We start from the raw sequence: 53,559 nt of genomic DNA, 5'->3' as shown, positions 1-53,559 counted from the left end.
CTGATGATGAACTAAATACTATGCTTGCAAATGGATATTCTAGAAATGATAGAGTTGGTACTAGTTATCTAGAAAAGAGCTATGAATCAATTCTTTCCGGTACAAAGAGTGAAAAAGAAGTTCAGATTGGATCTGACAATCAAGTTAAGAAAAGTAAAGTTGTTTACAAAGGACAAAAGGGTGGAAATCTCAATCTAACAATTGATTCTGATTTTCAAACTAAAGTTCAAGCTGCACTTTCTTCAACATATGCATCTGCTAAAGCGGCAGGAAAAACATCGTATTCAGATGGTGCTTATGCAGTAGCTATGAATCCTAAAACAGGACAAGTTCTGGCAATGGCAGGAATTAGAAATGATCCTACTACTGGTAAGACTACAGAAGATGCACTTGGAGTTATCAATAGAACATTCGTAATGGGATCTGCTGTGAAGGGTGCTACTGTGCTAGGCGCTATGATGGATGGAGTTATCACGCCAACTAATAACACACTGGCTGATAATCCTATCTACTTACCTGGTACACCAGTTAAGAAATCTGTTTATCCTGTTGGAACATATAGTTCATTGGATGCTGCAAGTGCTCTAGAAGTATCATCAAATGAATATATGATGGCACTTGCAATGAAAGAAGCCAATGCTAAATACGTTCCCAATTCATATATATCAATGGATTCCGATATCTTTAATAAACTGAGAGGTTACTTCAATCAATTCGGTTTAGGAGTTAAGACAGGAATTGATATATCTGGAGAAACAGAAGGTATTGAAGGTGCAACAATGAATTCAAACGGTTCATTGAAGACTGGTTCTGCGCTTGATTTATCATTTGGTAACTATGATGCATATACATTGATTGAAATGGCACAATATATATCAACTATTGCTAATGGTGGATATCGAATGCAACCATATATTGTCCAATCTATCCAACAAACTCAAAATGATGGTAAAAAAGGACAACTGGAATCAGTTACATCACCTAAAGTATTGAACAAAGTTGGATTTACAAATGAAGAATTGGCAGTTGTTAAAAAGGGTATGTACAATGCTGTTCACGGAACAAAATATTGGACAACAGCTACCAGATTGGCTGATTTATCCGAATCTGTTTCAGCTAAAACAGGTACAGCTCAATCATTCTACTTTGATCCAAAGAAGCCTAATGATCCTAATCCACCGGCAACTGTTACAACTAGTTTAGTAACATATGGTCCTTCGAATGATGCAAACATTGCACTTGCAATTGTATTTCCTAATCTAACTGATGAAAAAGGAAGTTATCCACAAATTGTAGCTCATCAAATTTATGAAGATTATTTTGCTACAATGGCTAAGTAAAACTAAATTAATACTTTTAATATCATGTAAAAAGTGGTATATTTTATAGGTTGAATTTTGTTAAATTTGTTGAAAGGAAGTTTCCAAGATGAGAGTAAATATCACAATGGAATGTACTTCATGTAAAGAACGTACATATCTTACAAATAAAAGTAAAAGAAACAACCCAGACCGTTTGGAATTGCAAAAATATTGCCCACGCGAAAGAGTTGTTACATTACATCGTGAAACAAAATAAACAACAGGATAATTAACCTGTTGTTTTTTTTTACAGGAGGAAACGCTTTTGGATAAGGTAAGTTTTCGAAAAAAACAGATGGATCTACTAGATGATTTTTTGAGTTCAAATGAATCTCAAAAAGAAATCAATCAAATTTATTCAAAATTATTTGATAATCCTACATTTATAAAGAGTGAGACCATAGGAATTACTTTAAGTGTGTCAGGTGAATTGCCAACTCTTCCAATTGTTGAGACATGTTGGAATATGGGTAAGGAAGTATATATTCCTAAGACATATCAAGATTACTCAATGGATTTTGTCAAATATACAAAATCTACAATTCTTGAAACTAGTTCATTTGGAGTAAAAGAACCAACTGCAGCCGGTGAAAATGTATTGAATCCATCAGATTTAATTATTGTTCCTGGGCTGGCTTTTTCTGATAATGAACATGCAAGATTAGGATTTGGAGCAGGGTACTTCGACCGCTATCTTTCAAAATATCCTACTAAAACAATTTCATTAGCATTGTCACGTCAATTTTATATAAATACTCCTTGGCCTGTTTATTCATTAGATCAGCCAATCGATGAGATTATATCTGTATCAAAGGAGAAATAATACGATGTTTTCTTATAGAAACCAAAGTTTACCAGCCACATATGGTTTGATCATTTTATTAGTTGCTGTTTTTGTTATGGAAACACTAATAGGCGGATCAACAAATCCACAAGTTTTACTGACTATGGGTGCTAAAACAAATAATCTCGTTACTAGTGGACAGTGGTGGAGACTTATTACACCTATGTTTTTGCATATAGGATTTATGCATTTGTTTATGAATTGTTTTTCTTTATATATTGTTGGTCAGTATTTGGAACCAATATTAGGAAAAATAAGATTTATAATCGTATTTTTAATAAGTGGTGTTGTTGGAAATCTAGCTAGTTATGCATTTGGTTCATCCTATGCACTTTCTGCAGGTGCCAGTACATCAATCTTTGGATTATTCGCATCATTTATTGCTCTAGGTATTATGTACAGCAGCAATAATTACATTAGAGAAATGGGTAAGAGCTTTTTAGGATTGATCATCTTAAACTTGGCTTTTGATCTATTTGCTGCTGGTATTGATATCTGGGGACATATTGGTGGAGCTATCGGTGGATTTTTGATTACTTTTGTTGTTGGAATTACTGGAGCTAGAAAAACAAATATTTACGTCAGAATTCTTGCAGTTGTAGCATTAGTTGCCGTATCATACTATATGTATTCAAAAGGAATGGGTGCTTATGGCAATACAGGAATTTAGAACACTATATGATGTACAACAACTTTTAAAACGATACGGAACTTATGTACATTTAGGTAAAAGAGAGTGGGACATTGAGCTTATGTCCTTAGAATTAAGAAATCTCTATGATAACAATATGATAGAGAAGGAAGTTTTTATAAACGCTCAGTTAATTTTAAAAAGCGAACATAGAAAAGAAGAAGAAAAGGAAAAGGGTGAAACAAATGGCAGATAAAAAATTAATTGGTGTTGATCTAGGTGGAACAACTATTAAATTTGCTATTCTTACTAAAGATGGTGAAATCCAACAAAAATGGAGTATTGAAACAAACGTTTTAAATGAAGGTCAAATGATTATTCCAAGTATCATTGATTCAATTAACCATCATTTAAAAATGTATGATATGACTGCAGACCAGTTTGAAGGAATTGGTATGGGTTCACCTGGAACAATTAATTTTGAAGAGGGCAGTGTTGTTGGAGCATACAATTTAAATTGGGCAACTAAACCTGTTTTCCCGGTTCGTGATATATCAGAAGGTACAGGAATTCCTGTAGTAGTTGAAAATGACGCTAACGTTGCTGCACTTGGTGAAAAATGGATGGGTGCCGGAAACAATGCTGATGATGTTATTTTTGTTACCCTAGGAACTGGTGTTGGTGGTGGAATTATTGCCAACGGAAAATTAATTCATGGTACAGCAGGTGCTGGTGGTGAAATTGGACACATTACAGTAGAACCTAATGGTTTCATGTGTACATGTGGAAAACGTGGTTGTTTGGAAACTATTGCTTCGGCTACTGGTATCGTTCAAGTAGCTCGTGAAATGGCAGCAGAATATGCTGGTCCTTCAGAACTAAAAGCAATGCTTGATGATGGACAAGATATTTCTGCTAAAGATGTTTTTGATCTTGCTAAAAAAGATGATGATTTGGCTCTTTTAGTTGCTGATCATGTCTGTGATTCATTAGGATTTGCACTGGCAAACCTATCAAACGCACTAAATCCCAAGTATGTTATCATTGGTGGTGGAGTTTCAGCCGCCGGAGACTTCTTGCTAGAAAAAGTAGAAAAATCAATGTTGAAAAATGAATTTGCTACTGTTAAGAACTCTACAGAAGTTCGTCTTGCTAGTCTTGGAAATGGTGCTGGTGTTATTGGTGCTGCTTCACTTATCAATAATAAGTAATTAATATACAGGGGTTTATTATGCAAATTTTAAATATTGTTTTATATGTTATTGTGATAGCAATTATTCTTTATTTTGTAGGATCATGGTCATACTATGCCTTTATTGGTAGAAGAATGAATGGTTCAATCAGCCAAGAGAATTTTGAATCAACCATGAGAAAAGCTCAAATTGTCGATTTAAGAGAGAAAGGTCAATTTGACACCAAACACATATTAGGAGCTAGAAACTTGCCGTATTCTCAATTTAAATATGTAAGTGGAGAGCTACGTCCAGATCTTCCAGTATATCTGTATGATGAAAGAAAAAATGTCTGTGTTCGAGCAGCAATAAAGTTGCAAAAACAAGGATTTACAGATGTAAAATGGCTAGAAGATCGCTTCTCAAATTGGGAAGGTAAGACAAAATCAAATAAAAAAGACTGAAGCTAATTAATAGCTTCAGTCTTTTTTTGTTATAATTAACCTTGGTGTGCTTGTAGACTTTTTCTATTAGCACGACGGCGATTTTCTTCTACACGTTCGATTTCTTTGTTTTCTGGTTCAATAACTGTTTTCTTAAATGCGTGCACTGCACCATATACTGCAGAAGCAGTAGTAACAGCACCTACAATGAATCCCTTAGTAAATCGCATACGTTTTTGCTTTTTAGCCATAATGTTATCATCCTCCAATTCTTTAACTACATTATGACGCATTTAATAAAAAAATTCTAGAATAATATATGTTAGGAGTATATTTTTGAAAAAGGTAGTTGCAATAGTAGGACCTACAGCGGTTGGTAAAAGTGCATTAGGATTAGAATTAGCAGAAAAATTTAATGCTGAAATTATTTCAGGAGATTCTATGCAGGTTTACAAAAAATTAGATATAGGAACAGCCAAAGATTCTAAAGAAGAGTTAGCTAAAGTCCCTCACCATTTAGTGAATATTTTGGACGTCACTGAGGAATATTCAGTAAAACAATTTCAGGATCAGGCTAGCCAATGTATTGATGAGCTGTATTCTAGGAATATACTACCTATTCTTGTCGGAGGGACAGGATTTTATTTGAATTCACTAGTTGAAGGAATGAATTTTGGAGGAGAATCTAAATCATCTAAGGATCAACGTAATCAACTTAATTTGATTTTAGAAGAGCAGGGAATATCTGCCTTAAAAGACATCTTAAGAGAAGAAGATCCTGAAGCTTATGATCAATTAGATATCCAAAATCCTAGAAGAATTATCAGAGCAATTGAAGTAAAAAGAATTACTGGTAAATCTATTTTGGATCAGGAAGAACACAAGAATGACTATGAATTTTTGATAATAGGACTTACTGATGATCGCCAAGAATTATACGAAAGTATAAATTCTCGAGTAGATAAAATGATGAATATGGGATTATTATCAGAGGCAGAGTATGTTTATAAAAACAAAAAATCTATTCCGCAAGCAAAAAATGGAATAGGCTATAAAGAGTTTTTCCCATACTTTGATAAAACTAGTAGTTTAGAAAATTGTGTAGAAGAAGTAAAGAAGAATTCACGAAGATTTGCTAAGAGACAATTTACATACTTTAGAAATCAGATGGAAGAAATAATTTGGTTTAATGTTAGGGAAAATCCCGATTTTAAAGAAGAAATAGAAGAGAAAATTAGAGAATTTTTAGGAGAAAATCATGGCTAAATGGAATGGAAACTTTCCAAAGGAATTAAATAATCTCATCGAAGAAACTGACAAGCAAATTTCTGAGAAACTTTTAGAAATAGATGATCGAGTGCTAGATAATCAAAATAAGGTTCTAACTGCCTTCAGAAATGCTAGTGTAGACGAGAGTAGTTTGTTGGGAACAACAGGGTACGGTGATGACGATCGAGGTAGAGATCAGTTAGAAGAAGTCTATGCAGAAGTTTTTAAAACAGAAGCAGCACTGGTGCGTCCACAATTTGTATCCGGCACACACACATTGGCTACAGCACTTTTCGGAATGTTGCGCCCCAACGATGGCTTATTATATGTGACAGGTAAACCTTATGATACTATGCAAGAAGTTGTTGGTATCGCTGGTAATAAAAAGGGTTCACTAATAGATTATGATATTAAATTTGATTATGTTGAAATGAACGGCGATCATGTTGATTTTGAAACAATGCAGAGTAAAATTTCTGAACAAAATCCTAAAGTAGTGGCTATTCAAAGATCAAAAGGATATTCAGATCGTAAGTCACTCACAGTTTCCGAAATATCTGAAATTGTCGAAAAAATACGAGAAGTTGACAAAAATGTCATAATTTTTGCAGATAATTGTTATGGTGAATTTTCAGAAACAATAGAACCTACTGAAGTTGGAGTAGATATTATGGCAGGTTCATTAATAAAGAATGCTGGTGGCGGTCTTGCTAAAGTGGGTGGCTATATCGTAGGTAAGTCAGAGTTGGTTGAGTTGGCCAGTTACCGTTTAACAGCACCCGGAATAGGTGCTTCTGAGGGCTCAACAATCGATCGACTAGCAGAAATGTTCCAAGGGTTCTTTATGGCTCCTAGAGTTACAGGTAATGCTATTAAGGGGGCAATCTTTGAGGCAGCTATCTTCGAAAAATTGGGATTGAATGTTGCTCCTAAGTGGGATGATGATAGAACAGATTTAATCCAAACAATTATTTTTAATGATCCAGATAAAATGTTGACATTCGCTAAAAATATCCAAAAATTTTCACCAATTGATTCTAATGTATTACCAGTGGCAAGTGCTATGGCAGGTTACGAAGACGAAGTTGTAATGGCTGCAGGAACCTTTGTATCTGGTGCTAGTATTGAACTTTCCGTTGACGGACCAATGCGTCCACCGTACACAATGTATATACAAGGTGGATTAACATTTGAACATGTGAAAATTGCAATTTGTAATGCATGCAATGAGATTTTCTTTACAAAATAATTTATGAAATAAACTGCAGAAAACCGTTGACATGACTAGGGTACATTCTCTATAATATATCGAGTAATGTCATGTCACGGTGGCTCAGTTGGATAGAGCAACGGTCTTCTAAACCGTAGGTCGTGAGTTCGAATCTCACTCGTGACATTAAAAGCTTTAGCAAACCTAAAGCACAAATAAATATAAAAAGCCTTAATCCTTTAAATATCAAGGGATTAGGGCTTTTTTTGTTTTCCGAAGTTAGGGCAAACATATAGAAAATTTGTCCCACAATTGTCCCACATTTTAAAAATGTCCCACAAATGTCCCACAAATTTATATGTTATTTAGAAGTTGAATTGTCTTATTATTCTCTTCTTCTCTTTTATCTTTTAATAGATGAATATAAATTTTGGAAGTTATAGAAGTGTCAGCATGACCTAGACGTTCAGAGATATAATCTATACTTACATCTTTTGAAATTAAATATGAAGCGTGCGTATGTCTTAAACCATGGAAAGTAATTTGATTATCGATTTCCAATTCTTTTAAAACTTTAGAAAGAGTTTTATTAACACCATTACTTGTAGGCACTTGATTTCTATTACTTAGAAATACCAGTTGCTCTGTATTCTTAAACCCATTTTTTAAAAAGTGCTCATTTTGCTGAACTTTAATCTTTTTAAGCATATGAATTAAATCATCATTTATACTTATCTGTCTTACAGAAGATTTTGTTTTAGTTGGTTTGAAACCAGTTCTGTTTATATAGTCATAAGTCTTGTTTATATCAACTGTCTTATTTTTGAAATCAATACAATCCCATGTGAGTCCAGCTACTTCTCCATATCTACAGCCAGTTAATAGGGCAAATAAGATTTCGGATAAAGTTATATACATCATTGACTGATTTTCAACACAATAATTTTTTAATTTAATAATATCTTCTTCATCCAAATAATTGTGCTCGTTTTGCTTTTCTGTTGAACCAGTTAACACAACACGATTTGTAAAATTTTTGTATATAATTCCATCATCTATTGCATCAATGACAGCTTTTCTAATAGAACCATTGGTTCTTATTACTGTATGTCTTACATGATTTTTTCCAACACCATCTATGAATTTTTGGTAGTCTTGGCGTTTTATTTCCTTTATTGGTTTGTTGCCAAAATACTGTTTAATATCGCTAGCCAGCTTTAAATATCTTTTCTCTACACCAATACTTACTTTTCCAAGCTTATAAGTTTTTACCCAGTCCAGAAAGTAGTCAGAGAAGCTTATATTATCATCAGTAGATAAACCAATTTTGTTCTTTTTAGATTCAATTTCAATTGCTGCATTTTTAGCATCTGTCTGACGTTTAAAACCACCCTTTGTGGTCTTGTGTTTCTTTCCATTTTCATAATATGAAACTTCGTAAGTCCATGTTTTACCGCGTTTATATATACTTGCCATGGCCCAACCTCCTAATTTAGGTAAAAATAAATAAGCCTAGGGTGGCTTAGTTATTTAATAAGCTATTTTTTTCTAGATCTCATTTGTGATCTTGTCATACCTTGAGAGTAGTTTTGAACATTATTGTTATTGTTAGAAGTACTTTGAGATTTGTTTACGTTTCTATTAGTTAAAATATGCCAAATTAGTAATCCAAATCCAATAATAAAGCCTAACCAAATCCAGATAACTAAGTCCCCTGAATCCTTGGTAGTAGTTGTAATTGACATCAATCCAATCAATCCAAGAATAACCGCATTGGCAATATCTCCACCTAAACCATTTGATTTACGTGTAGCTAAGTATACAATCCCAGAAACGATATAAGCTAATGCCATAAGTACAGCTCCAGAGCCACTAGCTTGACCGTTGCTTTCTACGGAGTTAATAAATCCCATAGCCATACCTTGAATTAAAATAAGTGGCGAAAGTACAATCATTAAAATCCCTAATACTAATTTAGTTGTTTTCATTAAATTTCCCCTAAAAATATAATCCAGCTTTTTGAGTCGTCAGTGTTTGGACAGTTTGTTACATTCCCATAGAATAAATTTTTGATTCAGGTATTCCAAAATTTTGGATAAGTTCGATCTTACTATTTATCTCAATATCATTTTCAATGCAATATTGCTTTATGAGATCAATAGCAAACATGTCGGCTCTATGTTCTATCTTTATTTTGTTAATATCACTCATATAGCATTTTTCACCATTAATAAGATGACCTATTTCGTGACCTATTTGCATAGGTATTTCATCTTGCTTGTACCAGTTCATGTTTATCAACATAATATTATGTTCTGGAATTGAAACAGGTGGCCATTTAGAATCATAATCGGTTAATAGGTTATAACCAATATCATTATCAAATGCGTAATTGAGTAAATAAGTAATTAAGTTATCTATTTTTATTTTCCTCCATTTAAAATACGTCGAATCATTTCTTTTTCTTCGTCAGTAATTTCCATACCTTGCCAACTTAACAGGGTATAGTCATCTTCAAATGCTTCCTTTAAATCGATTTCCTTTGGTCTTTTTCTTTCAGTAGTTTCACCTGATAAGTATTCCACAGAAACGTTTAAAGTGTTTGCTATCGCCTTTAAACTGTCATATTTAGGCTTGATACCCTGATTGTATCTATAGATAGCATTTTCACTGAGTCCAGATTTAGAAGCGACTTCTCGAAGTGTGTAACCTTCTTCAGTTGCAATTTGTTTTATTCTTTCAAATGTTGTCATATCAATTTTCTCCATGGCTGATGAGAAAATAATAATATTAAATTACACAAAAGTGTTTACAAATTACACGTATGTGTTATTATTAATTCATCAAGTAATTTAGCAATAAGAAAACAGACCTATCCCATAAGATGTAGGAGTCGTAAGGGGATAGGGTGCTTGTTATTCGTTTATTTGCTATGCCTACATAATACACAAACGTGTAAAATTAGTCAACAACTTGATGAATTAATTACGGAAAGGAGTAAATATGAATAAAAAAAAAGACTAACTCTCCAGGGAGGAAAGTACCAGTCTTATGATGTTTATTCAAAATATGGTAATAAGATTCTTCTACCTAAAAATTACACTTTGATAATTGAATATGATGAAGAAGATATACCAACTGAAGAAGATAAGATACATAGAATCGATGGTTTGTTTTATAAAAATGTGTTTTGGCCTTTTGTTGTCAGTTTCTTTACAACTGCTGGAATTCTATTTCTTGCCAAATAACCAAAGAGTTATAAGCGTGGTAATTACCGAAACAACAATTGGTGTAACTAATGAAGTAAAAACGTTTCTGATAAAGGTTTCAAAACTTCCTTGAAGGTAATGTTTTCCTTCATCAGTTAATTCAATTCCAGAAGTTTTTAGACCTTCATCGGAATAATCAACAGCTTTGTATAAAAATAAATTCAACTCATTTAACTGATTCATGTAGTAATCATCCTTGAATTTATCTTTGGCAATACCATCGTGAAGCATCGAGTTAATTTGGATTCTTAATAATCTTATTTTTGAACGGAACAATAATGGATTTTTCATATTTACATTATATCAAACATAGAAAGGAGTAAATAGTATGTCAGAACAACAAGTTGTAGATTACTTTCATCAACTTGGTAGAGCTACCAAAGTGGCTCTGTTAGAGCGTGGAATGACACAGAAAGAGTTAGCAAAATTGCTGGGTGTTAATGCTCAACAACTTAATAGATCTATCAAGGGTGGAATGACACCTAAAGATATCGAAATACGAAAGAAAGTACACCAAGTACTAAATATTAAAGAGGAGGGATAAACCAATGTCTAACAAGCAGCGAATCAAAGAGGCGTTAACTGAAAATCCATTTGCTACTAATAAAGAAATTTCCGAAAGACTTGATATTAATGAATCAAGTGTAAGTAAAACAATTTCAAGACTTAAGGAAAAAGATGAAGCTGTGGTTGAAAATGTCGATGGTAAACGCCATATAACTATTATCGAAACAGCTGATGACATTTTAAAAGACTTTAAAAAGAATTCACTGATTGAACTAGCTGAACAACTAATATCAGCAAATGAAAACGAAACTAACAGTTACGAGTTACGCCAAAATGGTGCGCTGTTAGTTCGAATATTGGAGAAGATTTAAATGCAAGCAAACTTAAATTTAGATGATGAATATTTCAAAGCAATAGTAAATGAAGAAATTTCTAAAGCAATGAAACAACTTGTAACTTATCCTGCTGTTCTAACTAAAGAGAAAGCAATTGAATATTCTGGATTTGGCGAAAAGAGACTAATGAAGACTTTTCGAACATTTAAAGATGAATTAGATGTAGAAAATGGGGGATGCATTTACTATCCAACAGAAGGTCAAGGTTACAAGATTAATCGAAAAGGATTCGATGAATTTTTAGAAAAACACATGCTAGAAATTATTGATATGAAGGTGAATTAAATGATTTCAATAGACGTATTACTAAGCTGGATTGGAGTAGCAATTATAGGTTCAGTCAGTTTAACGATGTTCATTCAAGATCTAGCTAAACATAATTTTAATATCAAGGATTACTTCGAGTAATGGACGAAGACGGAAAATGGTATGGAGTAGTTTTTCCTGATACATACGATTATGAATTAGAAGATCGTTTGTACGATGAATGGGTAGAAGAAGAATGGTGATGAGAATGAACATAAGCAAAGATATAAAAAAGTATCGTCTCGAAAATAAAATAAGCAATGCAAAGTTTGCACAAATAATTAGTGAGATAAGTGGCGATAAAGTCGCAAAAAGTACTGTGTCTAGATGGGAAAATGAACAAACATATCCTAACGGAAAACACATGTTGGCAATTCAAAAACTCTTAAATCTAGAAGTAAAGGATATTTTAGAGTAAAAAAATAACACCCGGAGGTGTCAGAAATGAATATTACAGATTTTTTGATTAGTTATACGTTACCAATTATTTTTCTGATTGTTGTTATATTTTTTTCAAAATGATTAAAGAAATCTCTTTATCGTATAAGGTTTTCTTTTCCAATTAATTCTATAAATTTTATGAGGAAATGAATTTATTTTTTGGGGTAAAAACAACGGAATGTGAACGAGCGCAATTAACAAATAAGGATTTTTCATATTTTTTGGAACCAAAACTGTAAACAGTGAGTTTTGGTTTTCTCCAACGAGATGTCCAGAAGAGCCGGGGGCGTTAAAAGGGTGATAGTGTTTCATTTTAGAATTATATACGTACATGGGAGTAGATTTATCTTCACTGTTTTGAAGATAATCCTTTTTATCTCTATCAGCCATGTGGTCGATATTATCATCACCTATATGAATGAATCTAATCCCTATGTTTCTATCAGTAAAATTAATAATTTCAAGATCATATAGCATCATGTTGTCTGGCATATCTTGAATGATCTTTTTATAAGGAAATCCTTGAACAATTGTATCGTATGTTCCGGCAAACATAACATTTGTTTTGATTACGGTCCTATTTAAAAACCATCTAATAAGTACAACAATTAAACCGATTAAAGAAATTAGATTCGAAAAAATATATTGAAAAAAATAAGACAATTTAAGGTCTCCTCCTATATTATTACCAAAATTATACCAAAGAAAGGGGTGATAAATATCGAATACTCTAGGTCACAAAAAAAGTCCCAATCAGAGGCAACTGAATAAGGGACTAAGCAATATAAACTACAAGTTAAGTTTACCACGAAAGGAGTACTTATGGCTACATTATATGAACTAACTGATAACTACATGAAGTTATTAGATTATGCAGAAGATATGGATCCTACATTGTTCCATGACGCGTTGGATTATATCGATGAAGCAATAGAAGATAAAGCGGTCAACTATTAGTAGTCCTATAAAAAATTACAACGCTAAGCATAGTCGCTCATTCGGCTGTGCTTTTTGTTTTGCTTACTTCTGATATTAATATATAATATAGTTTCAAATATAAAACTAGAAGGATGCCCCTAATATGAATACATGTAAACATTGTTCTTATAAAATTCCTCGGATGTTGGTAGTTATTGATAATGAGGAAAAATACATTGCTCCAAAGTATTGTAGTAATTGTTCAAATGAACTAAACAAGTAAAAGCACACCTATTAATTAGGTAGTGCTTTTTGTTTTGTCTAATAAATGGAGGATATAAAAATGAATAACAAAATGTCTTTTATAATGATGAACTGGTTAAGTGTTTTATCAATAGCACTTACAGTTGCTTTTTTTATTACTACTGATAATTTAATTGGAGGAATTATTTTTATAATGATTGGTATTTTTCAAATATTGTATTTTACATATTGTGCACTTGATTACTATAAAAGTTTTATTAAGAAATAAAAATAATACTATTTTACGTAAGGAGACGGAAGCTTTTGAGAACTTGGAATATGAAAGAAATTAATAGAGCAAGGGATTTACGAAAAGCTGGCAGTACATATACCCAAATTGCTCAGAAATTAACTGATGAATTTGATCTTCCCTTTACGCAAGATAGTGTGAGTTCAATTTGAGTAAAAAAAGACATCGATATAAAATATTGATGTCTTAGTATATTTATGATTAAAGTTATTTTTCTACATATGAAGTTAAAGATTTTTCACTTACATATTCATTTGTGGCCACTCTATAGAATACTTCTCCAGTTTTACTATTTTCATGTCTTGTATCAGTAAACCAGAATGAATTTGCTCCCAGTGATCTATTCTCAATCACATTACCATCTTTATCATATAGAGGAATACCCAAAAGATCCTTAGTCTGGACCACAGTGTGAATGACAGAATCACTCCAATCGCCATATTTAGTTCCAGTAGATTGTACTTCATCAGAAGGTGTTGTAACCTCCGCATTAGAAATTGCTGGTGTTAAAGCCCCTAAAGAGGCAAAAACTGAAATTGTAATTGCCATGCTGTTTAAAATTGATTTTAATGTTTTTTTCATGTTAGTACTTCTCCTTCTCTAGTATAGGTTATTATAACACGGTAACTAGCTGACTAGTATTACCAAAAATGCAGTTATATTAAATGATTATTGCATTGCAACAGTTTTATGTGACCTGATTAACGCAATAATATCATAATAAAATATACAGCTAACTAAAAATGAAAGGAAATCTAATTATATATGAAATCTAAAGAAACAAACAAAAGAATGCACTTTTTAGAAGTGTTAACATTGATATTTGTTATTGCAAAAATAACAGGGTTTATTACTTGGAGTTGGTGGTTAGTTTTCTTACCAGTATTCATACCGTTGATTATTGCTTTAGTTGCTCTAGGAATTGGTTGGCTAGTTATTGCAATAAGGGTTTATTAGTTTGAAACCAAAGAAACTAATATTTAAGAATGGAAAACGGGTGCTTGTTGATTTTGATGAGGTATCTCGTTCTGAAACCGACAAGGCGTATAACAAAAGAAGACAGCTAGAAAAACCAGAGTCCCTAGATTTTTACCATAGTTCCCAATGGAGAATGGTAAGGAAGTACTGACCAGAGATATGGCGACAGTGAATAATGTAGATGATAGTAATATTGTCTATATTGTTCCTAACGGAGACACATATTTCCAATTTGATTCTAATAAAAGTAGTAATGAGGGTTACTCCAATATTATTCCTAGTACTTTAACTGGGGCAGCAGGAGGGGCTGCCGTAGCAGGAGCACTAGGTGTACCATCGGGACTGTATAATGGCGCTATATTAGGAAGTTCCGCAGCACTTATTGCAAATGCACCTGCAACTTTAGCAGCAGAAGGTTTGGGAGTTGCTATAGGATTACCTGTTGGTTTATTCTTAGGAATTCCTACAACTCTAGCAGGGGGAGCTTTAGGCTTTTTAACTCCAGTTCCTTTATTACATCCATTAAATGCTCTTATTGGAGCTGGACTAGGTGGAGCCTTGGTTTCTGTACCAACGGTTGCAGCTATTAGCTCCTTAGGAACTCTATCAGTAGCTCTTCCTGGTGCTACTGTGGGAATTGCTTTAGGTGCTCCGATAGGAGGGGGAATATCGGGACTTAACGCTGCACCTAGTGGTATTATTCCAGGTGCCGTTATTGGTGCTTTAGCATCTACTTTAAATTCACAAGAAAATAATGAGGGACATAATGCAGGTGACTTATCAGTTAGAGCTTCTGACGTTGAACCTGTGTATACTAAATTTAAAGTTGAAAAAACAATATCACTTTTGGATAAAGATGCTCGTTCAGTAGGAGTACTGGCAACACCTTCAGAAGAAATACATACTGTCAACAACAGTAGTATAGTAACCAAAGATGGTCTTGAACTATTGCCATGTGGCGATGGAAATTATGTACATAAAGATGATGTTACAATGTTGGGTGATAATTCAGAACAACCTGAAAATGGAGATACTTCACTAGATAGCAATAGCATTAATGCTGAATCTCCAAAGGAAAACAACTCAGATGTACAAAATGAATCTGCAGATCAAAATAGCACATCATCAGATAGTGTTTCAGAATCTAAAACAGATTCATCACAAAATAAAGAATTAGATAATACTAAAATGGAAGAATCTTCAGCTACAGCAGTGAACAATATCTAATTATGTATATCTAATAAAAGAGCCTCTACTAATTAAATTTAGTAGAAGCTTTTTATTTTTCAAAATTAAGTATTATATTGTTTGTTTATTGATTTTTTATTTTAAAAGTTTTTTATTAAAAATCAAAAAAACATGAAAATAAAGATACGTTTTTGCAACAAAAAAAGCCTCCAGTTAGAAGACTTTTTTATTATTTAAGACCACTTGTTATATAATTTGCTGTGTTTCCGATAGTTCCTTGAACGGTTGGTGATGTCCAAAATGCAAGATTAGTTAAGTTGAATAATGTAATCATGTGAATTTCCCTCCTTAATTAATATATCTAAATATTATCATAAAATTTAAAAAATATAGTATATAAAAAGAACTTTAATATAACTGTAATTTAATAGAAATATTATTTATCGGTTTAATATGTAACTTATTTTTGAAAATGTCGAGGAGTGCTTTGATTATCAGATAAACAATGCAAATGTCTGACTATAATAATTGAATTATTCATTAGTTATGAATTTTGTACGTTGTTATCATAATATAGGCTTGACATGTAGGTTAAAATTTTAAAATTATTCTGAGTATTATATAATATAATTATTCTAATTACATAAGGAGGAATCAATTATGCATTGGTTATGGGTTTTAATTATTGGAGCGATTATAGGTGCTCTTGCAGGAGCAATTACAAATAATGGCAAATCTATGGGATGGATTAGTAATATTCTAGCTGGTATTATTGGTTCTTCAATTGGTGAAGGTCTATTAGGATCATGGGGTCCTCAATTAGCCGGAATGGCAATTATACCATCATTAATTGGTGCTATAATCCTAGTATTGATTGTTTCGTTTGTTGTAAGAAAAATGTCATAGGAGGAAACAAATATGGATATATTAAAAACAACATTTAAGGTTTTGGCAGTTAGTACTTTGGTAGTGGGTGGCGTTCTTATTGGTGGAACAATATTGGCTGCAAAAGGTATTGATGAGGCTGGCGATAAATTACAAGAAAAATTACATTAACGTATAAAGACTACCTAAACTTTAGGTAGTCTTATTTTTTAGATAAAAATAAATAAGCTAATAAATTGATATTACTTTCTGCTGATGCTAGCCTTTAGTTATTAACATGAGAGGAGTTTTATTATGAGTTTAGAAAGTAAAAAAGATATTATTAAAGGTAAAACAAATCAAGCTGTAGGAAAAGTAACTAGTGACGATAAAAGAGAATTGAAAGGTAAAGTTCAAGATAAAGTTGGTAAAGCAAAAGAAAAAGCCGAAGATATTGTTGATAAGGTTGCAGAAAAAATTAATAAAAAAGATTAGTGATAACAATTTTTAAAAACTTTATATAGTTTTGTATTTAGCTGTAAAAAGTTTCTTGTTTATTATGGTTAATATAATGATATTATCAATAAATTTGAAAATGACCTCTACCATGTTTGGTGGAGGTCATCTTGCGTTTATTATTTAATTTTATAGTACGGGTTAGTGCGTATGAATATATTGATAAATTTAGTTTTTATTGTTGAAGGAGCAAATTGTGCATTTATTAGACGTAAATGTAGAAAATATCATCCTTGAAGATGTAGTAAAAAATTACAAGGGTGTTAACAGTATTACTTTTACTTACATCACATCGAACAATGTTCTTTCGGGTTATTTTTATTCATTCTACGTTAATGATGAAAATCATAAAAATAGTGATGATTATTTATGGGAGTACTCTATTTCAGATGATAAAGAAATAGAAGGTATGGCATATCCAAGATCTGGAAATTTTGCTTTTCATGACTCTAAAGATGAATCAAAAAATATAATTAAAGAAGAAAATCCCAAATCAATGCGTTCAATTCCTTTAAAAAAGGTGGATATTAAAAAAGTAAAAATAAACTATAAATTGAGTGAAGATTAAAGGTAAATTCTGATTACTGAAGTTATAGATTTACTTAAACTAATTCCAAAAATATCAGAACTCTTATTTTATTTCTACACAAATAGCCTCTATATTTAAGCTGTAAAATAAATATAAACGAGGTAAGAGTCATGGAAAATGTTAAAGATGAAAGTGTATTTTTTGAAAACGAAATTGATATTAATTCTAGTGTAGAGAGATTATCAGGAATTCTGTTGAGTTTAGAAAATATAACGAAATGGGATCATGATATAGATACTGTTAAAAAAGATAGTGATGGTTTTGTGATTATTCGAAAAACAGCAGCTGTCAATTCGGTTGAACACATACAAGTAAAAAAAGAAAATAACAGAATAATATATATTTCAACTATGGGAAAACTCGAGTATAAGGTTATTTTTTCTTTGACTGATAATGAGGGTAAGGTAAATCTCAGAGAGGATTTGATCTTAACTAATATTTCGTCTATTAAGTTGCCATTATCTATTTTGAAGCCAATAACAAAATCTGCTTTTAAACAAGTATTAGAGGTTTTAAAAGCAGTTTCTGAATCTGAAAATGTCGAAAGCCAATTATAGGCAAATATAATGAAAGCTGTCATTCAAAAGAATTATAGTGGTATTTCCAGTTTAGATATTGTTGATTTAGAAGAAAATAAGATCAAACCCTATTCAGTAATAGTAGAAAATAAATTTGTACCAGTTTTGCCATATGATTTAATGACCGAATATGGTCAGTTGAAGGGAATTAGAAATGTACAATTACCCATTGTGGTAGGTTATGGATTTGGCGGAATAGTTAGTAAAGTGGGTAAATTGAGAGATAAGAAATTAGTTGGTAAAAAAGTTATTGGAATGAGTATGAATGGCTCTACTAAAGAGTTGATAAATTCAGAATTTCCACCACTGTTATTTACTGTACCTGATCAAGTGAGCCTTAATGATGCAACAACTATAATTGGTGGAGGGGACGCTGCACTAAAAGCTGTTGACTCAATTAATGCGAGTGAAAAAGATAATGTACTAGTTACTGGTGCTTCTGGAGGAGTAGGAACGTATGTTGTTCGATTATTAAAACTAAGAGGTTCAAATGTCATAGCGATGTCTTCCTCAGAAAATATGGAATTTGTAAAAAGCGTAGGTGCAGACCGTATAATAAATTATGAGTCTAATATTGTTACCCAGCTTAAGAAACAAATAAAACCCAATAAAGTGATTGATACAGTTGGCAACATTGAACTTCTTAATGAAATAACTAACTACTATGAAGAATTAGAAATTGTTTCGTTATCTTTAATGAAATATTCAGGAATTACAGAAAAACAATCATTTAGATTTATTAATGGGCCCATTTCATTAAATGGATATAAAAAATTATTAAATTTATTGAATGTTGGGAAAATCAAAGCCTATATTCAAAATGAATATGATTTTAAAGATATAAAAAAAGCCCAAATAGAATCAAAAGAGAAACATTCAAAAGGTAGAATTCTATTGAAATTTTAAAAAGACTGACACTAATGAAATATTAATGTCAGTCTTTTTTGTATGCGTATTGTTTAAATACATCTTCAATTGTTTCACTTTTTGAGATAGCTTCTTGTGCTTCTGATTTGTTATCCAGACTATTATATGATTTTGATAGTGCTAAAAATAGATCTGAAAGCATGTAATATGATGAGTGAAGGGTTGTCCAATTAATTCCTTCGTTAAGAATTTTTATTGATTTTCTATATTGTTTTGTTTCATATAAACAAACGCCATATAGATAATAGAGAATATTGATATTTTCGTTGTAGCTGGAAAATCTATTATTCTCAACAATTTTAAGAACAGTTTCAAAATCCTTAAATCCACTTGTTACATCATTTGATTGGACTTTTATATATGCAATTACTGAAAGTATTAGTATTTCATTTGGAATAAAACTTTTCTGTCCTTTTGAATAGGTGTATTGATAGGCTAAATTTAGCAATCTAAGGCTTTCATGTTGGTCATTTAAATATTGATAAGTTGCCACTGCATAATAATAGTAATATGTTTGGAAATCTTGATTTTTATACAGTTGATCTATTATCTTGGAATCATCCAAGTATTTCAACATACCATAATAGTCGTGATTATTACAAAGAGATTTGATTTTTTCATTAAAGCCTTCCATGTCTCCAATTTCTAAATAGGAACTTAGGACAGCATTATCCATTGAGATATTCAATCTCATACAAAGACGAGATAATAGTATTGCATTTGGGACATAAATTCCTTTTTCAATACTACTAATCATAGATTGTGAGCATATATCTTCAGCCAACTGCTTTTGAGAAAGATTGTTTAATTTACGTTCAGATGCTATTCTTTGACCAGGTGAAACTGCAATTTTATCTTCAGGAATATAATTCATAATTATCACTCCTTTGTGGGTTAATCACAACTTGATTTTACCTTTTTGTTTATGATCTTTAAAGAAAAGCGGCTTTAGATAATTTGAATCAAATAAAAAAGACCTTACATTGTAAGGTCTTTTTTGGTTTATTTTAAAATAAACTAAAGAATGTAATCGAGTATAGAGCGGCAATACCTACGATAATATATACAGTTCTTGCTAGAACTGTTTCTCTACCACCGAAGATAGCAGCAACTAAATCCCATTTGAATGCACCTACAAGTAGCCAGTTAAGACCACCAATAATTACAAGTGCTAAAGCAATTATGTTTAATATTGTCATAATGTTGTCCTCCTATTAGTTAATAAATTAATTATACATATCATACGATATTAATTATGTTCATTATAATATAAATTATTATATGTAAAATGAATAAAACTTTTTCGGATATTGTGATAAATATATCAATCTAAATTCAGAGGACGTCAATAAAATTAAAAATTAAATATAGCAGTTAAAAATGTAGCTAAACCTAAGAAGATACCTGGTATATTTGCCCAAACAATAGGCCAGTCTTTTTCTTCCTTTAGTAGACCATATGCTGTCCAAATAGAACAGTTAATAAAAGCGACTAACGGTTGTATAGGATTTCCCTTTGTTCCAGATAAGTTAGACATAATTTGAGGAATATAGGAAACGTACATAAGTACAGACATTATACTTGCTACTGTACCTATTTTATCCACTGATGATGTTGATATTTTTTTCATTTTTTTTGGTTCCTTTCTATTGTTACTAACTATAAGTATATATTTTAAATAAAAAAGCTTCTACATAATTGTAGAAGCTTTTTTATTTGATTAATCTTTTGTTCCAATTTTTTGAGAAAGATTGATAAATGGTAGGACAATTATAGCAATTGAAGCTATAACATAAATAATTAATCCAATACCAGGAGATACAATATGTTGTCCCATATAGGTTGTTTGAGAAGCATTAATTATTTCAAAAAGACCTAATAGTAAATTTAATACTCCTAATACAACTGTTGCTATTTTGATTTTACCAGTTAGTATAGAAACTCTGTCTTTAATAGCTACAAGAACTATTATTACGATTAAAAGAATAATAGCTACGTAGCTATCTTCACTAGAAATTCCAGAAATATTTATACCGAATGGACCTTTAAACCAATTTAAAAATGTTGATAATATACCAACGATTGAAGCAATTAATATTAATAATTTTTGTAAACTCATGATTTCCCCTAAAAATATGTTTCAGCTTTTTAAGTCTTCAGATTTGGACAACTGTTTGATTATAACAGACAATAAATGGAAATTATAATTTACTTTTTTATATAAATTGATTTAAAAAACTCTAGATTTTATACTGAAATTAAAATATAGGGGGAACCTATTATGACAGAAGATAAAACAATATTAGAAATAAAAAACTTAAAGAAAAATTTTGGTAAATTTTCTGCTTTGAAGGATATTACATTTAATGTTCATCGTGGTGAAATATTCGGATTTATTGGACCCAACGGAGCTGGAAAGTCGACCACTATAAGGGTATTGCTAGGAATTTTAAAAAAGAGTTCTGGTGACGTTACTATTTTTGGTAATGATGTTTGGAAGGATACTGTTGAAATACATAAACGTTTATCATATGTACCTGGAGATGTTTTCTTGTGGCCTAATTTGACAGGTGGAGAAATTATAGATTTGTTTTTAAAGATGAATAATAATAAACACTCAAGTCGTACGGATGAACTGATCAAAAAATTTGATTTAGATGTTACCAAAAAAGCACGAACTTATTCAAAAGGTAATAGACAAAAAGTTGCTTTGATCGCTGCTCTTTCTACAGACGCAGAACTATATATATTTGATGAACCAACTTCAGGACTAGATCCAATTATGGAAGAGGTATTTCAACAAGAAGTAATAGATCTCAAAAATTCAGGGAAAAGTATTTTGTTATCTAGTCATATTTTATCTGAAGTAGAGCGAATGTGTGATCGAATAGGAATTATCCGTGAAGGCAAAATTATCGAAACCGGTACTCTGGATGAAATGCGTCACTTAACTAGATCGCAGATTATAGTAAGCACAAAAAAAGACTTATCTGAAATTAGCAGTAACTCATATGTGCATGATCTAAGTAAATTAGATGAAAAATTGAGATTCACTGTAGATTCTGATCATTTGGATGAAGCTATGAACTATTTAGCATCTAAAGATATTTTAACGTTGCAATGTACACCACCTACATTAGAAGACCTATTCTTACGTTATTACAAAGATAATGCAAAAGAGGTGGTCAAACATGAATAATAAATTTGATAAAACCTTATTTTTAACAAAGTTTTCCATTCGTCGGGACGTTTGGAAATTACTGGCATGGATAATTGCACTTAGTGGAATTATGACTGTAATTGCAATTAAATTCAGTGATATTTATGGTTCAAAGTCTTCTATTTTGGCAATAGAGAGCACTTTGAAGTCTACATCGATGGTATCAATGTTTGGAAGTTTTGATATTCCCTTTAAGACTAGCGCTGATGTTTTTGGCGCAGAAATGCTAATTTTCATGGCAATTATGATGATAGTGATGAATATTTATTTTTCAGTGCAAGGCTCAATTGGTGAAGAGAGCAAAGGATTAACTGAATTAATCTCATCAAAATCAGTCGGTAAATTTGCAATTATATTGTCTTTGACATTAGAGATACTAATATTAAACTTATTGGTGGGAATATTATTTGGTCTGGGTATCCAATTTAGTGGAATGTCTGGTGTAACTACAGAGGGTGCCTGGTTAATAGCTATGTCGTTAGCAATGGAGGGACTATTCTTTGGAATGGTAGGATTGTTAATGGCTCAGCTAGCTGATAGCACTCGTACCGCAAACATCCTAAGTTACTTAGTATTTGGAATTATATATATTGCCAGAATAATTACAGATTTAAAGAATCCCAAGTTAACATGGTTTAATCCACTAGGAATAATAGAAAAAATATCTGCATTTCATGCTAATAATTGGACACCTGTATTTACTTTATTAGTACTTTGCGTAGTAATCTGGGCTTTAGCAGTTTTTTTCAATCAGTATCGAGATATAGGATCTGGAATTTTTGCAGCTAGAAATGGTCGTTCTAAAGCATCAATGGTTTTAACTGGACCTATGTCACTTGTTTGGAGATTGCATCGGGGAAACATAGTTGTTTGGTCCATTGGTTTATTAATTTTAGGTGTAACGTACGGATCAATTTTTAATACTATTGGTGATATTTTGAAGACTAATCCTACTATGCAAACTGTTTTTGGAAAAGGAGCTGTAGACGCTGCTAATCATCAAATACTCTTAAATTTTCTAAGTATAATAGTTATTGTTTGCATAGGGTTAGCTGTGATTCCGGCTGTACAAATTATGAATAGTCTGAAATCTGATCAAGAAAAAGGATATTTAGAAAATATTTATGCAAAAAAAGTAACACGATTTAGAATGTTCATAAGTTATTTATTTTGGTCAATTTTCACAGGAATACTAAGCTTCTTTATATCATTATTAGGAGTATATTTTTCAGGAAATTCCGTGTTAAAACATGGTAAATTAGATTTTGAAATATATTGGCACATCTTTATCGCATATTTACCAGTGATTTTCACTGTAGTAGCAATATCTGCGATTATAGTAGGTTTGATTCCAAAATATAGTTTTATTTCATGGGTATATGTATTTTATGGAATATTTTCAATGTATCTAGGTAGTTTATTAAAATTACCTGATTGGGCTAAAAAAATCACATCATTTGGTTGGGGGAATAGAGTTCCGGTTGAATCTATAAACTATAATTATGTTTGGTCGATGTTATTAATATCTATGATTCTGATAATCATTGGATACATAGGATATAGAAATAGAGATTTAGTATAAAAAAGCCATCTCATATGAGAGGGCTTTTTTATTATGCGGTAAAATTCAATAACTAGATACTCTTATCTAGTTGTAATTCGAAGGTACTATATTCGTAAGAAAAGAAACTAAGATCTTGAGTATATGCGTCTTCTAGATCCATGGTAGTTGTTACTGTACCATCGTCGTTTAAATTCACTATTCCAAAGCTAATTTTTTCAGTTGAAGTGTCTTCATTCCAGACAATAACCGAACTGTCTGGGAAATCTGAAAGTTTTTTTCCAGTTGCTTCCTCAAATTGTGACATTGCCGTTGAACTATTTTTCAGTCTCTCAATAGTTGCAATAACAGGTTTTTGATATTTTCTAGGTGTAGCAGATTGTTCTAAGTATTCAGCAAATGATCTCATGTGTGACTTCCTATCTGTTTTGTTCTATATTTAGTATACTTATCTTCCATACTATAAGTCATTATTATTTTAAAAACAATAAAAAGCAGGGGGATGTTCAGATGATTCATGTTGTTATATATCATACAAAAAATTGTATGAAGTGTATGCTTACCGCTAAAGAATTTGAAAGAAATTCTATTCCAGTGAAAAAAATTTTAGTAGATCCAGAAAGTGACTGGGGCACACAAAAACTTGAAAAATTCAAATTAGAAGGAGCCAGAAGTTTTCCAGTAGTTCGTGTATATGAAGGAGAAAATGATGACGGAAGTAATCCATTAGATATATGGAGTGATTATCAGTTAGATAAAATTAGAGAATGGGTAAAATAAAGAGTTACTTTTGATATAATTTATATACTAAAATATTGGAGAAAATTATGATTAGAGCAGATTTTGTATACGAAGTAGAGACAAAGAATTTAGATAAATTAATGGCAAAATTTCAACAATCAGGAGCTGAAAAATTTAATTCAGAACCTACTCATGTAAAAATGGAAATGGCCATGCGTGAGGAATATGATAAAATTTATGTAAGTTTGAATTTTTACTATAACTCCTTAGATGATTACATGACCAGATCTAAGTTTGAACAAAGTCAGTCAGAGTGGATGGACATCTGGTTTACACCCAATGACTTCTTCAAACAGGTATCATTGAATGTGTATGAAATTAACTAATAAATAATGAATATTGTGTTTTATAAATAAATAATTTTATGTCATAATGTAACTATGAAAAGAGGACAGATATATGCTATTTGATATTATATCCACTTTAGTAGTTATCTTATTTTCACTTGTTATGTTTGGAATTCCAGTGTACTTGATGATATTAAACTTAACAGGTAAGATCAAAAATATGTTTAGAAAAAGGAGCTAATATCGATAGATATTAACTCCTTTTTGTTTACTTTAAGGAATTTATATAAAATTAGTGATAACATATATATAGTTGAAAGAGAGGTATTTATGGAAATTCGACCGTTGGAAGAACGAGATTTACCGTTCTTAAATATGTTGTTTAATGATAAAGATATTATGGGTTACTGGTATGAAGAGCCCTTTGAATCGATTGAGGAAACAGAGAACAAATTCCAGAAATATTTATCAGATGAATCAAAAAGACGCTTTGTTGTTGAAGCTGATGACAAGCAGGTTGGTATTGTTGAGCTAGTGGAAATAGATAATATAGCCAACAACTGTGAGATTCAAGTAATTATTTATAAAACTTATTCTGGTCACGGATATGCTCAATTAGCTATGAAATTGGCTACAGAATATGCATTTAATTCTCTAAACTTGAATAAAGTTTACCTGTACGTTGATGTTTCAAATGAAAAAGCAATTCATATATATAAAAAAATTGGATACCAAGTAGAAGGTCAGATGAGAGAGCAATTTTTCAGTAATGGTTCTTATCATGACAGTTACTTCATGGGTATTTTGAAGAGTGAATTCAATAAAAAAGACACTAATCCAGATTAGTGTCTTTTTTTGTTGATTTGAATTTTCTAAAGAAATTTAGAAAAGCAATTTTCATATTTTCATGCATTATTTTAAATGAATTTATAATTTTATTGTACATAGGTCGATTGAATACAAATATTAGTAAACCAACTAGCAAAATTAAAAATACAATTGGAAGTACGAATACTAAAATTATCGGATTAATCCAAAAAAGTATTGCAACGTAGAAACTAATTTTTAAAAGAAAACCTAAAATCAAAAATTTCGATGCTAATTTTAACATTGAAATTCTCCTGTTCAAATTCAGCTTTTTGAGTCGTCAGTATTTGGACGGCGTTACTTTAGTTTAATCGGTTGAATTTGTAAAACTTGTACTTCCCATTTGTATAAAAAGTATATAGAAAGAACGGTAAAGATAATCATTAAAGTTCCCCATATCAAGGTATTTCGCATGTCTTTTGCACCTAAAGTTCCGTTTGTATGAAGAAAAGAAAAGGTTGTTAGACAAACAGAAATAAAAAATAGAAAGAGAAACCACATAGCATTAATCCTTATTTTTATATTTCTTTAAGTATATCAGATAATTACTAACTAATCATGAGCTTATTAATTGCAGATAGCAGTGAGAGTACTATATTGGAATAGTACTTAATTTGATATTGGAGGAAAATAGAATGGCAGAAAAATTAACCACAGAAACAGGACAACCTTGGGCGGATAATCAACATTCACAAACTGCAGGAGCTAGAGGACCAGTTTTAATTCAAGATTATAATCTACTAGAAAAACTTGCTCATTTTGATCGAGAGAGAATTCCAGAAAGAGTTGTGCATGCTAAGGGTGCAGGTGCCAAAGGATATTTCTTATTGGAAAATGATATGAGCAAATATACTAAAGCAGATGTTTTCAATGGCAATGATAAAAAAACACCAGTTTTGGTTAGATTTTCTCAAGTAGCTGGTGAAAAAGGTTATCCTGATACACCAAGAGATGTTCGTGGTTTTTCAATTAAATTTTATACTCAAGAAGGTAATTACGATATTGTGGGTAATAATACTCCAATATTCTTTGTAAATGATCCTTTAAAATTTCCAGACTTTATTCATTCACAAAAGCGTGATCCTAAATCAAATAAAAGAACACAAGAGAGACAATGGGACTTCTGGTCACATTCTCCAGAATCAGTACATCAAGTAACATATCTAATGGGTGACAGAGGTCTACCGGCATCATATAGAACAATGAATGGTTACGGATCTCATACATTCAAATGGGTTAATAAAGAAGGGGAACAATTCTGGGTTAAGTACCACTTTATCTCAGATCAAGGTGTTCACAACATTTCAAATAAACTTGCTGGTGAGTTAGCTGGTAGAGATTCAGATTATCTTCAAAACGAATTATACGATTCAATTGAAAATGGTGATTTCCCTTCATGGAGCGTCTATGTTCAAGTCATCCCTTATGAAGAAGGATTAAAATATAAATGGGATATTTTTGATATAACAAAGGTAGTTTCACACAAAGACTATCCTCTTCAAAAAGTAGGTAAGTTTGTTTTGGATGAAAATCCTACTAACAACTTTGTAGATATCGAAGAAGCTGCCTTTTCTCCAGCAAATATGGTTCCTGGAATTGAACCATCACCAGATAAATTACTTCAAGGTAGATTGTTCTCATATAAAGATACTCAAAGATACCGTTTGGGTGTTAATTTTGAAGATTTACCATCAAATAAACCTGTTGTTTCGGTTCATAACTATGAACGAGATGGTTATATGAAATCTGATAATCAAGGTTCTGAGGATAACTATGAACCAAATGGTTTTGATGGTCCAAAAGAAGTTCCAGAAGCAAATATACATTCATTTGAAGTTTCAGGTGAAGCTGGAAGTCAAGACTATAGCCATAATGTTGATTACCATACGCAAGCTGGAGATTTATACAGATTGTTCAGTGATGAAGAAAAAGATCGTTTGATTGAAACAATTCAAATGAATCTAGGACAAGTAGAATCAGATGAAATTAAAAAATTAGAAATCAAACAATTCTATGACGCTGATCCTGACTATGGAACAAGAGTTGCTAAAGCGTTAGATATGAATATAGATGATATTAAATAGTAAAAAGCTTCCTTAATGGAAGCTTTTTTATTTGTTATAAACTTATTGATAGTTTTTTAAAAAGCACTAATGTATGATTCTTACTGTTATTACTAAATATTGGATGGTAGATTATGTCAAATCTAGAGAAGAATAAAGAAAATGTTCAAAATTTTTATAAAATGATGTTCAATGATTCTAAACCTCGTGAAGCTGTGGAGTTATATGTTGGAGATACTTATATACAACATAATCCAGAAGTGGGAGATGGCAAGGAAGAATTCATTAAATACTTTGAAAGAATGGCAAAAGAGTATCCTGGCAAAAAAGTTATAATTCATAAAGTTATTGCTGAAGATAACTATGTAGTTCTTCATTGTGAACAAATTTGGCCAGGAGATGCCAATTGGGCAGGAATGGATATTTTTAGATTGGATGAAGATGGTAAAATTGTCGAACATTTCGACGTACTTCAAACGATTCCAGAAAGCTCAAAGAATGGTAATTCAATGTTTTAATCGTAGTAAAAGTAATAAAAAACATCCCATGTAAGGGATGTCTTTTTATTTTCTATTGATAATTATTTCACTATTATAGTAAAATAATCTTTGTATTTATTAACATAGGAAGTTTATTATGAACAGAAAATGGTACGCTGTTTTTACAGCAGGTATTCTAGGTGGTATCATTTCAGGAATTGTAAAACTTGGTTGGGAAGTATTATTGACACCACGTACAATTGCTAGAAATTTAACAAACACACCACAAGAATTACCACAACAAATTGGATTTCCATCACACTTTACGCATCTAACGTATACTTATTCAGGACAACAAATGCCATGGGTAAGTTTTATAATGCATTTTGGATTTTCAATAACTTTTGCATTACTATATTGTATTCTTGCCGAGAAATTTCCGAAAATTACTTGGGGACAAGGTACTGTCTATGGATTAGTTATTTGGATCGCATTCCACTTAATCCTAATGCCATTATTTGGGACAGTTCCAGCTATCTGGGATCAACCATTCCAAGAACATTTCTCAGAAGCACTAGGTCACATCGTGTGGGCATGGGTAATTGAAATATTCAGACGAGATATTCGAAGTAGAATAACACATGAACCAGATCCAATTTACAAATAGAAAAATACCTGTCTAATGGCAGGTATTTTTTTATTTTAATTGTAAAATTTAAAACTAATTGTGTATAATAAATTTTGCAATGGAGAATTACCCAAGTCCGGCTGAAGGGGACGGTCTAGAAAACCGTTAGGCGAGTCAAATCGCGCGTGGGTTCGAATCCCACATTCTCCTTAATAAGAAATAAGTTCTAATAAAAAGTCTAACCTTTATAGGTTGGATTTTTTAGTTTCTATAATCTTTTAAAGTAAATTTTAATCGATGTCTGCAGTATTCAGGAGCTTGTAAAATTAGTTAATAACTATGTTGTTATCAATAAATAATTTATGTAATATATAAATTATTTAGGGGAGTATATACATGAAAAAATATTTATTAATAGGATTATCATTATCTATGTTCTTCATATTGTTTTTAAGTAATGGTGTGTCCGCAGCAACTATTAACCCCAGTGTGACAGAAGATATGAATTTTCCTTCTGATGTTAATATTGTGTATACAAGAGATAAAATAGTTCCTGTATATGATCACAACGGAAATTTAATTAAAAATTTTGCAGTTTCAGCAAATTCAGCATGGTATACAGATAAAATAATTACCTTTCTAGATTCAAACAATAATCTTTCTGAATACTATCGAGTATGTACAGATGGATATGTAAACATTGATGATATAGATCTTACTAGCCCCAATGGTGCATTAGTATCTGTTGTGGATTCATATCGTGTATTTGATAGTGAGAATAAGATAATTCTGGGTGGAGTTAGTTCTGTAGTAGCTGGTACCGTTTGGAAAGCAGGAGATGTAATTAGATTTATTGATCAATATGGCCAACCAGATAGAACAGTATATAGAAATTTAGTTCAGATAACTAATGGTGTGTATGTTCCAGTAGGAGAACATCTATATGGCAATACTATTATAAATAAATAAATTTTAAGAGTTGACGGATGTCAGCTCTTTTTTATTGATAAAATATTTTGTTATCGTCTATTGATTAAACAAATTTAATGTTTAAAATTATAATTGTCGAATTTTATAAATATATGGAGATAAATTAATGAAAATAAATAGAATTTTATCATATTCATTTGTTGCACTTACTGCTATCTTACTAGCAACATCTGTAAAGCAGGTTAATGCTAGCACAACAGATACAGACGTTTCTGTCAGTCAACAAACTGAAACAGATGATATTCAAAATTCAGTAAGTAACAATACTGAATCAGTAAATGTAAATTCAAATAATGATTTGTCAAATACTAATTCAGTTTACACACAATCTAATAATACACAAGCGATACAAGAATCCGCTGAAACACAATCCGATAGTACAATAAGTTCAGAAATTGTCACTGTTGTTTATAAACACGGAGCAGAGGTTCATTCATATAATGGATATGGAGAAAATGCTATATACAACGGTACTAATCTTGCAACTGGAACAAGTTGGATTGTTAATGAGAAGCAGAAGGCAAACGACGGTTGGTGGTACGAGGTTGGAAACGATGTCTGGTTGCCCGAAAAATTTGTTGTATCAACTAACTCTACTGATGTTCCTGCCTATAATTGGCTAACAGGAGTTCCCCTGATTAATCAAAATCCTGAGCTGCCAAACGGCTGTGAAATTACTGCTATAACAATGATGCTTAATTACGCAGGCGTTAATGTTGATAAAAATGCAGTTGGCTCGAGAAATGCCACGAAGTAGTGATCCTAATTATGGGTATATTGGTCAACCTTGGGATAGTACTGGTATTACAATCTTTCCAAATGCTTTAATGAATTTAGTTGAACACTACACTGGATCTGCTAAAGATTTAACAGGCTACGATATAAATGCTATTAAATACCAAATTAGTATAGGTAAACCTGTTGTTACATGGAATACCTTGCACGGATTGCCATATCATGCGCTAGTTATTACAGGTTATGACACTCAGTATATTTACTATAATGATTGTTGGACTAATCAAACAACACAAATGGATATAAATGAATTCATAAAAAATTGGGCAACTCAAAGTAATCGTGCGATTAGTTATTAATAAAAAATCCTAACTGAATATAGATTCAGTTAGGATTTTTTTAATTATTATAAAGTTCATTCAATAATTCTTTTGCGGATTCATTTAGACTATCTTTGGATTTGTCATTACCAAGGTGAGTGTAAATTTCTCCTACATATATATTGTCTTCAAATAATTTGTCGAAGACTTTATCGATAATAGGTTGTGTTTTTTCTGGTTCTTGTACAGGACCAAATGGATTTGAGAAGAAGGTAGTAGTCATACCAACTTCATCAGTTGTTCCAAGTGCTTTGCGTTTGCCTGAAACAAAAGTATTCTTTGCTTGATTAATATCATCGAATCTATGTAATCCAATTTCATTATCGTAATTGTTTGCATAGACCCACATGTCGATGTTGTGATGTTCAATAACACGTTTATGAATATTTGCAGGTATTATGACACGTGCATTTTGTAGCTCTGGATTTAGGTAAACACCTCGATCCATATTATTAAAAGCTACTGAATTGCTTAAGTCATCTAGTCTCACAAAGGCACCAGTTTCGGTACCTTGTGCATAGATATTTCCATTTTCATCAAATGAAAAACTACCCATATCATCAAAAATTGTTTCTATATTGTTAATCTTATCGTCAGCGACTTCTTGAAGTGCTTCGATGGATTCTGATTTACCAGCACCGGAATCACCAAAGAAGACGACTGTTTTGTGTTTACCGTTTGAAAAACTAATGCGAACCATTGATCCGTGTATTGGTAAATTGCCAGTATAAATCATATGTAGGTTGTGCAAAGTCAGACACATTTTTTTCATATAACCAAAATAAGTAGTTTTGTCGTTATATGGAACTTCACCAACCCAGATGTCGTTTTCAGTATCATGGTGGAAGTGACTAACTTGACCTTCAGTTTCTTTCATACCAAACAATAGAATTAAATCAGGCTTTTGTCCTGCTATTTTTGAAGTATCAGCAAGTTTAAATAGGTTAGCTAGAGCAAGCCCACTCACAAAATAATCACGATGGAAGTATATAAATGCTAAACTTTCGCCAATTAGGGCAGGGTAGCAGAACCATTCATCACGTTCACCATTGAAATGATCAATAGGATTGTAATCCACTGCTGTAAAAGTTCCTTCACGTTTGTTACTTTTTGTATGCATCATTAGGGGTGGTTTTAGCATCATTGTGTTCAGAAACTGTATAGATTTTAATGAATTATATTTTGCAGGAGTATCCCATTCTATGGATTGAGTTAGGATACTAGCGTTTGTACCAGCATTAACTTGTCGGAAAGTATTAGTTTTAAATCCTTGGACTTTCTCTTCAATTGTTCTATAAAGTTGAATAACAATTTCATTGAATTTTTCGTCAATATCAATGAATTCTTTTGAAACAATGCTACTGTTATGCAAGTTTACTACAGAAATTCTTAGATATGCTCTATAGAATGAATAAAAATCTTCAATACTTTGCAAGATTTCATCATCATCAAACTGAGAATAATTCGGTTTATCATCTACTAATATTGCTTTAAGTGTAGATATGTATATATCAGCCCCTTGATTCTCTAAATGTTTAGGACTAGAGTGCTTTTGATTTTCAAGGTACAAGCGTACTAATCTTTTTAAAGCCTTACTGTTAACTAGTTGAAAAATATTATTTACATAGTTTTTATTAAAATCAATTATAGATATTTGTCGATCAGGGTTTAAATAAAAATCTTCAGATTTTAAAATACTTTTGTCCATATGTGTAATTACCTTTCTCGTTTAATATTTTAATTGTAAAACAGAAGATTAGAAAATACTAATCTTTTTCTAATCAAAAATAAATTTTGTCAAAATAAAAAAGCACATCTTAGGATGTGCTTTTGATTATTTAAGTGAAAGTTGTGATTTATCACTAAGACGATTGTCATTAAATGTAAGAAGAATCATTGCAGAATCTCCACCATTAAGTCCAGATGTGTAGCCAATTGTCTTTGTTGTTGTGCCATCTTTATTGATGGTAACTAAATAAGAGTTTGGTTTGCCTAGTTTATCTAAAGTATCATTATAACCAGCACCTACTTTAACGCTGTTGTATTGTTTTAGATTTATTTTCTTATCACGTTTAACCTTTAAACCACTGATTGTTTTATTTGTTGCATGACCATCAGTAATTGTAACCGCAATATTTGAACCAACATCACCGTTTTTTACTTTGTTCCAAGAATATGTAGCAATCTCAGTGCCTGTGGCTTTTGAAACATTACTTGTAGATGTTTTACCTAAATCTTTTTTGACTTTATCTGCGCTATCTCCATCAGTAAGACCTACTTTGATTTTACTGTAATCTGAATATGTTACTTTATATGCATTTGCTGCAGCTTCGCGTTTGTCAGCTTCTTTTTGGTTATGAATTTTTACACCAGTAAAGAAACCAATAATAACTAAAATAGCAACTATTAAAGTCCAAAACCATGCAGTTTTATAGAAAGGTTTTTCTTGAGGCATTTGTATACTCCTATTATCTTTTTTCTATTTCAATATCAGTACCACAATTAGGGCACTTGTCTTTTAAGTCCTTTGCAGCAATTTTTGCTTGGCAATTGGGACATATGTAGTCCATAGATGCCTCTTCAAAAATATCTCCAAATATATCTAAAGGATTAATATTGTTCAAATCAAATTCTTTGTCTGCCATAAATTTCAGCTCCATTTCTAAGACTTAGTATATATAATAACAATACTTTGTTCAAAATAAATTATTAATATATAATTTAGATATTATAATTTTAGGAGGTATTAATATGCAAAATGAAATACTAGTAACAACCACTGAAAAAGTTCCTGGTAAGGAATATGAAGTTATTGGTGAAGTTTTCGGTCTAACAACACAATCAAAAAATGTTTTTAGTAACATTGGTGCATCTTTGAAAAATGTTGTTGGGGGAGAGATAAAAGCATATTCAAAAATGCTAGAAGAATCTCGTGATACTGCTGTAGAAAGATTACGCAATAATGCAAAAGAAATGGGAGCAGATGCCATCGTGATGATGAGATTTGACTCTGGTTCAATCGGAACAGATATGCAGTCAGTAGTTGCATATGGTACTGCTGTTAAGTTTAAGGATTAGTATAAATGATGAGTATATCTATTCTAATTATCGGAATAACAGCAGGTATCATTTCAGGAATTGTTAAATTAGGCTGGGAGGTCATTCTTCCACCTAGAACTGACGAAAGAAATGAAACAAATCCGCCACAAAAGATGTTGCAGCAGATGGGTGTTCCTTATCGAATTACTCATTTGACATACAGTTATTCAGGACTACAAATTCCTTGGGTTAGCTTAATTATGCATTTTGCATTTTCAATATTTTTTTCTGTGCTTTATTGTTGGATTTTTATATACTTTCCAATTATAAGTATAGGAATGGGAACAATTTTCGGATTAATAATCTGGATTGTGTATCATATTATTTTAATGCCAATGTTGAAAACTGTACCGCCATTTTGGAAACAACCGTGGGAAGAACATTTTTCTGAAGCATTAGGCCATATGGTTTGGGGCTTTACAATACATTTGGTATTACTAGCATTTATTTAAAACTTAGGAGAAACCAATTATGGAATCAAGATTAGTACCTTATATCGCCTTTGATAGTGCAAAAGAAGCACTGGAATATTATGAAGAAGTATTTGGAGCAAAGATTATTACTAGATTAAGTCCTAGTGAAGAACAAGCTGGTCAATTTGGTTTTGATCCATCTAAAGTGGATTTGAATAGTCTAACAATGCATTCTGAACTTGAAATATTAGGATCTAGACTTTACGCAGCAGATAAATTTACAACAGGTGAAAAAATTACTAATGGAATTACTTTGAACCTAGAAGTAAATAGCGACGATGCTGAAAGTTTAGAAGAATCAAATCAATTCTTTGCTAAGTTAGAAAAATCTAACGAAGTAAAAATTACTATGCCTTATAAGGAACAATTCTGGGGTGGAAAAATGGGAGCATTCGAAGATAAATATGGTGTTTCTTGGATGCTTCATGCACAATCTTTTAATAATAAATAAAAACTCGTACATAATGTACGAGTTTTTTTATTTATCTATTTTTGATTTAATATCTGATAATTCTTTTTCTAGCTTTGCGTTTTGATTCTCCAATGATTCAAGTTTTTCAATTACTTTATCAATTTTTTCGTCGGATTTTTCAGTTTCATTATTGGTAACAAAGTTAGTTATTGCACTGGTAATAATTCCAAGGAAACTGATACCAATAATCATAAGAATTGCTGAAACAAATCTACCTATTCCGGTATGCGGAACCACATCTCCATAACCAACGGTTGTAGTGGTAACAATAGCCCACCAAAATGCAGTTGAAAGTTTAATATTTTCAACATAAGAGTATACGATGGCTGAAAAACACATTAAGATTATCCCGGCAATCATAATGTATATGAATCCATTAGTATTAAGGAAACGTTTGACACTTTTTTGAAATTTACCCAAGAAACCAAAAATTCTAAGAATTTGAAATGCCTGATTTAGTTGCAAAAATTTTGCAAATCTAAATATCTTTACAAGTCTAAAAGAGTAGAAGATTGTGCTGAATGGCAGGATAGCAAGTAACTCAAAAATATTTTTTCTGAAGAATTGTTTTTTGTTTTTTGAAATAATGAATCTTACAATATAATCTACAGTAAAGATGACAAGTATTAATTGATCAACAAAAAAATACGGTTGTTTGTTTAAATCTATTTTTCCAGAGTAATCTAAGATAAGTAGTATAATAGACACTAATGCAAGTAGTATTGTAGTAATAAAGTATATATACTTAAAAACAATATTTTCACGGATTGACTTTTTTTTATTCATGGGTATTTTTCCTTTAACATAGTCAATGGTTAATTATGAATATTTATTTTTATTATAAGTTAATTATACAATTATAAAAACCAGAAATACTCAATCAACTGTTGATTATTACGTGGAATTTTGCTATATTTTACTAGTTGCAATCACATTGCATCTACAACCGCTCAAATCAGGTATCCAAGCATAGCACCTGATTGGCGAGTCTGAGTAAGGGAGTGTACACATATGTACGCAATTATTAAAACTGGTGGTAAACAATATAAAGTTGCTGAAAATGACGCAATTTATATTGAAAAACTTGACGTTGAAGAAGGCAAGGCAGTTACTTTTGATGAAGTAATCCTTGTTTCTGACGGCAATAGTGTGAAAGTAGGAGATCCTTTTGTTAAGGGAGCTTCAGTTTCAGGTAAAGTTGAAAAACAAGGTAAGAACAAGAAAATTGTTACTTACAAATACAAACCTAAGAAGCATTCACATACAAAGACAGGTCATCGTCAACCTTTTACTAAAGTAGTTATTGATAGTATCAAAGGCTAATGATAATCGCTAAATTTCACCAGAATAACTTAGATCAGTATGATTCGTTCATTATTACTGGTCATGCCGAGTCAGGTCCCTATGGGCAAGATTTGGTGTGTGCAGCAGTATCCGCGATATCTATTGGTACTATGAATAATCTGGAGAAACTTACTAAATCTCAGTTTCAAGTTGTTCTTGACGAGGTTAATGGTGGCCATCTAGGTTGCCAGATTACTAGTGAAGTATCACATGATACCTCATTACTATTGGAAAACTTGTATTATATTTTGGTTGATATCCAAGATAGCTATCAAGATAATATAAAAGTTTCCGTAACAGACGACACAATCAAATTCGATTAGGAGAATATACTTATGCTAAAAATGAATTTACAATTCTTCTCTCACCACAAAGGTGGAGGTTCAACATCAAATGGTCGTGACTCAGCTGGTCGTAGACTAGGTGCTAAGCGTGCTGATGGACAAGCTATCAAAGCTGGTTCAATTATCTATAGACAACGTGGAACAAAGATTCACCCAGGTGAAAACGTTGGTCGCGGTGGAGATGATACTCTATTTGCACTTACAGATGGCGTTGTTAAATTCGAAAGAATGGGACGCGACAAAAAGAAAGTTTCAGTATATTAATCTTTTGGAGAGGACAATGTCCTCTTTTTTTTATATAATTAACTATGTTTATTGCGATTGTTATGTAATTATTGGTAATATAATAGTATTAAATGTTTTTATATCAATTTGAGGAGAATTTATAGTATGTCTATTTCAGTTAATGAATTCAAAAACGGTCTTACCATTGAAGTTAAAGATGGTATTTGGAGAGTTATCGAATTTCAACATGTTAAACCTGGTAAAGGTGGAGCCTTTGTTCGTTCTAAATTAAAAAATCTTAGAACTGGTGCTGTTCAAGAAATGACATTTAGATCAACTGCTAAGGTTGAAAAGGCACAAATTGAAACTAAAAAAATGCAATATCTATATGCTGAAGGAACAAATCACGTGTTCATGGATATGAATACATATGAACAACTATCACTTCCTGCAGAAGTAATTACATCAGAGCTTAACTATCTTAAAGAAAATATGGAAGTTAGTATCATGATGTACAATGGTGAGACAATTGGTGTTGATTTACCAAACACTGTTGATCTTGAAGTTGCAGAAACTGAAGCATCAATTAAGGGTGATACACAATCTGGTGGTACAAAACCAGCTACAATGCAAACAGGTCTTGTAGTTAATGTTCCATTTTTCGTTAATGCAGGTGATGTACTAACTATTAATACACAAGATGGTTCATATATTTCACGTGCTTAGTAACTAAATGTCAGGAGGATTGAAACTATGGCAGATCAAAAATATGTAACACTAAAAGAAAATATCGGAAGCGTCGAAGGCAACGCAGAGATTTCATATCAAGTTCTTGAGATTATATTGGGAATTGCCACTAGTCAAGTTGAAGGTGTATATGAAATGCGTGGTACATTATCAAATCGTATTAATTCTTTATTTGGTATCATCAACCATGGTAAGGGTGTTGATGTCAAATTTAATGGTGATAATATTTCTGCTGACATATTTGTATATCTTGAATATGGAGTTTCAATCCCTAAAGTTTCAACAGAAATTCAGAAAATAGCTATTGAACAACTTTCATTCATGACTGATTTAGAATTAAATCAAGTCAATGTTCATGTTGTTGGATTAATTACTAAAAAAGACGAAACTATTGAGCGTGTAATCTCAGATAGTAAGGAATAGTGTTGTAATGAATAGACATAAAATAAGAGAATTAGCAGTACAAGCAGTTTTCTCTATGGAAACAACAGAAGAAGATTCTTCCGTTGCTATTGAGACTGTCATGGATATGTCAGATGAAGCTGACGAAAAGATACCAAGTTATTTAGATTTTCTTGTTAATGGAACTATTGAGAAGAAAGATGAACTAGATAGTGAGATATCTAAATATCTTAAGGATAAATGGACAGTTAAAAGACTTTCAAGAATTGATTTGGCAATTTTGAGAGTCGGTCTTTTTGAAATGGAAAATTCTTTAGAAGTTCCTAAAAAAGTTGCAATTAATGAAGCAATTGAAATTGCCGGTGAATATAGCGATAAAGATTCAAAATCTTTTGTTAATGGAATTTTATCAAATTTTGTTGAAGGATAGAGGCTGGTACAGTAGTACCGGCCTTTTTTAGGTGAAAATGATGAAACAGTTAAATGGTAAAGAAGTCGCAAATACACTTGATCAAGAGATGATGCAAAGAGTCTCTGAATTGAAAGCAAAAGGTATAATACCTGGACTTTCAGTTATTTTAGTTGGAGACAGTGGAGCTAGCTCTGTTTATGTTCGAAATAAACAAAAAAGAGCTGAAAAATTAGGAGTTAATTTTGATTTGATTCATTTTGAATCTGATGTTTCTCAATATACTCTTCTAAATAAAATTGAAGAATTGAATAATGATAATACGGTAGATGGTTTTATTGTACAGTTACCATTACCTGATCATATTAATGAAGATAAAGTAATAAAAGCAATTGATTCTAAAAAGGACGTTGATGGATTTTCACCAGAAAATGTTGGAAATTTATGGATAGGTCAACCCAATACATTACCTGCTACAGCAGCAGGTATTTTGATGATGCTTGATTTTTACAATATAGAAATTGAAGGAAAGAATGCTGTAGTTATTGGACGTAGTAACATAGTAGGAAAACCTGTTTCAGCTATGCTTTTAGAACGTAATGCTACAGTTACTATGACTCATTCTAGAACAAAAAACTTACCTGAAGTTACTAGTCAAGCGGATATTTTGATCGTAGCTATTGGTAAAGCTAAATTTGTTAAATCTAATTTTGTCAAAGAAGGAGCTGTTGTTGTAGATGTCGGCATGGACCGTGATGAAGACGGAAAACTATGCGGTGATGTTGATTATGACGATGTAAGTTCTAAAACTTCATATATTAGTTCTGTTCCCGGTGGAGTGGGACCAATGACTATCACAGCACTAATGGACCAAGTAATAACACTAGCAGAAAGAAGATAGCATGCCAGATACATCTCAATATTTATCGATTTCAGCAGTAACTCAATACATTAAACGTAAATTTGATGTTGATCCATACTTAGGTAAGGTTTATTTAGTCGGCGAAATTTCTAACTTTAGAAATAGACCTAATTCACATCAATATTTTTCTTTAAAAGATGATAAAAGCAAGATTTCAGCGATAATGTTTAAAAATAGTTTTGCTAAGTTAAATTTTGAACCAGAAGAAGGTATGAAGGTTCTTGTTGAGGGACGTATTTCACTATATGAACCTGGTGGAACTTATCAGATATATGTTGATTCAATGCAACCTGACGGTTTAGGTAAATATTATCTAGAATTGGAAAAATTAAATAAAAAACTTTTAGAAGAAGGAGTTTTCAACCTTCCTAAGAAAGAAATATCACAATTTCCTCGTAGGATAGCGGTTGTAACCAGTCAATCTGGTGCTGTTATCCATGATATTATGACGACTACACATCGTCGATTTCCAATAGTACAAATAATCTTGTACCCAGCACAGGTTCAAGGAGATAATGCAGCAGACACCATCGTAAGTCAGTTGCAGCATATAAAAGAAGATGGCAATTTTGATACGATTATCATCGGTCGTGGTGGAGGATCTATAGAAGATCTAGCACCATTCAATGACGAAAGAGTTGCAAGGGCCATTCTGGACAGTGATATACCAGTTATTTCTTCTGTTGGACATGAAACAGACACTACAATTGCAGATCTTGTTGCAGACGTTAGAGCAGCAACACCAACAGCCGCAGCTGAAATAGCAACTCCAGAATTGATTGAACTATTAAGTCAGATTAATGATTTGAAATCAAGATTATTTAATAGTGAAACAAGATTAATCAAATCAAAACAGCAGTTATTGGACAGAAGCTCTCAAAGCGTATTTCTGAAGCATCCTGAAAGAATATATGAAGTATATCTACAGAAACTTGATAGTTTAATTAAACGTTTAAGTCAGAATGTTTCGGAGAAAATTCGAAACAATAAAGAAAGAACAAACTTGTTAGATGTTCGTTTAAAAAATCAAACACCACTTAATGATATTGAAAAAAATCGCCAATTAATTTTAAACAGTAAGCAAAATATGATTAGCTCGGTTAATAGATTAATTAATTTACAAAAAAACAAATTTGCAGGGGATATTGCCTCACTTGATTCATTGAGTCCCTTGAAGACACTAACAAGAGGATATACAATTTCTACAGATAAAGATCAAAATATCATTACTTCGGTTAAGCAAGTTGAAGTTGGTAATGAGTTGAATTTAAAATTTATAGACGGTAATGCTAAAACTGAAATTATTTCAGTAGAAGAGGACTAAAACATGGTTGAAAAGAAAAAGACATTTGAAGAAAATCTAACTGAACTTGAAGATATTGTTAAAAATCTTGAAGAGGGAAATGTTCCTTTAGAAGAGGCAATGAACAATTTTAAAAAAGGTATAGATTTGAGCAAAGAACTACAATCAACTTTGGATCAAGCAGAAGCAACAGTAACTAAGGTTATGAGCGAAGATGGCACACTAAAAGACATGCCAGAAATCACTACAAAAGAGGACTAAAATGGAAATTACTAACTTTTTAGAGTTTAGAGATAAATTACTACCAAGTTTTAATGAATATTTGAATAGCCAAATTACAAAAGATGTAACACAACCTGATTTGCGTGAAGCTATGTTGTATGCCGTTAATTCAGGTGGTAAAAGAGTTCGTCCTATGTTGATGCTTGCAACTGTTTACTCTTCTGGTATTAAGTTTGAAAATCTCAACGAATATTTTGATCTTGCAGGTGCAATAGAGTTAATCCATACATACTCACTAATTCATGATGACCTGCCTGAAATGGATAACTCAGATATTAGACGTGGTAAACCCACTGTTCATAAAAAATTTAACGCAGCAATTGCGGTACTTGCAGGGGATGCATTATTGACTCAAGCATTTTATTGGATATCCAAATCTAAGCTAGATGCAAGTCGTCGTATGGCGGCTATTCGTGTCCTTTCACATAATGCAGGTCCTATGGGAATGGTTGCAGGTCAAGTAAAAGATATGGATAGTGAGAACAAAAAACTCAGTTTTGATGAATTAGTAGAACTTCATAATGAGAAGACTGGTGATCTGATTGTTGCATCTGTGACTATGGGAGCAACTACAGCTGATCACTCGCTATCTATTAATTTGGTAGAGTATGCAAAGAAAATTGGGTTAGCTTTTCAGATAAAGGATGATATAGATGATTTTCAAAATGGTGAAGATCAAAATAAGAATACTTTTCCCAATTTATTAGGTATCAATGAAAGTGAAGATCTGTTATCTGAATATGTAAAAGATGCTTTAAACGCTGTCTTAAAAGAAGAAAAATTTGATAAGAATCTATTAGTTAGTTTTTTAGATTATTTTAAATAGTAGGAGATATATTTTTGGCTAAAAAAAGGGTTGATGTTTTACTTGTAGAACAGAATTTTTTTGAATCACGTGAACAGGCTAAAAGATCTGTAATGGCTGGGCAAGTATATGATCAAGATAATTTAAGATATGATAAGCCCGGAGAAAAAATTGATGAAGAAACCATTCTACATGTTGTTGAAGGTGCTCATAGTAAATACGTTAGTCGTGGTGGGTATAAGTTAGAAAAGGCCTTAGAATCCTTTAATATCGATTTAACTGACAAAACTTGTTTGGATATCGGATCGTCAACCGGTGGATTCACCGATGTTGCATTACAAAATGGAGCAAAAAAAGTTTATGCACTAGACGTAGGATATAACCAATTAGCTTGGAAACTTAGAAGTGATGAACGTGTTATAGTTATGGAACGAGTTAATTTTCGATATAGTAAACCAGATGATTTTGATCAAGGACGTCCAAACTTTGCAATGACTGACGTTTCTTTTATCTCACTTGAATTAATATTGCCACCAATGTTTGAAATTATCGAGACAGGTGCACATGCTGTATGTTTAATTAAGCCACAATTTGAAGCTGGTCCTGAAAATGTTGGAAAACATGGAATTGTTAGAGATTCAAAAGTTCATAAAATGGTTTTAGAGAAAATTACCGAATTTGCAAAGAAGACAGGATTTCTTGTAGAAGGATTAGATTTTTCACCAATTAAGGGTGGAGAAGGTAATATTGAGTTTCTTATGGAAATTCAAAAACCAGAATCTGAGGTAGAAGGTTCTATCTCAGAATCAGTATCAATCGAAGATACAATGGAACGAGCTTATTCTGATTTGAAGTAGGGTGTATTTATGTTAAAAGAGTTAATCATTAATAATTTTGCAATTATTAGTGAATTGAAAATCAATTTCGATACTGGTATGACTTCTCTAACAGGGGAAACTGGTGCTGGTAAGTCAATTATAATTGATGCTTTAGGATTGATTGTTGGTAATAGATCGTCGACAGATTTCATTCGTACAGGTGAAGAATCTCTTAAAGTACAGGGATTATTTGATATTTCTAAGAACAATCCATCATTGTCTATCTTGGATGAAATGGGTATTGAGCATGATGACAATAGCATTATAATTGATCGAGAAATAAACCACAAAGGGCGCAATGTTTGTCATATAAATGGAGTTTTAGTAAACACTAATTCACTAAGAAATATTGGAAAGTTTTTAGTAGAGATTCACGGCCAAAATCAACAACAAGAACTTCTTACTGAAGATAATCACATAACAATTTTAGACAGATATAATGATGATGATTTGGTTAAACAACTGGAAGATTATCAAGTCAGTTATTCAGAATATAATAAGCAGAAAGCAAAACTAGATTTGCTTCAAAAGAATGCACAAAGTGTTGCACAAAGAATTGATATGTTGAAATTTCAAATTGAAGAAATTGATGGTGCAAATTTGAAAGAAAATGAAGACGTAACCTTAGATGAAGAAAAGAATCGTCTTTCAAATTTCGAAAGAATCAGCAACGCTTTAAATGAAAGTTATCAGCTACTTTCTGAAAATAATGTAGGTACAGTTGATACGCTAGGAACTGTCAGATCAAATGTTGAATCTATTAGTGAATTAGATAGAGAATACTCTAGTTTATTTCAATCTTTAGATGGTGCATACTACCAGTTGCAAGATGATCTGACAACAATCTCTAATTTGATTGATAGTTTAGACTTTGATGAATCTCGTTTAGAGGAAATTCAAAAAAGATTATTAGCTATTGATGAATTAAAGAAAAAGTATGGTCCTACTTTAGATGAAATAATTCAATATGGACAATCTGCACATGAAGAATTGTCTCAGTTGGATTTAGGAGATCGTAATTTAGATGAACTCAAGGAAGATTTATCTAAAAAAGAAAGAAAGTTAATTTCAGATGCTGAAAGAATATCTGAATTACGTAAGCAAACTGCCAAAAAAATAGAAAAATCTATTAATTCACAGTTTGTAGAATTACAAATGAAAAATGCACGATTCAAAGTGAAATTTGAAAGATTAAAAGACAGTCAGATTAATAACAATGGTCTGGATCTGGTTAGTTTTGAACTAAAAACTAATGTTGGAGAAGATTTTAAACCATTGGTAAAGGTTGCTTCAGGTGGTGAATTGTCTCGTGTGATTCTTGCATTTGAAACTATCCTTGCAACTAAGATGAATGTAGAAACAATTATTTTTGATGAAATTGATACTGGTGTAAGTGGTAAAGTTGCACAGTCAATTGGTGATAAAATATATACAGTTTCTCAGTCAGTTCAAGTTCTATGTATCACACATTTACCACAAGTTGCTGCAATGTCAGATAAACAATTTTTGATAAAAAAAGAGACCGTCAGTAATAAAACTCAAACTAGAGTTTCATTATTAGACGATCCTGAGAGGATTGACGCTATTTCATTGATGCTTGCTGGGACTAAAATCACGGATGTAACTAAGGAACATGCTGAAGAGTTGTTGAACTTAGCAAAAGATGAACGAAAAAAATTAGATTAGATTAATTGACTTAACCATTTCTAAATCTAAAATTTGTAGCAAATTACTAGATTTATTAGTTAAAATAAATTTTCTCTCGTTAATTTTCTTTGTAATTTGGCCAGTTATCTTTTGATTATTTGTGAAAGTAATCAAAACATTATATCCATTAGAAAAACTTTGTTGAGCAAATATTTCAATTTGTTCTGCTGGCATTTGTTTTAGATTATTGTCATCAAAGTTTAGATTGAAGTCTAAAGTTTTGTCGATAAAGTTAGTTGTACTAGAAATTATGTTCTTTGCAAAGCTCATAGTTGTAGGTTGTTTCATTTGCATTATTTATATCCCCCGAACATTTGTTTGTGTATCCACAGTATACGAACGATTGTTCGTATACGCAAATTTACCTTTAGATTTTCTTAATAACTTTTTTCAAAGGTCTTTAGTCCTTGAAAAATTAGTGTTTTTATTGCATGATATATAACATAATAAATATAAGTAGGGAAAAAAATGTCATCAAAAGGAATGTTGATAGTTTTGTCTGGACCTTCAGGTGTCGGCAAAGGTACAGTTAGACAAGCTATGTTAGAAAAATCATCTGTTCAATTCGATTATTCAATCTCAATGACTACTAGAAATATGAGACCTGGTGAACAAGATGGTGTTGACTATTACTTTAGAACAAAAGAAGAATTTGAAAATGAGATAAAAAATGATGGCATGTTGGAGTATGCTAATTACGTTGGTAATTACTACGGAACACCATTAAAATATGTTAACGAGAAACTACAAGCCGGTATCGATGTACTCCTAGAGATAGAAGTTAACGGTGCTATGCAAGTTAGAGAAAAGATGCCTGATGGAGTTTATATATTCCTAACACCACCAGATCTTTCTTCACTTAGGGATCGTATAACAGGTCGTGGAACAGATGATTCTGCTACAATAGATAGAAGAATGGAAACAGCAAAAAGTGAGATTGAAATGATGAAGCACTATGACTATGCTGTGGTTAATGATGAAATTCCTTTGGCTGTAGAAAAAATCGAAGAAATTATTCGTAGTGAACACTTAAGAGTACCAAGAGTTATTGATAAATATAAAAAAATTATAGGAGATAATTAAATATGATTATTCACCCATCTATTGATACATTACTAGAACGAGTTGGTTCAAGATATTCTCTAGCAGTTCTTGCAGCTAAGAGAGCACATGAATTAGAGAACGGTGATATTGAGTTGTTAAACGATTATAAATCACCAAGAACAATTGGACGTGCATTCGAAGAAATTGCTGATGACAAAATTGAAATTGATCCAGATTCAATCTTGCTAGAAAAAGAAGCAGAAAAAATTGAAGAAGCAAAACGAGAAGAATAAGTTTATTAGGCCTTCACATATTGTCGAATGAGATAATAGTGAGGGATTTTTTTTTACAAAGGAGCTGAATTAAATGCCAGTAGCAAAAGTTATTGTTGATGTCCCGACTATGCAAACTAACAGACCATTTGAATACGAAATACCTACGGAACTACTGGCAGTCGTTGAACCCGGTGTTAGAGTTGAGGTTCCTTTTGGAAGAGGTAAGCGACAGGTTCAGGGTTTTGTTCTGGATGTCACTGAGACAAGTGATTACAGTGGAAAACTAAAAGAAATCGTAAGGGTAATTGACTTGAATCCTGTTTTATCCAAAGAAATGTTAGAAATGTCGTCTTGGTTAGCTGATTTAACATATTCTTTTCAAATATCATGTTTACAAATAATGTTACCTAATCTTTTAAGAGCTAAATATATTCGTTCTGCAGTCCCAGCACAAGGATTTGAAAATGATCCGGAAGTTACTAAATTATTAGATAATAAAACTAGTTTAGAATTAAACAATGATATAGATAATTCTTTGATTGAAGAAATTCAAAGACTACTTGAATCTAAAAAAATTGAAATTTTAACTTCAGTAAAAAATCGTGCTAAACAAATTAAACGACAAGCTATTCAAATTAAAGTTGATAAGCACCATTTACTGGAAACAGAAGATAGTTTGAAAAAGAATGCTACTTCACAGAGAAAGTTATTAGAATTTCTTATTTCAAATTATGAAAAAAACACGTTTGAAATTAGTAGTTTGGAATCAATGGGAATATCTCGACCAGCTATTAAAGCACTACAAAAGATCAAATTAATAGATATTATTGAAGTTACAAAACTCAGAAAACCAACGGATCTAAAAAATGCTACTACTCAAAAATTAGAATTAACAAATGAACAGTTAAATGCTGTAAAACAAATAAATAATTCTATCAATCAGCAAAATGCTGAAACCTTTTTAATACAAGGTGTTACTGGTAGTGGTAAGACTGAAATATATTTGCAAACAATTGATGAAGCATTAAAAGAAGGTAGAACTGCGTTGATGTTAGTTCCTGAGATATCGCTAACTCCTCAGATGGTTAATAGGGTTTCTTCAAGATTTGGTGATCAAGTAGCTGTTTTACATAGTGGACTTTCAAGCGGTGAAAGATATGACGAGTGGACTCGTATTGAAAACGGATCAGTGAATGTAGTTGTCGGTGCAAGAAGTGCAGTTTTTGCACCACTAAAAAATCTTGGACTAATTATAATTGATGAAGAGCATGAAGCTAGTTATAAGCAAGATGATAATCCTAGATATAATGCAAAAGATGTTACCCAATGGCGATCTAAGTATCATAATTGTCCAGTTGTCTTAGGTAGTGCAACTCCTAGTTTAGAGTCTCGTGCAAGAGCACAAAAAGGTGTTTATAAACTAATAGAATTGAAACGCCGATTTAACGATCATGATTTACCAGAAGTTAAAATTGTAGATATGCGTGATAGCGATAATGCAGCTGTTTCAGGTGACATTTCTAATGCATTAAAGACACAATTAGATGAAATATTATCTAGGAAGGAACAGGCAATATTACTCCTAAATAGACGTGGATATTCCTCATTTTTGATGTGTCGTGAATGTGGATTTGTTTTAAAATGCCCTAATTGTGAAGTATCTTTGACCTACCATAAGGATATCCAAAGAATGAAGTGTCATTATTGCGGTCATGAAGAAAACGTTCTGGATGAATGCCCTAATTGCCATAGTGACAAGATAGGATTTTACGGTACTGGAACACAAAACGTAGAACAACAAATAAATGATATGTTTCCCGATGCTAAAACTTTACGCATGGACATTGATACTACAAGTAAAAAGGGAGCACATGCCAAGTTATTGAGGGAATTTGAAAGTCAGAATGCTGACATTTTAATTGGAACTCAAATGATTGCAAAAGGATTGGATTTTCCTAATGTTACGCTGGTAGGTGTTATCAATGCGGATACAATTTTGAGTCTGTCGGATTACCGTGCTAGTGAAAGAACTTTCCAACTAATTACTCAAGTGAGTGGTAGATCTGGTCGAGCAGAAAAAAAAGGTCGAGTTATTATTCAAACCTATAATCCTGATCATTACGCAATTAAGGAAGCTGCGAAACAAGACTTTGATAGTTTCTATAAAAAAGAGATGTATATACGCCATCAGGGTAATTACACTCCGTATTATTTCACTACATTATTAAGTGTTTCTCATGAGTCTGAAGGTCAGGCATTAAAGATGGCTTACTCATTGAAGAGACAACTTGTAGACTCACTATCGGAAGAGGCCATCATTTTGGGACCAAGTCCTACAATGATAGCTAGAAAACAAAATAAATATTATTATCAAATTATTGTAAAATATAAACATGAAGATAATTTTCATAAACGGTTATTAGAAATTTTAAGTGACACTCAAGCTGAGACAAAAAAAGGTTTCTCAATAGCAATTGATAATGAACCACAACATATAGATTAAGAGGTAATTTTAATGTCAAGTAGTGTAATCTTCTTAGGAACTCCAGAACTGGCTAGAACAGTCCTAAAGGGTATAATTGATGCAGATAAATATAATATTCTGGGAGTAGTTACTCAACCAGATAAACCAGTGGGAAGAAAACAAGTTTTACAAAAAAGTCCAGTAAAAGAATTAGCTGAACTTAATGGTATAAAAGTTTTTCAACCTGAAAAATTATCAGGTAGTGATGAACTAAAAAAACTGATAGCTATGAATCCTGATTTTATAATTACAGCCGCATATGGACAATTTTTACCAACTTCTTTCTTAGAAGCAGCTAAAATTGGTGCAATTAATGTGCATGGTTCTTTATTGCCTAAGTATCGTGGAGGAGCTCCAATTCAGTATTCATTACTTAATGGCGATAAAAAAACCGGAATTACAATTATGTATATGGTTAAAAAAATGGATGCAGGAGATATCATTTCTCAAAAAGAACTTCATATTACTGACCAAGATGATAATGGTAGTTTATTTGAAAAATTAGCTATTTTAGGTCGAGATTTACTATTAGACACATTGCCCAAATTAGAGAATAATGAAATCACCCCAATTCAGCAAAATGAAGATGAAGTGGTATTCTCGCCAACAATAAGTAAAGAACAAGAACATCTGGACTTTTCAAAATCTGCTATGGAATTATTTAATCAAATTCGAGCATTGAGTCCAGAGCCAGGTTCATGGGTTAACTTCAATGGTGAACGTACAAAAATTTATAAGAGTGAAGTTGTAGAAATATCAACTGATCAAAATCCAGGAACTGTATATAAAATTTCCAAAAAGGAGTTTATTTTGGTTGCTGGTGATAAACAAGGTTTGTCAATCAAATCTATTCAACCATCTGGAAAAAAAGTTATGGATATTTCTAACTTTATCAATGGTGTAGGTAACAAATTAAAAGAAGGACAACAAATCATCTATGAAAACTAATCCTCGTGCGGTAGCAGTAGAGGCACTAAATAGAGTCATATACAATCAGGCATTTTCAAATATTGAAATCAATAACCTATTAAACAAATATGAGTTAACTAACGTTGATTCTCGATTGATGACAAATATTGTCTACGGAGTTTTACAACATAAGTTAACTTTGGAATACCAACTAGAGCCATATATAAAAGGTCGAGTAGTTGATAGATGGATTAATACTTTATTGTTAACTGCCATCTATCAAATGGAGTATTTAGATAAAGTTCCTGATCACGCTGTGTTGAATGAATCAGTTAATGTTGCTAAACAATTTGGAAGAACTGGCGTCGGTAAATTTGTGACCGGTGTTTTAAGAAGCTACCAGAGAAATGGAAGTAGAGAGCTACCTTCTGATAATTCTCCAGAGTCACTATCTATTGTATATAGTGTCCCAGTTTGGCTAGTTAATCTTTTTATTAGTCAATTTGGAATGGATAAAACACTAAGCATTCTAAAAACAATTAATGTGCCTTCAGATATATCAATAAGAGTCAATATAAGTAGAATTTCTCGTGAAGAATTAAAACAAAGATTAGAAGATCAAAATTTTGATGTGCATGATAGTAAATTATCTGAGCAAGGATTAGTTGTGAAGAGTGGAAATTTAGTTATAACTTCTGAATTTCAACAAGGTTTATTCACTATCCAAGATGAAAGCTCAATGATGGTAGCTCCATTTTTAGATGTCAAAGAAGATAGTATAGTTCTAGACTCATGTGCTGCTCCTGGTGGTAAAACTACCCATATTGCTAGTTACTTAACCACAGGTAAAGTAATTGCTCTAGACATTCACAAAAATAAAACAAAATTGATTCGAGAGAATGCTGAAAGATTGGGCTATAGTGACGTAGTAGAGACTAAAGCACTTGATGCCAGAAAATCACCAGATGAATTTGACAACGAGTCATTTGATCGTATTTTAGTTGATGCTCCCTGTTCAGGATTGGGGTTAATTAGACGTAAACCTGAATTAAGATATTTTAGAACACAGGAAGATTTGGATAATTTACAAAAAATTCAATTAGATATTTTGGATAATGTTTCTAGTTTATTAAAAGTTAATGGAAAGCTTGTATTTAGCACATGTACATTCGATAATGAAGAGAATGGGGATGTTGTTGAAATGTTTTTAGCAAATAATCCTAATTTCGAGCTAGAAGAAAAAGCCGATAATCCTAAGAAATTATTCCCAGATGATTACTTTACGGATGGATTTTTTATTGCAAGTTTTGTCAAAAAACAATAATGGAGAACTAATATGAAATATGCATTTTTAACCGATGTAGGAAAGCAGAGAGAAAATAACCAAGATTATGTAAATGTCTTTAAAAATAAAAAAGACATTATATTTGGTATTGTCGCTGATGGTATGGGTGGACATCGTGGTGGTGATGTTGCATCTGATATGGCTGTTTCTCATTTAGGAAATGCCTTTGAAGATACAAAATTAGACACCGCTGATTCTATTCGTGAATGGATATTGGCTGAACTTAGCCGAGAAAATGACCGTATTGTTTCTGTATCAAATCAGTTTGAAGATTTATATGGCATGGGAACAACCATGGTAGGGGTATTCTTCGTTGACGGAAAAATGCTTGTTGTAAATGTCGGAGATTCAAGATGTTATGTTTTATATGAAAATAAATTAGAACAATTAAGTGTTGATCATTCTTTAGTCCATGAGTTACTTGAAACTGGACAAATAAGTGAAGAAGAAGCTGAAAATCATCCTCAAAAAAATATCATTACTCAAACTTTGGGTGTTTCCCAGACAGTTCAACCTAGAGTAAAAGATTTCGAGATTCCTGATGATGCCATTGTGATGCTTTGTACAGATGGATTGACCAATATGGTCAATCCAGAACAAATCACAAAAATTTTATCATCAAAAGGAACTCTGGAAACTAAGTGTCAAAAATTAATAAAAATGGCTAATAAAGCCGGTGGTAACGATAATATAACTGCATTATTAATTACTTCTGACAAGGGGGTAACTAATAATGGATAAAGGTGCATTGATTAGCGGTCGCTATGAAATTATTCGTACTCTCGGTGAAGGTGGTATGGCAAATGTTTATTTAGTAAACGACACTAAATTAAACAAACAAGTGGCACTTAAAGCTCTAAGATATGATTTGCAAGATGATGAAGCTGTTAAAAGAAGATTCAGGAGAGAAGCAAAAGCAACTAGCGAATTATCCAGTCCTAATATTGTTAATGTTTTGGATGTTGGTACTACTGAAAAGGGAATTCAATATATCATTATTGATTATGTTGAAGGCCCTAATCTGAAAAAGTATATTCAACAAAATTATCCTATTCCTTATCATGAAGTAGTCGATATTATGGAGCAGATAGCAGATGCTGTTTCTGAAGCTCATAGTCATGGAATTATCCATAGAGATTTGAAACCAGAAAACATTCTTGTTGATACTTCAAAAGATCCTGTTCAAGTGAAAGTTTCGGATTTTGGTATTGCATTGGCTTTAAGTGATAGATCAATCACCAGAACTAATTCGTTGGTTGGTTCGGTACACTACATGTCTCCAGAGCAAATAAGAGGTGGTTCCGCAACTGAGTTATCTGATATTTATGCAATGGGAATTATTTTATATGAAATGTTAACTAAAAAAGTTCCTTTTACTGGTGATACAGCTGTTTCTGTTGCTTTAAAGCACTCCAAAGATAGTATTCCTAATCTTAGAAGCTTTGATCCTAATATTCCACAGGTACTGGAAAATATTGTCCTAAAAGCAACTACTAAGGATCCTAAACAAAGATATCAATCAGTAAAAGAAATGTCTGAGGATTTGAAAACTTGCCTTTCTCCGGAAAGAGCAAATGAACCAAAATTCATTCCTGTAGAAACTGAAGATTTGAATGAAACTAAAGTTTTAGATACTAAAGAATTAAGTAGTTTGACCAAGGATAAACCTGAAAATGGATTATCTAGGCGTAAAAAACTAGCGATTGTATCAGGTATTATTGCAGCAATTATTTTAATATTTGGGATATTTATGTTGTCTAGGTCTAATCAAGAAACAAGTATTCCAGATATTCAAAACCTCACACTTAAGCAGTCTAAAGTTATGCTAAGTGCTTCTAATTTGAAAGTAGGTCAAGTTCAAAAAGAGAACAGTGACACTATTGAGGCTGGTCATGTAATTAAAACCATACCTGCAAAAGGCGTCAAACTGAAAAATAATTCTAGCGTAGATTTGATAGTTAGTTTAGGTGCCAAGTTCTATAAAATGCCTAATTTAGTAGGAAAAGACTACGATGATGTTTCAGACAATTTGACTAAACGTGGTTTTAAAATTAAGAAAAAATATGTAACTACATTGGAATATAATGCCGGAGAAATAGTTAAACAGAGTATCAAATCAGGAACAAAAGTTAAACCTAAAGATAAGAGTCTAACTATTACGATTGCTAAATCTTCAGCTAAGACAGTTGAAACGATAACATTAAAGAATTTAGTTGGATCAACATTATCTTCGGCACAATCATACGCAGAATATGCTGGTATTAATTTGAATGTAACTTATGATTATTCAGATACTGTTGAAAATGGAACAATAATTAGCCAGAGTCCTTCAGCAAATGCTACTATTAATCAAGGTTCAACAGTCACAGTTGTAGTTTCTAAGGGTAAAGATACATCAGCAGTATCAACTGTAAATAAAACTATCAATATTCCTTATTCTGGTGAATCTGGTGGAAGTAACAATATTGCAATTTATATAAATGATAATAATCACGATAATAATTCTCCTTACCGTACAATGGCGATTTCTTCTGATACTAGTGTTACTTTGAGTTTTAATTTAAAATCAGGAGAAACTGGAACATATTCTGTTGTTAGGGATGGTCAATCAATTATGAATGGATCGGTTAATGGATAACGTATGGAAAAAACAGGAAGAATTTTAAAATCAATAAGTGGTTTTTACGATGTTTTGGAAGATGGAACTAATGAATTAATTAGAACCAGAGCCAGAGGAAATTTCAGAAAGAGAAATATAAAACCTGTTGTTGGTGATCATGTAAAGTTTGAAAAAAATGATGAGCTAGGATATATCTTAGAAGTTGAAGATAGAAAAAATAGTCTGGTGCGGCCGCCCATTGCTAACGTTGATCAAGCTATAGTTGTCACATCTGCAGTAGAACCAAATTTTTCTAGTAATCTATTAGATAAAATTTTATTGAATATTGAACATAACAACATTCAACCACTCATTTATTTGACTAAGACTGATCTATTGTCAGATGAGTCGTATGAAAAATTGAAACAGATTATCGAAAGTTATCATGAGGCAGATTATGTGACATTTACAGATCGTGAGT

At 31.9% G+C, this 53,559-nt stretch carries 79 protein-coding genes, 2 tRNA genes and 1 other annotated feature (2 of these 82 only partly in view); of the genes, 62 read left to right on the top strand and 19 right to left on the bottom strand.

Annotation, left to right across the window (positions count from 1 at the left end):
* The 7 genes from CS873_RS06045 to CS873_RS06015 all read left to right on the top strand — a co-directional run.
* On the top strand, positions 1–1,340 hold the 3' portion of the coding sequence (locus CS873_RS06045) for a peptidoglycan D,D-transpeptidase FtsI family protein (RefSeq protein WP_099974972.1). 769 nt of this gene lie to the left of the window's left edge; only the last 1,340 of its 2,109 coding nucleotides appear in the window; its start codon lies off the left edge, out of view; the stop codon is at positions 1,338–1,340.
* 88 nt (positions 1,341–1,428) lie between these two features.
* Positions 1,429–1,578, top strand: a complete 150-nt coding sequence (rpmG, locus tag CS873_RS06040; protein WP_099974971.1) for a 50S ribosomal protein L33 — start codon at positions 1,429–1,431, stop codon at positions 1,576–1,578.
* Between the two features lie 48 nt (positions 1,579–1,626).
* Positions 1,627–2,184, top strand: a complete 558-nt coding sequence (locus CS873_RS06035; protein WP_099974970.1) for a 5-formyltetrahydrofolate cyclo-ligase — start codon at positions 1,627–1,629, stop codon at positions 2,182–2,184.
* A gap of 4 nt (positions 2,185–2,188) precedes the next feature.
* Positions 2,189–2,875, top strand: coding sequence for a rhomboid family intramembrane serine protease (locus tag CS873_RS06030; RefSeq protein ID WP_099974969.1), 687 nt, complete (start codon positions 2,189–2,191; stop codon positions 2,873–2,875).
* Positions 2,856–3,092 carry a YqgQ family protein gene (locus tag CS873_RS06025; RefSeq protein WP_179946631.1) on the top strand — a complete coding sequence of 79 codons (237 nt, stop codon included), beginning with the start codon at positions 2,856–2,858 and terminating at the stop codon, positions 3,090–3,092. The genes CS873_RS06030 and CS873_RS06025 overlap by 20 nt, the downstream gene beginning before the upstream one ends.
* The gene (locus CS873_RS06020; protein ID WP_099974968.1) at positions 3,082–4,047 is read left to right on the top strand and encodes an ROK family glucokinase; all 966 of its coding nucleotides are present in this window, start codon (positions 3,082–3,084) and stop codon (positions 4,045–4,047) included. The genes CS873_RS06025 and CS873_RS06020 overlap by 11 nt, the downstream gene beginning before the upstream one ends.
* 20 nt (positions 4,048–4,067) lie before the next feature.
* Entirely contained in the window at positions 4,068–4,472 is a 405-nt protein-coding gene (locus CS873_RS06015) for a rhodanese-like domain-containing protein (protein ID WP_099974967.1), read from the top strand.
* 35 nt (positions 4,473–4,507) lie between these two features.
* Here the strand turns inward: CS873_RS06015 and CS873_RS06010 are convergent, their stop codons facing one another.
* Positions 4,508–4,702 carry a DUF3042 family protein gene (locus CS873_RS06010; protein WP_099974966.1) on the bottom strand — a complete coding sequence of 65 codons (195 nt, stop codon included), beginning with the start codon at positions 4,700–4,702 and terminating at the stop codon, positions 4,508–4,510.
* Between the two features lie 85 nt (positions 4,703–4,787).
* Here CS873_RS06010 and miaA point away from each other — a divergent pair, with 85 nt between their 5' ends.
* The 3 genes from miaA to CS873_RS05995 all read left to right on the top strand — a co-directional run bounded on the left by miaA (position 4,788) and on the right by CS873_RS05995 (position 7,116).
* Positions 4,788–5,717 (top strand): tRNA (adenosine(37)-N6)-dimethylallyltransferase MiaA, encoded by a 930-nt coding sequence (miaA, locus tag CS873_RS06005; protein ID WP_099974965.1) that lies wholly within the window; start codon positions 4,788–4,790, stop codon positions 5,715–5,717.
* Positions 5,710–6,969, top strand: a complete 1,260-nt coding sequence (locus CS873_RS06000) for a methionine gamma-lyase family protein (RefSeq protein WP_099974964.1) — start codon at positions 5,710–5,712, stop codon at positions 6,967–6,969. Before miaA ends, CS873_RS06000 begins: the two co-directional genes overlap by 8 nt.
* Positions 6,970–7,042: 73 nt before the next feature.
* Positions 7,043–7,116: transfer RNA gene (locus CS873_RS05995), tRNA-Arg, on the top strand.
* 168 nt (positions 7,117–7,284) lie between these two features.
* Here CS873_RS05995 and CS873_RS05990 read toward each other — a convergent pair.
* The 4 genes from CS873_RS05990 to CS873_RS05975 form a co-directional block, all read right to left on the bottom strand.
* Positions 7,285–8,406, bottom strand: a complete 1,122-nt coding sequence (locus CS873_RS05990; RefSeq protein ID WP_099974963.1) for a site-specific integrase — start codon at positions 8,404–8,406, stop codon at positions 7,285–7,287.
* A gap of 62 nt (positions 8,407–8,468) precedes the next feature.
* The gene (locus tag CS873_RS05985; RefSeq protein WP_179946630.1) at positions 8,469–8,918 is read right to left on the bottom strand and encodes a hypothetical protein; all 450 of its coding nucleotides are present in this window, start codon (positions 8,916–8,918) and stop codon (positions 8,469–8,471) included.
* A 58-nt stretch (positions 8,919–8,976) separates the two neighbouring features.
* Positions 8,977–9,222, bottom strand: a complete 246-nt coding sequence (locus CS873_RS05980) for a hypothetical protein (RefSeq protein WP_169922421.1) — start codon at positions 9,220–9,222, stop codon at positions 8,977–8,979.
* Between the two features lie 131 nt (positions 9,223–9,353).
* Positions 9,354–9,683: a helix-turn-helix domain-containing protein gene (locus CS873_RS05975; RefSeq protein ID WP_099974962.1), complete on the bottom strand. Its 330-nt coding sequence runs from the start codon at positions 9,681–9,683 to the stop codon at positions 9,354–9,356.
* A gap of 351 nt (positions 9,684–10,034) precedes the next feature.
* Here CS873_RS05975 and CS873_RS08145 point away from each other — a divergent pair, with 351 nt between their 5' ends.
* Entirely contained in the window at positions 10,035–10,178 is a 144-nt protein-coding gene (locus tag CS873_RS08145) for a hypothetical protein (RefSeq protein WP_169922458.1), read from the top strand.
* Here the strand turns inward: CS873_RS08145 and CS873_RS05970 are convergent.
* The gene (locus tag CS873_RS05970; RefSeq protein WP_099974961.1) at positions 10,161–10,490 is read right to left on the bottom strand and encodes a hypothetical protein; all 330 of its coding nucleotides are present in this window, start codon (positions 10,488–10,490) and stop codon (positions 10,161–10,163) included. The two genes, CS873_RS08145 and CS873_RS05970, sit on opposite strands and share 18 nt — an antisense overlap.
* A 37-nt stretch (positions 10,491–10,527) precedes the next feature.
* Here CS873_RS05970 and CS873_RS05965 point away from each other — a divergent pair, with 37 nt between their 5' ends.
* The 5 genes from CS873_RS05965 to CS873_RS05950 all read left to right on the top strand — a co-directional run bounded on the left by CS873_RS05965 (position 10,528) and on the right by CS873_RS05950 (position 11,825).
* Complete coding sequence (locus CS873_RS05965) at positions 10,528–10,743, top strand: helix-turn-helix domain-containing protein (protein WP_099974960.1); 216 nt, start codon at positions 10,528–10,530, stop codon at positions 10,741–10,743.
* A gap of 4 nt (positions 10,744–10,747) precedes the next feature.
* The gene (locus CS873_RS05960) at positions 10,748–11,077 is read left to right on the top strand and encodes a winged helix-turn-helix transcriptional regulator (protein ID WP_099974959.1); all 330 of its coding nucleotides are present in this window, start codon (positions 10,748–10,750) and stop codon (positions 11,075–11,077) included.
* Complete coding sequence (locus CS873_RS05955; RefSeq protein WP_099974958.1) at positions 11,078–11,386, top strand: DUF771 domain-containing protein; 309 nt, start codon at positions 11,078–11,080, stop codon at positions 11,384–11,386.
* Positions 11,387–11,509, top strand: coding sequence for a hypothetical protein (locus CS873_RS08310; protein ID WP_281252412.1), 123 nt, complete (start codon positions 11,387–11,389; stop codon positions 11,507–11,509).
* Between the two features lie 106 nt (positions 11,510–11,615).
* Positions 11,616–11,825 carry a helix-turn-helix transcriptional regulator gene (locus CS873_RS05950; protein WP_169922457.1) on the top strand — a complete coding sequence of 70 codons (210 nt, stop codon included), beginning with the start codon at positions 11,616–11,618 and terminating at the stop codon, positions 11,823–11,825.
* 104 nt (positions 11,826–11,929) lie between these two features.
* Here the strand turns inward: CS873_RS05950 and CS873_RS05945 are convergent, their stop codons facing one another.
* Positions 11,930–12,511, bottom strand: coding sequence for a hypothetical protein (locus CS873_RS05945; RefSeq protein WP_099974956.1), 582 nt, complete (start codon positions 12,509–12,511; stop codon positions 11,930–11,932).
* Between the two features lie 159 nt (positions 12,512–12,670).
* On the opposite strand from CS873_RS05945, the gene CS873_RS08175 reads away from it, so the two are divergent.
* The 3 genes from CS873_RS08175 (at position 12,671) to CS873_RS08140 (ending at position 13,471) form a co-directional block, all read left to right on the top strand.
* Positions 12,671–12,805 carry a siphovirus Gp157 family protein gene (locus tag CS873_RS08175; protein ID WP_138108142.1) on the top strand — a complete coding sequence of 45 codons (135 nt, stop codon included), beginning with the start codon at positions 12,671–12,673 and terminating at the stop codon, positions 12,803–12,805.
* Between the two features lie 304 nt (positions 12,806–13,109).
* Positions 13,110–13,298 carry a hypothetical protein gene (locus CS873_RS05940; protein ID WP_099974955.1) on the top strand — a complete coding sequence of 63 codons (189 nt, stop codon included), beginning with the start codon at positions 13,110–13,112 and terminating at the stop codon, positions 13,296–13,298.
* 35 nt (positions 13,299–13,333) lie between these two features.
* Entirely contained in the window at positions 13,334–13,471 is a 138-nt protein-coding gene (locus tag CS873_RS08140; RefSeq protein ID WP_169922456.1) for a hypothetical protein, read from the top strand.
* A 55-nt stretch (positions 13,472–13,526) separates the two neighbouring features.
* Here the strand turns inward: CS873_RS08140 and CS873_RS05935 are convergent, their stop codons facing one another.
* Positions 13,527–13,901 (bottom strand): hypothetical protein, encoded by a 375-nt coding sequence (locus CS873_RS05935; RefSeq protein WP_099974954.1) that lies wholly within the window; start codon positions 13,899–13,901, stop codon positions 13,527–13,529.
* Positions 13,902–14,084: 183 nt separating this feature from the next.
* Between CS873_RS05935 and CS873_RS05930 the strand changes: the two genes are divergently transcribed.
* The 8 genes from CS873_RS05930 to CS873_RS05895 all read left to right on the top strand — a co-directional run bounded on the left by CS873_RS05930 (position 14,085) and on the right by CS873_RS05895 (position 18,938).
* A complete protein-coding gene (locus tag CS873_RS05930) occupies positions 14,085–14,276 on the top strand; it encodes a hypothetical protein (protein WP_099974953.1) in 192 nt (63 codons plus the stop codon).
* Positions 14,277–14,456: 180 nt separating this feature from the next.
* Positions 14,457–15,524: a hypothetical protein gene (locus tag CS873_RS05925; protein WP_099974952.1), complete on the top strand. Its 1,068-nt coding sequence runs from the start codon at positions 14,457–14,459 to the stop codon at positions 15,522–15,524.
* 621 nt (positions 15,525–16,145) lie between these two features.
* Complete coding sequence (locus CS873_RS05920) at positions 16,146–16,391, top strand: GlsB/YeaQ/YmgE family stress response membrane protein (protein WP_099974951.1); 246 nt, start codon at positions 16,146–16,148, stop codon at positions 16,389–16,391.
* 12 nt (positions 16,392–16,403) lie between these two features.
* Complete coding sequence (locus CS873_RS08135) at positions 16,404–16,541, top strand: hypothetical protein (RefSeq protein ID WP_099974950.1); 138 nt, start codon at positions 16,404–16,406, stop codon at positions 16,539–16,541.
* 123 nt (positions 16,542–16,664) lie between these two features.
* The gene (locus CS873_RS05910) at positions 16,665–16,844 is read left to right on the top strand and encodes a CsbD family protein (protein WP_099974949.1); all 180 of its coding nucleotides are present in this window, start codon (positions 16,665–16,667) and stop codon (positions 16,842–16,844) included.
* A 217-nt stretch (positions 16,845–17,061) separates the two neighbouring features.
* Positions 17,062–17,433, top strand: a complete 372-nt coding sequence (locus CS873_RS05905) for a hypothetical protein (protein ID WP_099974948.1) — start codon at positions 17,062–17,064, stop codon at positions 17,431–17,433.
* Positions 17,434–17,564: 131 nt separating this feature from the next.
* Positions 17,565–18,011, top strand: coding sequence for a polyketide cyclase (locus CS873_RS05900; RefSeq protein ID WP_099974947.1), 447 nt, complete (start codon positions 17,565–17,567; stop codon positions 18,009–18,011).
* Positions 18,012–18,020: 9 nt separating this feature from the next.
* Complete coding sequence (locus CS873_RS05895; RefSeq protein ID WP_099974946.1) at positions 18,021–18,938, top strand: zinc-binding dehydrogenase; 918 nt, start codon at positions 18,021–18,023, stop codon at positions 18,936–18,938.
* Between the two features lie 28 nt (positions 18,939–18,966).
* Here CS873_RS05895 and CS873_RS05890 read toward each other — a convergent pair whose 3' ends face one another.
* The 4 genes from CS873_RS05890 to CS873_RS05875 form a co-directional block, all read right to left on the bottom strand.
* Positions 18,967–19,833 (bottom strand): helix-turn-helix domain-containing protein, encoded by an 867-nt coding sequence (locus CS873_RS05890; RefSeq protein WP_099974945.1) that lies wholly within the window; start codon positions 19,831–19,833, stop codon positions 18,967–18,969.
* 133 nt (positions 19,834–19,966) lie between these two features.
* Positions 19,967–20,158 carry a DUF378 domain-containing protein gene (locus tag CS873_RS05885; protein WP_099974944.1) on the bottom strand — a complete coding sequence of 64 codons (192 nt, stop codon included), beginning with the start codon at positions 20,156–20,158 and terminating at the stop codon, positions 19,967–19,969.
* Positions 20,159–20,313: 155 nt separating this feature from the next.
* The gene (locus CS873_RS05880) at positions 20,314–20,589 is read right to left on the bottom strand and encodes a SemiSWEET family transporter (protein WP_099974943.1); all 276 of its coding nucleotides are present in this window, start codon (positions 20,587–20,589) and stop codon (positions 20,314–20,316) included.
* A gap of 90 nt (positions 20,590–20,679) precedes the next feature.
* Positions 20,680–21,078 carry a hypothetical protein gene (locus CS873_RS05875; RefSeq protein ID WP_099974942.1) on the bottom strand — a complete coding sequence of 133 codons (399 nt, stop codon included), beginning with the start codon at positions 21,076–21,078 and terminating at the stop codon, positions 20,680–20,682.
* A gap of 162 nt (positions 21,079–21,240) precedes the next feature.
* Here CS873_RS05875 and CS873_RS05870 point away from each other — a divergent pair, with 162 nt between their 5' ends.
* Positions 21,241–22,158, top strand: a complete 918-nt coding sequence (locus tag CS873_RS05870; protein ID WP_099974941.1) for an ABC transporter ATP-binding protein — start codon at positions 21,241–21,243, stop codon at positions 22,156–22,158.
* Entirely contained in the window at positions 22,151–23,761 is a 1,611-nt protein-coding gene (locus CS873_RS05865; RefSeq protein ID WP_099974940.1) for an ABC transporter permease, read from the top strand. Before CS873_RS05870 ends, CS873_RS05865 begins: the two co-directional genes overlap by 8 nt.
* A 52-nt stretch (positions 23,762–23,813) precedes the next feature.
* Here the strand turns inward: CS873_RS05865 and CS873_RS05860 are convergent, their stop codons facing one another.
* Complete coding sequence (locus CS873_RS05860) at positions 23,814–24,149, bottom strand: hypothetical protein (RefSeq protein WP_099974939.1); 336 nt, start codon at positions 24,147–24,149, stop codon at positions 23,814–23,816.
* A gap of 101 nt (positions 24,150–24,250) precedes the next feature.
* Here CS873_RS05860 and CS873_RS05855 point away from each other — a divergent pair, with 101 nt between their 5' ends.
* From CS873_RS05855 to CS873_RS05845, 3 genes are all read left to right on the top strand, one after another.
* Positions 24,251–24,520: a thioredoxin domain-containing protein gene (locus CS873_RS05855; RefSeq protein ID WP_099974938.1), complete on the top strand. Its 270-nt coding sequence runs from the start codon at positions 24,251–24,253 to the stop codon at positions 24,518–24,520.
* Between the two features lie 47 nt (positions 24,521–24,567).
* Entirely contained in the window at positions 24,568–24,867 is a 300-nt protein-coding gene (locus CS873_RS05850; RefSeq protein WP_099974937.1) for a hypothetical protein, read from the top strand.
* A 291-nt stretch (positions 24,868–25,158) separates the two neighbouring features.
* On the top strand, positions 25,159–25,674 hold the full coding sequence (locus CS873_RS05845) for a GNAT family N-acetyltransferase (RefSeq protein ID WP_099974936.1): 516 nt from the start codon (positions 25,159–25,161) through the stop codon (positions 25,672–25,674).
* Here CS873_RS05845 and CS873_RS05840 read toward each other — a convergent pair.
* Positions 25,661–25,939 (bottom strand): hypothetical protein, encoded by a 279-nt coding sequence (locus CS873_RS05840; protein WP_099974935.1) that lies wholly within the window; start codon positions 25,937–25,939, stop codon positions 25,661–25,663. The two genes, CS873_RS05845 and CS873_RS05840, sit on opposite strands and share 14 nt — an antisense overlap.
* 391 nt (positions 25,940–26,330) lie before the next feature.
* Here CS873_RS05840 and CS873_RS05835 point away from each other — a divergent pair, with 391 nt between their 5' ends.
* The 7 genes from CS873_RS05835 (at position 26,331) to CS873_RS08250 (ending at position 30,949) form a co-directional block, all read left to right on the top strand.
* Positions 26,331–27,779, top strand: coding sequence for a catalase (locus CS873_RS05835; protein ID WP_099974934.1), 1,449 nt, complete (start codon positions 26,331–26,333; stop codon positions 27,777–27,779).
* Positions 27,780–27,892: 113 nt separating this feature from the next.
* Positions 27,893–28,276, top strand: coding sequence for a nuclear transport factor 2 family protein (locus CS873_RS05830; RefSeq protein ID WP_099974933.1), 384 nt, complete (start codon positions 27,893–27,895; stop codon positions 28,274–28,276).
* A 118-nt stretch (positions 28,277–28,394) separates the two neighbouring features.
* Positions 28,395–28,904, top strand: coding sequence for a YagU family protein (locus tag CS873_RS05825; protein ID WP_099974932.1), 510 nt, complete (start codon positions 28,395–28,397; stop codon positions 28,902–28,904).
* A gap of 81 nt (positions 28,905–28,985) precedes the next feature.
* A tRNA-Ser gene (locus CS873_RS05820) sits at positions 28,986–29,075 on the top strand.
* A gap of 186 nt (positions 29,076–29,261) precedes the next feature.
* Positions 29,262–29,834, top strand: a complete 573-nt coding sequence (locus CS873_RS05815; RefSeq protein ID WP_099974931.1) for a hypothetical protein — start codon at positions 29,262–29,264, stop codon at positions 29,832–29,834.
* A gap of 127 nt (positions 29,835–29,961) precedes the next feature.
* Positions 29,962–30,612 (top strand): C39 family peptidase, encoded by a 651-nt coding sequence (locus CS873_RS05810; RefSeq protein ID WP_245823049.1) that lies wholly within the window; start codon positions 29,962–29,964, stop codon positions 30,610–30,612.
* Positions 30,599–30,949, top strand: a complete 351-nt coding sequence (locus CS873_RS08250) for a C39 family peptidase (protein ID WP_245823048.1) — start codon at positions 30,599–30,601, stop codon at positions 30,947–30,949. The genes CS873_RS05810 and CS873_RS08250 overlap by 14 nt, the downstream gene beginning before the upstream one ends.
* 40 nt (positions 30,950–30,989) lie before the next feature.
* On the opposite strand, the gene CS873_RS05805 is transcribed toward CS873_RS08250, so the two are convergent.
* The 3 genes from CS873_RS05805 to CS873_RS08045 all read right to left on the bottom strand — a co-directional run bounded on the left by CS873_RS05805 (position 30,990) and on the right by CS873_RS08045 (position 33,615).
* Positions 30,990–32,678, bottom strand: coding sequence for a hypothetical protein (locus CS873_RS05805; protein ID WP_099974930.1), 1,689 nt, complete (start codon positions 32,676–32,678; stop codon positions 30,990–30,992).
* Between the two features lie 126 nt (positions 32,679–32,804).
* Positions 32,805–33,425 (bottom strand): DUF3862 domain-containing protein, encoded by a 621-nt coding sequence (locus tag CS873_RS05800; RefSeq protein WP_099974929.1) that lies wholly within the window; start codon positions 33,423–33,425, stop codon positions 32,805–32,807.
* A 13-nt stretch (positions 33,426–33,438) separates the two neighbouring features.
* Positions 33,439–33,615 (bottom strand): prepilin peptidase, encoded by a 177-nt coding sequence (locus CS873_RS08045; protein ID WP_138108140.1) that lies wholly within the window; start codon positions 33,613–33,615, stop codon positions 33,439–33,441.
* Between the two features lie 106 nt (positions 33,616–33,721).
* Here CS873_RS08045 and CS873_RS05795 point away from each other — a divergent pair, with 106 nt between their 5' ends.
* Genes CS873_RS05795 through CS873_RS05785 form a run of 3 tightly spaced genes read left to right on the top strand, consistent with a single transcriptional unit; the run spans position 33,722 to position 34,993 of the window.
* Positions 33,722–34,048, top strand: coding sequence for a heavy metal-binding domain-containing protein (locus tag CS873_RS05795; protein WP_099974928.1), 327 nt, complete (start codon positions 33,722–33,724; stop codon positions 34,046–34,048).
* Positions 34,049–34,056: 8 nt separating this feature from the next.
* A complete protein-coding gene (locus CS873_RS05790; protein WP_099975348.1) occupies positions 34,057–34,521 on the top strand; it encodes a YagU family protein in 465 nt (154 codons plus the stop codon).
* Between the two features lie 19 nt (positions 34,522–34,540).
* Positions 34,541–34,993, top strand: a complete 453-nt coding sequence (locus CS873_RS05785; RefSeq protein WP_099974927.1) for a VOC family protein — start codon at positions 34,541–34,543, stop codon at positions 34,991–34,993.
* Between the two features lie 27 nt (positions 34,994–35,020).
* On the opposite strand, the gene CS873_RS05780 is transcribed toward CS873_RS05785, so the two are convergent.
* A complete protein-coding gene (locus tag CS873_RS05780) occupies positions 35,021–35,800 on the bottom strand; it encodes an ion transporter (protein WP_099974926.1) in 780 nt (259 codons plus the stop codon).
* A gap of 148 nt (positions 35,801–35,948) precedes the next feature.
* Positions 35,949–36,015 (top strand) — a sequence feature (ribosomal protein L21 leader region).
* A 10-nt stretch (positions 36,016–36,025) separates the two neighbouring features.
* Here CS873_RS05780 and rplU point away from each other — a divergent pair.
* From rplU to recN, 12 genes are all read left to right on the top strand, one after another.
* On the top strand, positions 36,026–36,337 hold the full coding sequence (gene rplU, locus CS873_RS05775) for a 50S ribosomal protein L21 (protein ID WP_099974925.1): 312 nt from the start codon (positions 36,026–36,028) through the stop codon (positions 36,335–36,337).
* Positions 36,337–36,681: a ribosomal-processing cysteine protease Prp gene (locus CS873_RS05770; protein WP_099974924.1), complete on the top strand. Its 345-nt coding sequence runs from the start codon at positions 36,337–36,339 to the stop codon at positions 36,679–36,681. The genes rplU and CS873_RS05770 overlap by 1 nt, the downstream gene beginning before the upstream one ends.
* A gap of 12 nt (positions 36,682–36,693) precedes the next feature.
* On the top strand, positions 36,694–36,966 hold the full coding sequence (rpmA, locus tag CS873_RS05765) for a 50S ribosomal protein L27 (RefSeq protein ID WP_099974923.1): 273 nt from the start codon (positions 36,694–36,696) through the stop codon (positions 36,964–36,966).
* Positions 36,967–37,092: 126 nt separating this feature from the next.
* Positions 37,093–37,653, top strand: a complete 561-nt coding sequence (efp, locus tag CS873_RS05760) for an elongation factor P (protein ID WP_099974922.1) — start codon at positions 37,093–37,095, stop codon at positions 37,651–37,653.
* 27 nt (positions 37,654–37,680) lie between these two features.
* Positions 37,681–38,097 carry an Asp23/Gls24 family envelope stress response protein gene (locus CS873_RS05755; protein WP_099974921.1) on the top strand — a complete coding sequence of 139 codons (417 nt, stop codon included), beginning with the start codon at positions 37,681–37,683 and terminating at the stop codon, positions 38,095–38,097.
* A gap of 7 nt (positions 38,098–38,104) precedes the next feature.
* Positions 38,105–38,506, top strand: coding sequence for a transcription antitermination factor NusB (gene nusB, locus CS873_RS05750; protein ID WP_099974920.1), 402 nt, complete (start codon positions 38,105–38,107; stop codon positions 38,504–38,506).
* 37 nt (positions 38,507–38,543) lie between these two features.
* On the top strand, positions 38,544–39,386 hold the full coding sequence (locus CS873_RS05745) for a bifunctional 5,10-methylenetetrahydrofolate dehydrogenase/5,10-methenyltetrahydrofolate cyclohydrolase (RefSeq protein ID WP_099974919.1): 843 nt from the start codon (positions 38,544–38,546) through the stop codon (positions 39,384–39,386).
* A 1-nt stretch (position 39,387) separates the two neighbouring features.
* A complete protein-coding gene (gene xseA, locus CS873_RS05740; RefSeq protein WP_099974918.1) occupies positions 39,388–40,731 on the top strand; it encodes an exodeoxyribonuclease VII large subunit in 1,344 nt (447 codons plus the stop codon).
* Between the two features lie 3 nt (positions 40,732–40,734).
* Positions 40,735–40,971, top strand: coding sequence for an exodeoxyribonuclease VII small subunit (locus CS873_RS05735; RefSeq protein WP_099974917.1), 237 nt, complete (start codon positions 40,735–40,737; stop codon positions 40,969–40,971).
* Position 40,972: 1 nt separating this feature from the next.
* Positions 40,973–41,818: a polyprenyl synthetase family protein gene (locus tag CS873_RS05730; RefSeq protein WP_099974916.1), complete on the top strand. Its 846-nt coding sequence runs from the start codon at positions 40,973–40,975 to the stop codon at positions 41,816–41,818.
* A 14-nt stretch (positions 41,819–41,832) separates the two neighbouring features.
* Positions 41,833–42,654 (top strand): TlyA family RNA methyltransferase, encoded by an 822-nt coding sequence (locus tag CS873_RS05725; RefSeq protein WP_099974915.1) that lies wholly within the window; start codon positions 41,833–41,835, stop codon positions 42,652–42,654.
* A gap of 9 nt (positions 42,655–42,663) precedes the next feature.
* The gene (recN, locus tag CS873_RS05720; protein ID WP_099974914.1) at positions 42,664–44,361 is read left to right on the top strand and encodes a DNA repair protein RecN; all 1,698 of its coding nucleotides are present in this window, start codon (positions 42,664–42,666) and stop codon (positions 44,359–44,361) included.
* Here recN and CS873_RS05715 read toward each other — a convergent pair.
* A complete protein-coding gene (locus CS873_RS05715) occupies positions 44,353–44,676 on the bottom strand; it encodes a hypothetical protein (protein WP_099974913.1) in 324 nt (107 codons plus the stop codon). The genes recN and CS873_RS05715 overlap by 9 nt on opposite strands.
* A 174-nt stretch (positions 44,677–44,850) precedes the next feature.
* Here CS873_RS05715 and gmk point away from each other — a divergent pair, with 174 nt between their 5' ends.
* The 8 genes from gmk to rsgA form a co-directional block, all read left to right on the top strand.
* Positions 44,851–45,465, top strand: a complete 615-nt coding sequence (gene gmk / locus CS873_RS05710; RefSeq protein WP_099974912.1) for a guanylate kinase — start codon at positions 44,851–44,853, stop codon at positions 45,463–45,465.
* Positions 45,466–45,467: 2 nt separating this feature from the next.
* Positions 45,468–45,719 (top strand): DNA-directed RNA polymerase subunit omega, encoded by a 252-nt coding sequence (gene rpoZ / locus CS873_RS05705; protein WP_099974911.1) that lies wholly within the window; start codon positions 45,468–45,470, stop codon positions 45,717–45,719.
* Positions 45,720–45,792: 73 nt separating this feature from the next.
* The gene (priA, locus tag CS873_RS05700; protein WP_099974910.1) at positions 45,793–48,204 is read left to right on the top strand and encodes a primosomal protein N'; all 2,412 of its coding nucleotides are present in this window, start codon (positions 45,793–45,795) and stop codon (positions 48,202–48,204) included.
* Positions 48,205–48,216: 12 nt separating this feature from the next.
* Entirely contained in the window at positions 48,217–49,173 is a 957-nt protein-coding gene (gene fmt, locus CS873_RS05695) for a methionyl-tRNA formyltransferase (protein WP_099974909.1), read from the top strand.
* Positions 49,163–50,458: a 16S rRNA (cytosine(967)-C(5))-methyltransferase RsmB gene (gene rsmB / locus CS873_RS05690; RefSeq protein WP_099974908.1), complete on the top strand. Its 1,296-nt coding sequence runs from the start codon at positions 49,163–49,165 to the stop codon at positions 50,456–50,458. The genes fmt and rsmB overlap by 11 nt, the downstream gene beginning before the upstream one ends.
* Positions 50,459–50,470: 12 nt before the next feature.
* Positions 50,471–51,220: a Stp1/IreP family PP2C-type Ser/Thr phosphatase gene (locus CS873_RS05685; RefSeq protein WP_099974907.1), complete on the top strand. Its 750-nt coding sequence runs from the start codon at positions 50,471–50,473 to the stop codon at positions 51,218–51,220.
* Positions 51,213–53,117, top strand: coding sequence for a Stk1 family PASTA domain-containing Ser/Thr kinase (gene pknB, locus CS873_RS05680; RefSeq protein ID WP_099974906.1), 1,905 nt, complete (start codon positions 51,213–51,215; stop codon positions 53,115–53,117). Before CS873_RS05685 ends, pknB begins: the two co-directional genes overlap by 8 nt.
* Before the next feature lie 3 nt (positions 53,118–53,120).
* A protein-coding gene (rsgA, locus tag CS873_RS05675) for a ribosome small subunit-dependent GTPase A (RefSeq protein ID WP_099974905.1) crosses the window boundary here: on the top strand, positions 53,121–53,559 show its beginning. The gene runs 452 nt beyond the window's last position; the window shows 439 of its 891 coding nt (coding positions 1–439); the start codon lies at positions 53,121–53,123; its stop codon lies beyond the right edge, outside the window.

The organism is Companilactobacillus metriopterae (genome assembly GCF_002762335.1).
GTDB classification, from domain to species: domain Bacteria; phylum Bacillota; class Bacilli; order Lactobacillales; family Lactobacillaceae; genus Companilactobacillus; species Companilactobacillus metriopterae.
The sequence above is the reverse complement of the archived record's forward strand: the minus strand, read 5'-3'. Positions and strand labels throughout refer to the sequence as shown.

Bases quoted from the DNA above. Each gene is read 5' to 3' on its own strand.
- rpmG (WP_099974971.1), top strand. From the start codon at position 1,429: ATGAGAGTAAATATCACAATGGAATGTACTTCATGTAAAGAACGTACA.
- CS873_RS06030 (WP_099974969.1), top strand. From the start codon at position 2,189: ATGTTTTCTTATAGAAACCAAAGTTTACCAGCCACATATGGTTTGATC.
- CS873_RS06025 (WP_179946631.1), top strand. From the start codon at position 2,856: ATGGCAATACAGGAATTTAGAACACTATATGATGTACAACAACTTTTA.
- CS873_RS06020 (WP_099974968.1), top strand. From the start codon at position 3,082: ATGGCAGATAAAAAATTAATTGGTGTTGATCTAGGTGGAACAACTATT.
- CS873_RS06015 (WP_099974967.1), top strand. From the start codon at position 4,068: ATGCAAATTTTAAATATTGTTTTATATGTTATTGTGATAGCAATTATT.
- CS873_RS06010 (WP_099974966.1), bottom strand. From the start codon at position 4,702: ATGGCTAAAAAGCAAAAACGTATGCGATTTACTAAGGGATTCATTGTA.
- CS873_RS06000 (WP_099974964.1), top strand. From the start codon at position 5,710: ATGGCTAAATGGAATGGAAACTTTCCAAAGGAATTAAATAATCTCATC.
- CS873_RS05990 (WP_099974963.1), bottom strand. From the start codon at position 8,406: ATGGCAAGTATATATAAACGCGGTAAAACATGGACTTACGAAGTTTCA.
- CS873_RS05985 (WP_179946630.1), bottom strand. From the start codon at position 8,918: ATGAAAACAACTAAATTAGTATTAGGGATTTTAATGATTGTACTTTCG.
- CS873_RS05980 (WP_169922421.1), bottom strand. From the start codon at position 9,222: ATGAACTGGTACAAGCAAGATGAAATACCTATGCAAATAGGTCACGAA.
- CS873_RS05975 (WP_099974962.1), bottom strand. From the start codon at position 9,683: ATGACAACATTTGAAAGAATAAAACAAATTGCAACTGAAGAAGGTTAC.
- CS873_RS05970 (WP_099974961.1), bottom strand. From the start codon at position 10,490: ATGAAAAATCCATTATTGTTCCGTTCAAAAATAAGATTATTAAGAATC.
- CS873_RS05965 (WP_099974960.1), top strand. From the start codon at position 10,528: ATGTCAGAACAACAAGTTGTAGATTACTTTCATCAACTTGGTAGAGCT.
- CS873_RS05960 (WP_099974959.1), top strand. From the start codon at position 10,748: ATGTCTAACAAGCAGCGAATCAAAGAGGCGTTAACTGAAAATCCATTT.
- CS873_RS05955 (WP_099974958.1), top strand. From the start codon at position 11,078: ATGCAAGCAAACTTAAATTTAGATGATGAATATTTCAAAGCAATAGTA.
- CS873_RS08310 (WP_281252412.1), top strand. From the start codon at position 11,387: ATGATTTCAATAGACGTATTACTAAGCTGGATTGGAGTAGCAATTATA.
- CS873_RS05950 (WP_169922457.1), top strand. From the start codon at position 11,616: ATGAACATAAGCAAAGATATAAAAAAGTATCGTCTCGAAAATAAAATA.
- CS873_RS08175 (WP_138108142.1), top strand. From the start codon at position 12,671: ATGGCTACATTATATGAACTAACTGATAACTACATGAAGTTATTAGAT.
- CS873_RS05940 (WP_099974955.1), top strand. From the start codon at position 13,110: ATGAATAACAAAATGTCTTTTATAATGATGAACTGGTTAAGTGTTTTA.
- CS873_RS05935 (WP_099974954.1), bottom strand. From the start codon at position 13,901: ATGAAAAAAACATTAAAATCAATTTTAAACAGCATGGCAATTACAATT.
- CS873_RS05930 (WP_099974953.1), top strand. From the start codon at position 14,085: ATGAAATCTAAAGAAACAAACAAAAGAATGCACTTTTTAGAAGTGTTA.
- CS873_RS05925 (WP_099974952.1), top strand. From the start codon at position 14,457: ATGGCGACAGTGAATAATGTAGATGATAGTAATATTGTCTATATTGTT.
- CS873_RS05920 (WP_099974951.1), top strand. From the start codon at position 16,146: ATGCATTGGTTATGGGTTTTAATTATTGGAGCGATTATAGGTGCTCTT.
- CS873_RS08135 (WP_099974950.1), top strand. From the start codon at position 16,404: ATGGATATATTAAAAACAACATTTAAGGTTTTGGCAGTTAGTACTTTG.
- CS873_RS05910 (WP_099974949.1), top strand. From the start codon at position 16,665: ATGAGTTTAGAAAGTAAAAAAGATATTATTAAAGGTAAAACAAATCAA.
- CS873_RS05900 (WP_099974947.1), top strand. From the start codon at position 17,565: ATGGAAAATGTTAAAGATGAAAGTGTATTTTTTGAAAACGAAATTGAT.
- CS873_RS05895 (WP_099974946.1), top strand. From the start codon at position 18,021: ATGAAAGCTGTCATTCAAAAGAATTATAGTGGTATTTCCAGTTTAGAT.
- CS873_RS05890 (WP_099974945.1), bottom strand. From the start codon at position 19,833: ATGAATTATATTCCTGAAGATAAAATTGCAGTTTCACCTGGTCAAAGA.
- CS873_RS05885 (WP_099974944.1), bottom strand. From the start codon at position 20,158: ATGACAATATTAAACATAATTGCTTTAGCACTTGTAATTATTGGTGGT.
- CS873_RS05880 (WP_099974943.1), bottom strand. From the start codon at position 20,589: ATGAAAAAAATATCAACATCATCAGTGGATAAAATAGGTACAGTAGCA.
- CS873_RS05875 (WP_099974942.1), bottom strand. From the start codon at position 21,078: ATGAGTTTACAAAAATTATTAATATTAATTGCTTCAATCGTTGGTATA.
- CS873_RS05870 (WP_099974941.1), top strand. From the start codon at position 21,241: ATGACAGAAGATAAAACAATATTAGAAATAAAAAACTTAAAGAAAAAT.
- CS873_RS05865 (WP_099974940.1), top strand. From the start codon at position 22,151: ATGAATAATAAATTTGATAAAACCTTATTTTTAACAAAGTTTTCCATT.
- CS873_RS05860 (WP_099974939.1), bottom strand. From the start codon at position 24,149: ATGAGATCATTTGCTGAATACTTAGAACAATCTGCTACACCTAGAAAA.
- CS873_RS05855 (WP_099974938.1), top strand. From the start codon at position 24,251: ATGATTCATGTTGTTATATATCATACAAAAAATTGTATGAAGTGTATG.
- CS873_RS05850 (WP_099974937.1), top strand. From the start codon at position 24,568: ATGATTAGAGCAGATTTTGTATACGAAGTAGAGACAAAGAATTTAGAT.
- CS873_RS05845 (WP_099974936.1), top strand. From the start codon at position 25,159: ATGGAAATTCGACCGTTGGAAGAACGAGATTTACCGTTCTTAAATATG.
- CS873_RS05840 (WP_099974935.1), bottom strand. From the start codon at position 25,939: ATGTTAAAATTAGCATCGAAATTTTTGATTTTAGGTTTTCTTTTAAAA.
- CS873_RS05835 (WP_099974934.1), top strand. From the start codon at position 26,331: ATGGCAGAAAAATTAACCACAGAAACAGGACAACCTTGGGCGGATAAT.
- CS873_RS05830 (WP_099974933.1), top strand. From the start codon at position 27,893: ATGTCAAATCTAGAGAAGAATAAAGAAAATGTTCAAAATTTTTATAAA.
- CS873_RS05825 (WP_099974932.1), top strand. From the start codon at position 28,395: ATGAACAGAAAATGGTACGCTGTTTTTACAGCAGGTATTCTAGGTGGT.
- CS873_RS05815 (WP_099974931.1), top strand. From the start codon at position 29,262: ATGAAAAAATATTTATTAATAGGATTATCATTATCTATGTTCTTCATA.
- CS873_RS05810 (WP_245823049.1), top strand. From the start codon at position 29,962: ATGAAAATAAATAGAATTTTATCATATTCATTTGTTGCACTTACTGCT.
- CS873_RS08250 (WP_245823048.1), top strand. From the start codon at position 30,599: ATGCCACGAAGTAGTGATCCTAATTATGGGTATATTGGTCAACCTTGG.
- CS873_RS05805 (WP_099974930.1), bottom strand. From the start codon at position 32,678: ATGGACAAAAGTATTTTAAAATCTGAAGATTTTTATTTAAACCCTGAT.
- CS873_RS05800 (WP_099974929.1), bottom strand. From the start codon at position 33,425: ATGCCTCAAGAAAAACCTTTCTATAAAACTGCATGGTTTTGGACTTTA.
- CS873_RS08045 (WP_138108140.1), bottom strand. From the start codon at position 33,615: ATGGCAGACAAAGAATTTGATTTGAACAATATTAATCCTTTAGATATA.
- CS873_RS05795 (WP_099974928.1), top strand. From the start codon at position 33,722: ATGCAAAATGAAATACTAGTAACAACCACTGAAAAAGTTCCTGGTAAG.
- CS873_RS05790 (WP_099975348.1), top strand. From the start codon at position 34,057: ATGAGTATATCTATTCTAATTATCGGAATAACAGCAGGTATCATTTCA.
- CS873_RS05785 (WP_099974927.1), top strand. From the start codon at position 34,541: ATGGAATCAAGATTAGTACCTTATATCGCCTTTGATAGTGCAAAAGAA.
- CS873_RS05780 (WP_099974926.1), bottom strand. From the start codon at position 35,800: ATGAATAAAAAAAAGTCAATCCGTGAAAATATTGTTTTTAAGTATATA.
- rplU (WP_099974925.1), top strand. From the start codon at position 36,026: ATGTACGCAATTATTAAAACTGGTGGTAAACAATATAAAGTTGCTGAA.
- CS873_RS05770 (WP_099974924.1), top strand. From the start codon at position 36,337: ATGATAATCGCTAAATTTCACCAGAATAACTTAGATCAGTATGATTCG.
- rpmA (WP_099974923.1), top strand. From the start codon at position 36,694: ATGCTAAAAATGAATTTACAATTCTTCTCTCACCACAAAGGTGGAGGT.
- efp (WP_099974922.1), top strand. From the start codon at position 37,093: ATGTCTATTTCAGTTAATGAATTCAAAAACGGTCTTACCATTGAAGTT.
- CS873_RS05755 (WP_099974921.1), top strand. From the start codon at position 37,681: ATGGCAGATCAAAAATATGTAACACTAAAAGAAAATATCGGAAGCGTC.
- nusB (WP_099974920.1), top strand. From the start codon at position 38,105: ATGAATAGACATAAAATAAGAGAATTAGCAGTACAAGCAGTTTTCTCT.
- CS873_RS05745 (WP_099974919.1), top strand. From the start codon at position 38,544: ATGATGAAACAGTTAAATGGTAAAGAAGTCGCAAATACACTTGATCAA.
- xseA (WP_099974918.1), top strand. From the start codon at position 39,388: ATGCCAGATACATCTCAATATTTATCGATTTCAGCAGTAACTCAATAC.
- CS873_RS05735 (WP_099974917.1), top strand. From the start codon at position 40,735: ATGGTTGAAAAGAAAAAGACATTTGAAGAAAATCTAACTGAACTTGAA.
- CS873_RS05730 (WP_099974916.1), top strand. From the start codon at position 40,973: ATGGAAATTACTAACTTTTTAGAGTTTAGAGATAAATTACTACCAAGT.
- recN (WP_099974914.1), top strand. From the start codon at position 42,664: ATGTTAAAAGAGTTAATCATTAATAATTTTGCAATTATTAGTGAATTG.
- CS873_RS05715 (WP_099974913.1), bottom strand. From the start codon at position 44,676: ATGCAAATGAAACAACCTACAACTATGAGCTTTGCAAAGAACATAATT.
- gmk (WP_099974912.1), top strand. From the start codon at position 44,851: ATGTCATCAAAAGGAATGTTGATAGTTTTGTCTGGACCTTCAGGTGTC.
- rpoZ (WP_099974911.1), top strand. From the start codon at position 45,468: ATGATTATTCACCCATCTATTGATACATTACTAGAACGAGTTGGTTCA.
- priA (WP_099974910.1), top strand. From the start codon at position 45,793: ATGCCAGTAGCAAAAGTTATTGTTGATGTCCCGACTATGCAAACTAAC.
- fmt (WP_099974909.1), top strand. From the start codon at position 48,217: ATGTCAAGTAGTGTAATCTTCTTAGGAACTCCAGAACTGGCTAGAACA.
- rsmB (WP_099974908.1), top strand. From the start codon at position 49,163: ATGAAAACTAATCCTCGTGCGGTAGCAGTAGAGGCACTAAATAGAGTC.
- CS873_RS05685 (WP_099974907.1), top strand. From the start codon at position 50,471: ATGAAATATGCATTTTTAACCGATGTAGGAAAGCAGAGAGAAAATAAC.
- pknB (WP_099974906.1), top strand. From the start codon at position 51,213: ATGGATAAAGGTGCATTGATTAGCGGTCGCTATGAAATTATTCGTACT.